General features: G+C 67.5%; 37 protein-coding genes and 1 pseudogene (1 of these 38 running past the window's edge). 9 read left to right on the top strand and 29 right to left on the bottom strand.

What is annotated here, in order from left to right; genetic code table 11:
* Positions 1-1,014: 1,014 nt before the first annotated feature.
* The 5 genes from NA11_RS29700 to NA11_RS29720 all read right to left on the bottom strand — a co-directional run bounded on the left by NA11_RS29700 (position 1,015) and on the right by NA11_RS29720 (position 6,707).
* On the bottom strand, positions 1,015-3,159 hold the full coding sequence (locus NA11_RS29700; RefSeq protein ID WP_069165346.1) for an MMPL family transporter: 2,145 nt from the start codon (positions 3,157-3,159) through the stop codon (positions 1,015-1,017).
* Positions 3,160-3,195: 36 nt separating this feature from the next.
* Positions 3,196-3,624, bottom strand: coding sequence for an EXLDI protein (locus tag NA11_RS45890; protein WP_069165347.1), 429 nt, complete (start codon positions 3,622-3,624; stop codon positions 3,196-3,198).
* 407 nt (positions 3,625-4,031) lie between these two features.
* Entirely contained in the window at positions 4,032-5,201 is a 1,170-nt protein-coding gene (locus NA11_RS29710) for an MFS transporter (protein ID WP_245746258.1), read from the bottom strand.
* A 145-nt stretch (positions 5,202-5,346) separates the two neighbouring features.
* Entirely contained in the window at positions 5,347-5,730 is a 384-nt protein-coding gene (locus NA11_RS29715) for a hypothetical protein (protein ID WP_141717917.1), read from the bottom strand.
* A 131-nt stretch (positions 5,731-5,861) separates the two neighbouring features.
* Complete coding sequence (locus NA11_RS29720) at positions 5,862-6,707, bottom strand: phosphatase (RefSeq protein ID WP_369691165.1); 846 nt, start codon at positions 6,705-6,707, stop codon at positions 5,862-5,864.
* Positions 6,708-6,921: 214 nt separating this feature from the next.
* On the opposite strand from NA11_RS29720, the gene efeU reads away from it, so the two are divergent.
* From efeU to efeB, 3 genes are read left to right on the top strand one after another with little or no spacing between them, the layout of a single operon-like run.
* Positions 6,922-7,815, top strand: coding sequence for an iron uptake transporter permease EfeU (gene efeU, locus NA11_RS29725; RefSeq protein WP_069165350.1), 894 nt, complete (start codon positions 6,922-6,924; stop codon positions 7,813-7,815).
* An 8-nt stretch (positions 7,816-7,823) separates the two neighbouring features.
* Positions 7,824-9,050, top strand: a complete 1,227-nt coding sequence (gene efeO / locus NA11_RS29730) for an iron uptake system protein EfeO (protein WP_069165383.1) — start codon at positions 7,824-7,826, stop codon at positions 9,048-9,050.
* Positions 9,051-9,074: 24 nt separating this feature from the next.
* Positions 9,075-10,394, top strand: a complete 1,320-nt coding sequence (gene efeB / locus NA11_RS29735; RefSeq protein ID WP_069165351.1) for an iron uptake transporter deferrochelatase/peroxidase subunit — start codon at positions 9,075-9,077, stop codon at positions 10,392-10,394.
* Positions 10,395-10,531: 137 nt separating this feature from the next.
* Here efeB and NA11_RS29740 read toward each other — a convergent pair whose 3' ends face one another.
* Positions 10,532-11,287, bottom strand: a complete 756-nt coding sequence (locus NA11_RS29740) for an ABC transporter permease (protein WP_069165352.1) — start codon at positions 11,285-11,287, stop codon at positions 10,532-10,534.
* A 231-nt stretch (positions 11,288-11,518) separates the two neighbouring features.
* Between NA11_RS29740 and NA11_RS29745 the strand changes: the two genes are divergently transcribed.
* On the top strand, positions 11,519-11,935 hold the full coding sequence (locus tag NA11_RS29745; RefSeq protein ID WP_439957112.1) for a hypothetical protein: 417 nt from the start codon (positions 11,519-11,521) through the stop codon (positions 11,933-11,935).
* A gap of 16 nt (positions 11,936-11,951) precedes the next feature.
* Here NA11_RS29745 and NA11_RS29750 read toward each other — a convergent pair whose 3' ends face one another.
* The 13 genes from NA11_RS29750 to rpsJ form a co-directional block, all read right to left on the bottom strand.
* Complete coding sequence (locus tag NA11_RS29750; protein ID WP_069165354.1) at positions 11,952-12,386, bottom strand: PIN domain-containing protein; 435 nt, start codon at positions 12,384-12,386, stop codon at positions 11,952-11,954.
* A 14-nt stretch (positions 12,387-12,400) separates the two neighbouring features.
* Entirely contained in the window at positions 12,401-12,634 is a 234-nt protein-coding gene (locus tag NA11_RS29755) for a DUF6364 family protein (RefSeq protein WP_069165355.1), read from the bottom strand.
* 121 nt (positions 12,635-12,755) lie between these two features.
* Positions 12,756-13,028 carry a 30S ribosomal protein S17 gene (gene rpsQ / locus NA11_RS29760; protein WP_069165356.1) on the bottom strand — a complete coding sequence of 91 codons (273 nt, stop codon included), beginning with the start codon at positions 13,026-13,028 and terminating at the stop codon, positions 12,756-12,758.
* On the bottom strand, positions 13,025-13,264 hold the full coding sequence (gene rpmC, locus NA11_RS29765; protein ID WP_014981663.1) for a 50S ribosomal protein L29: 240 nt from the start codon (positions 13,262-13,264) through the stop codon (positions 13,025-13,027). The genes rpsQ and rpmC overlap by 4 nt, the downstream gene beginning before the upstream one ends.
* Positions 13,264-13,680, bottom strand: coding sequence for a 50S ribosomal protein L16 (rplP, locus tag NA11_RS29770; RefSeq protein ID WP_025347180.1), 417 nt, complete (start codon positions 13,678-13,680; stop codon positions 13,264-13,266). Before rplP ends, rpmC begins: the two co-directional genes overlap by 1 nt.
* Before the next feature lie 3 nt (positions 13,681-13,683).
* Complete coding sequence (gene rpsC, locus NA11_RS29775; protein ID WP_069165357.1) at positions 13,684-14,490, bottom strand: 30S ribosomal protein S3; 807 nt, start codon at positions 14,488-14,490, stop codon at positions 13,684-13,686.
* Positions 14,491-14,892: a 50S ribosomal protein L22 gene (gene rplV, locus NA11_RS29780; RefSeq protein WP_069165358.1), complete on the bottom strand. Its 402-nt coding sequence runs from the start codon at positions 14,890-14,892 to the stop codon at positions 14,491-14,493.
* The gene (gene rpsS / locus NA11_RS29785) at positions 14,889-15,170 is read right to left on the bottom strand and encodes a 30S ribosomal protein S19 (protein ID WP_019045020.1); all 282 of its coding nucleotides are present in this window, start codon (positions 15,168-15,170) and stop codon (positions 14,889-14,891) included. Before rpsS ends, rplV begins: the two co-directional genes overlap by 4 nt.
* Before the next feature lie 15 nt (positions 15,171-15,185).
* Complete coding sequence (gene rplB, locus NA11_RS29790) at positions 15,186-16,025, bottom strand: 50S ribosomal protein L2 (protein WP_069165359.1); 840 nt, start codon at positions 16,023-16,025, stop codon at positions 15,186-15,188.
* Positions 16,026-16,058: 33 nt separating this feature from the next.
* Entirely contained in the window at positions 16,059-16,364 is a 306-nt protein-coding gene (gene rplW, locus NA11_RS29795) for a 50S ribosomal protein L23 (protein WP_033091018.1), read from the bottom strand.
* Positions 16,361-17,035, bottom strand: coding sequence for a 50S ribosomal protein L4 (gene rplD / locus NA11_RS29800; RefSeq protein ID WP_069165360.1), 675 nt, complete (start codon positions 17,033-17,035; stop codon positions 16,361-16,363). The genes rplW and rplD overlap by 4 nt, the downstream gene beginning before the upstream one ends.
* Positions 17,032-17,697: a 50S ribosomal protein L3 gene (rplC, locus tag NA11_RS29805; RefSeq protein ID WP_069165361.1), complete on the bottom strand. Its 666-nt coding sequence runs from the start codon at positions 17,695-17,697 to the stop codon at positions 17,032-17,034. Before rplC ends, rplD begins: the two co-directional genes overlap by 4 nt.
* Before the next feature lie 14 nt (positions 17,698-17,711).
* Positions 17,712-18,017, bottom strand: coding sequence for a 30S ribosomal protein S10 (rpsJ, locus tag NA11_RS29810; RefSeq protein ID WP_003938093.1), 306 nt, complete (start codon positions 18,015-18,017; stop codon positions 17,712-17,714).
* A gap of 554 nt (positions 18,018-18,571) precedes the next feature.
* Here rpsJ and NA11_RS29815 point away from each other — a divergent pair.
* Together NA11_RS29815 and NA11_RS29820 are read left to right on the top strand one after the other, a co-directional pair.
* Entirely contained in the window at positions 18,572-19,048 is a 477-nt protein-coding gene (locus NA11_RS29815; RefSeq protein WP_069165362.1) for a hotdog fold domain-containing protein, read from the top strand.
* A gap of 40 nt (positions 19,049-19,088) precedes the next feature.
* The gene (locus NA11_RS29820; RefSeq protein ID WP_501193649.1) at positions 19,089-20,357 is read left to right on the top strand and encodes a lycopene cyclase family protein; all 1,269 of its coding nucleotides are present in this window, start codon (positions 19,089-19,091) and stop codon (positions 20,355-20,357) included.
* On the opposite strand, the gene NA11_RS29825 is transcribed toward NA11_RS29820, so the two are convergent.
* The 3 genes from NA11_RS29825 to NA11_RS29835 are packed head-to-tail and all read right to left on the bottom strand — an operon-like array spanning position 20,327 to position 22,979.
* The gene (locus tag NA11_RS29825; RefSeq protein ID WP_245746260.1) at positions 20,327-21,187 is read right to left on the bottom strand and encodes an ABC transporter permease; all 861 of its coding nucleotides are present in this window, start codon (positions 21,185-21,187) and stop codon (positions 20,327-20,329) included. The two genes, NA11_RS29820 and NA11_RS29825, sit on opposite strands and share 31 nt — an antisense overlap.
* Positions 21,184-21,999 (bottom strand): ABC transporter permease, encoded by an 816-nt coding sequence (locus NA11_RS29830; protein ID WP_069165365.1) that lies wholly within the window; start codon positions 21,997-21,999, stop codon positions 21,184-21,186. Before NA11_RS29830 ends, NA11_RS29825 begins: the two co-directional genes overlap by 4 nt.
* On the bottom strand, positions 21,996-22,979 hold the full coding sequence (locus NA11_RS29835; protein ID WP_069165366.1) for an ATP-binding cassette domain-containing protein: 984 nt from the start codon (positions 22,977-22,979) through the stop codon (positions 21,996-21,998). The genes NA11_RS29830 and NA11_RS29835 overlap by 4 nt, the downstream gene beginning before the upstream one ends.
* A gap of 365 nt (positions 22,980-23,344) precedes the next feature.
* Here NA11_RS29835 and NA11_RS29840 point away from each other — a divergent pair, with 365 nt between their 5' ends.
* Complete coding sequence (locus NA11_RS29840; protein ID WP_084655193.1) at positions 23,345-24,871, top strand: aldehyde dehydrogenase family protein; 1,527 nt, start codon at positions 23,345-23,347, stop codon at positions 24,869-24,871.
* A 22-nt stretch (positions 24,872-24,893) separates the two neighbouring features.
* Here the strand turns inward: NA11_RS29840 and NA11_RS29845 are convergent, their stop codons facing one another.
* On the bottom strand, positions 24,894-26,174 hold the full coding sequence (locus NA11_RS29845; protein ID WP_084655189.1) for a TetR/AcrR family transcriptional regulator: 1,281 nt from the start codon (positions 26,172-26,174) through the stop codon (positions 24,894-24,896).
* A 128-nt stretch (positions 26,175-26,302) separates the two neighbouring features.
* Between NA11_RS29845 and NA11_RS29850 the strand changes: the two genes are divergently transcribed.
* Both NA11_RS29850 and NA11_RS29855 read left to right on the top strand, forming a co-directional pair.
* On the top strand, positions 26,303-27,124 hold the full coding sequence (locus NA11_RS29850) for an enoyl-CoA hydratase-related protein (protein ID WP_069165367.1): 822 nt from the start codon (positions 26,303-26,305) through the stop codon (positions 27,122-27,124).
* A 160-nt stretch (positions 27,125-27,284) separates the two neighbouring features.
* Positions 27,285-28,310: an SDR family oxidoreductase gene (locus NA11_RS29855; protein WP_069165368.1), complete on the top strand. Its 1,026-nt coding sequence runs from the start codon at positions 27,285-27,287 to the stop codon at positions 28,308-28,310.
* Positions 28,311-28,352: 42 nt separating this feature from the next.
* On the opposite strand, the gene NA11_RS29860 is transcribed toward NA11_RS29855, so the two are convergent.
* The 6 genes and pseudogenes from NA11_RS29860 to NA11_RS29885 all read right to left on the bottom strand — a co-directional run.
* Positions 28,353-29,588 (bottom strand): Nramp family divalent metal transporter, encoded by a 1,236-nt coding sequence (locus NA11_RS29860; protein WP_084655194.1) that lies wholly within the window; start codon positions 29,586-29,588, stop codon positions 28,353-28,355.
* 126 nt (positions 29,589-29,714) lie between these two features.
* Positions 29,715-30,704, bottom strand: a complete 990-nt coding sequence (locus NA11_RS29865) for an alpha/beta hydrolase (RefSeq protein ID WP_069165386.1) — start codon at positions 30,702-30,704, stop codon at positions 29,715-29,717.
* A 241-nt stretch (positions 30,705-30,945) separates the two neighbouring features.
* Complete coding sequence (locus NA11_RS29870) at positions 30,946-47,622, bottom strand: non-ribosomal peptide synthetase (RefSeq protein WP_069165370.1); 16,677 nt, start codon at positions 47,620-47,622, stop codon at positions 30,946-30,948.
* A gap of 471 nt (positions 47,623-48,093) precedes the next feature.
* Positions 48,094-51,441 (bottom strand): annotated as a pseudogene (locus tag NA11_RS29875) (AMP-binding protein); the annotation flags it as partial.
* Between the two features lie 13 nt (positions 51,442-51,454).
* A complete protein-coding gene (locus NA11_RS29880) occupies positions 51,455-55,330 on the bottom strand; it encodes an AMP-binding protein (protein WP_084655190.1) in 3,876 nt (1,291 codons plus the stop codon).
* A gap of 187 nt (positions 55,331-55,517) precedes the next feature.
* Positions 55,518-57,671: the final stretch of a non-ribosomal peptide synthetase gene (locus NA11_RS29885; protein WP_069165373.1), read on the bottom strand. It continues 5,064 nt past the right edge of the window; 2,154 of the gene's 7,218 nt are visible here — the last part of the coding sequence; its start codon lies beyond the right edge, outside the window; the stop codon is at positions 55,518-55,520.

The raw sequence follows: 57,671 nt of genomic DNA on the forward strand, positions 1-57,671 counted from the left end.
CTCCCCAACCGGTGCGGAAGCACAGCGGGGGGCGCAGATTTCGGTGTTGCGGCACGGCTAGCCCACGAGTGCGGTCTCGGGCAGACCCGCGATCCCGGCATGTGGGAGCACAAGGGGCGGTTTCTGGTCGAAGGGGCACTGGTGGCGGGGGCCACTCGGGCGATACCGCCACCAGTGCCCCATGATCAGTCGACCAACTCGAGGCATAGTGCGAGTAGGGGCTCGGGGTGAATTTGGCGTTGTCGCGGCGCGGTTTGTGGGCCGCATGGAGCTGCGGTCGGTTGGCGCTCGCGACCGCGGTTTTGCTCGGCCGCGCGGGGCAGCGGCCGGTTGACGCTCGCGACCGCCGTTTGCTCGGCCGCGCGGGGCAGCGATCGGTTGACGCCAACGACCGCCGTTTGGTCGGCCACGTGGAGCAGCGATCGGTTGACGCCAACGACCGCGGATTAGTGGGCCGCGTGGGGCAGCGATCGGTTGGCGCTAATGACCGTGGTTGCACACGTCGCAGGTGACTGGACACTGGACCGCGGCCGCAGAGCGCAGCGGGATGTACGGCTGGTGCCTGTTAGTCTCCGCCGCCGCAGCTGCTCCCGCCGCCGCAACTACTTCCGCTACTCGAGCCGCTGTCGCTGGAACTGCTCGAACTGCTGTCAGCGGCGGAGCTGCTCACACTGCTTCCACTGCCGTAGTTGCTGAAATTTCCACCACCGCAGCTGGTTCCGCTGCCGATGGTGTCTGCGAGGGAACTGGTGAGGTCGGCACTGGCGGCCGCATCCCACGTGCGTCGGCGGTCTGCGGCGGCCATTCTCGAGCCTCCCCATTGGGCAAATCCCACAATGACCGCGGCGATACCGATCACCACCACAAAGACTGTCATAGGCGCACCGTATCCCGTGATCGCCATCGAGGCGCGGTACTTTTTGTGGCCGGAGGGTGAACAGCGAGAGGGCCGGCACTCCGAATAGTCCGGAGTGCCAGCCCTTTTAGTTACTTACGCCTGCATGCGAGCCATGCTCACGGAGCCGACGTCGAATACTCGCCCTCTCTAACGGTTTTCGAACCATTCGACTTCTCGTCCCCATGCCCGGGCCACCACGCGCGGTGTCCGAGCAGCGCGGTCAGCGCCGGAGTGAAGAACATCGCCATGACGAACGCTGCGATGGCGATACCGACCGAGATGGCGAAGCCCATCTGCGACAGCACGTTGTTGCCTGCCAACATCATCGAGGCGAAGGTGCCTGCGAGGATGACGCCTGCCGCCGCGACCGTCGGCCCGGTGTGCCGCAAGCTCAGTGCCGCGGCTTGCCTCGGGTCGTGGCCTTCTCTGGCTTCTTCCCGCAACCGCGCCACCATCAGGATGTTGTAGTCGGTGCCGAGCGCGACCACGAACAGGTACATGATCACCGGCAGCGTGAAGATCAGGCCGGAGTTCCCCTGAATGTGCTGGAACACAAGTACTGCGGCGCCGAGCGTGGCGACGAACCCGAGGAACACCGACGCCATCAGATACCACGGTGCGACCAGGCTGCGCAGCAGCAACCCGAGCACGATCATGATCAGGATCGCGGCCACCGGGAACACGATGCGGTAGTCGTGGTTCATCGCGTCCTGGAAGTCGACGAACACCGCGCTGATGCCGCCGACCACCGCCGTGGTGCCTGCGGGCGCTGCCGCGTGCACGGCGTCCCGCAGCGGGCCACGGACTGTCTCCAGTGCGGCGTCCGACTCCGGTACGGAGTTGAGCGTCACCTGGTACGCGGCAGTTGTCTTGTCCCCGGACAACATCGGCTCCGACACCTGCCCGACGCCGGGCACCTGGGTGAGCGTCGTCCGGAAGGCAGTCAGTTGATCGACTGCCAGCGCGCCCTCGGACGTGCGGATCAGCACGTCGGTCGGCTGGGTGGCGCCTGCGGGCATGCCCCTCAGCAGTTCCTTGTTGTAGACGACCGATTCGGAACTGTCCGACGTCGAGCCCGAGGTCAGGTCGAAGGTCGGGTTGAAGCCGACGGCGAGGATGCCGAGCACGACCAGGATCCCACCGGAAACCACGGCGAACACGGCGGGGCGCTTGCCGAGCGCGGCGCCGAGCGCGGTGAACCGCGCACCCTTCGGTTCCGCCTGCCACGCCTTGGACGGCCAGAACACCTTGGTGCCCAACAACGAAACTATGGCGGGGATCAGGGTGAGCCCGGCCAGCAGCGCCATCGCGACGGCGATCGCCAGCGCCGGACCCAGTGCACGGAACATGCCGAGCGTCGACAGGGTCAGCGCCATGAACGCGATGATCACCGCGCCCGCCGCGGACGTGATGGCCTCACCGACCCTGGTGACCGCGTTGACCATGGCGGTCTTCGGGTCGTCGCCTGCCCGCAGCCGTTCCCGGTAGCGGAACATCAGGAACAGGATGTAGTCGGTGCCGACGCCGTACAGCACGACGAGCAGGATGGCGTTCACCGAGGTGTCCACCTGCAGGTCGAATGCCTTGGCCACCATGGCGATCAGTCCGTTGACCACCATGGAGATCGCGCCGATGGTGAGGATCGGCAGCAGCGCGATCACCGGGCTGCGGAAGATGAGGAGCAGCAGCACCAGGATCAACACGATCGTCGCGACGCCGACGATGGCGAGGCCTTTCGTGCTCGACTCCTGCTGGTCCAGGAATTGCGCGGCCGAACCGGTGATGCCCGCCTTCAGGTCGGTGTCACGGACCTGATCTTTCAGCACGGTGCGCAGTTCCTTGACCGCGTCGGTCTGTTTGGTGTCGCCCGCACTGGTCACCTTCGTCATCTGCACGGCGATGATCTGGATGAGCCGATTGTCCGACGGCGGCACCGGCTGTAGTCCGGTGACGTCCTTGATGTTCGCCGCAGCCAGCGTCGCGCCGACCTCGCCGACCTTCGCGGCATCGGAGTCGCTCAGCGGCGTGCCGTCTTCCCTGGCGAAGACGATGATCGCCGCTGGTGCCGCGCTCTGCGGAAATGCCTGCTGCTGCATTTGCATTGCTTGAATCGACTCGTAATGCGAAGGCAGGAACTCGGCTTGGTCGGTGGTCGATTTGAGTTCCGGCGCGGCCGCCACCACTCCGATGATGATCAGCAGCCACAGGCCGATCACTTTCCACGGGTGGTGGACAACCAGTTGCCCCAGTCGAGCGAACATGTGGGAGAAGTCCTTTCGGTATCCGAGCCGTCCGGCTCAGATGTCGAGATCCTCGACGGACGGGTGCTCGGTCACGTCGACGACGGCGCGATATACCTTGGCCGGTACCCGTTCGCGCAATTCGTCGAGCGAATCCACTACCTCCAGTGTGTAGTCGCCCCAACCCAGATCGTCCAGATCGAGCACATTGCGCCAGTTTTTCCAGTCCTTGATCAGCGTGGTGACCACCGAGTAGTCCGACCACTCCGCGGACTGCCGATGCACGGCGTATTTCCCCTTCTTGCTGAGGTAGACGCGAAACGCTTCGAGCCCTTCCTTGGTGAACTGCCGCGACTCACCCACCAGCCGACCCGCGAACCGCTGCCTGCGCCGCCCGCCGGGCCCCACCTTCAGCTCGACCTCGGGATATTCGTCCCCCTTCGTCAACTCGACCACCGCACCGACCTGCGTCGATTCGTTCTCCATGACAACTCCATCCATGAGCGAATGCGCATGCGCGCATAGATCTACTAGCGACGGGTCGCCTCTGCGTTCCCGTCGTCTGAGTCGATCTCCAGTTATCCGATACCCCCGAGCCACCACTCCGCAGCCCGTTGCAGTCACTATAAGTAGATGTATACGTATAACGCAAGACCCATTTCCGAAGCCGCCGACGGACCGGAACATCTCGACGTACGCAGCACAAAATGCCCGATCTGACCGCTCGCTCGGTGCCTGGTGCACGCTCGGCCGGTTAAAGCCACGGCGACGGTTCGGGCAACTGGCCGGTTCAAACCACGGCGACGATTCGGGCAACTGGCCGGTTCAACCACGAGGATGGTTCGAGCAACTGGCCGGCTCAGGCTCACGGCCAGTTCAAAGCAACGGGTGGTTCAAACGTTGGCTTGGCCCGCTCCCACCGGTTCCGGCACGTCGGCTGGGTGACGACGGGATCGGAGAGCGAGGAGCAGGGGCAGTCCAAGACCGACACCGAGGCCAAGGGCTGCCGCAGCGCCGAAGCCCGCGGGAAAGCCGCCCGCATCGATCGCGATGCCGGCGAGCGAGCTGCCGATGCCGTTGCCGAGGGTGAGCGCAGCACTGTGCCAGCCGATGGCTTCGCCACGTCCGCCTTCGGGGACGATCCGGCTCATCTGATCGATGGAAGCGGTAATCGTTGGGGCGCAAAATAATCCGGCGATGAGCCCGGTGATCGCGAGGGAGATCGGGCCGACCGCGAAGGCCATCGGCAGGGTGACGACGCCGAGTCCGGCCAGCAGCAGATAGGTGGAGATCTTGCGGCGCAGGGCACCGTAGGTGAGGCCGCCGACGACCGACCCGAAACCCCACACAGCCAAGACCACCCCGAGCAAGGGCTGTGCCTCGAACTCGCGGATGGCGGAAACGAAGGTCAGTTCGGAGCCGGCCAGCACCGCGATGGCGGCGCTCGCACCGATGCACAGTGCGACGAACTCGAAGCGGAACCAGCTGCGCCGCGGGACGGACTTCGCGCTGTCGGTCTGCTCAGCGGAGCGCAGCGGCGGGTTGTATATCCAGAGCAGGATGCCCGCGAGCACCAAAGTCATTTGCACGCAGAACAACACCGTTGTCGTCGACCAGATCCCGGCGGCGGCGACACCGACGATCGGGCCGATCATGAAGGCGCATTCGACGGACACCGCTTCCAAGGCGAGCGCGGGCTGCCGGTTCTGCTCGGTCGTCGCGGCGATGACGGCCTGGCGCACCACGGTGAAGATCGGAACGTCGAACAGTCCGGCGATCGCGGCGAGAATGAGCAGCGGAACGTAGTCGACGAACGGCGCGATCGACCAGCACACCGCACCGACCAGGATGGACGGTGCGATCGTGCGGCGCAGACCGAAGCGGTCGAGAAGCCGCCCGCGCCACGGACCGCTCAGCGCGATGCACACCGTGACGATCGTGCTCAGCGCACCGGCCTGCACGTACGAACCGTCCAGCGTCTGCACGACGTGCAGCGCGAGCAACACGGCCCCTGCGAAGAACGGAATGCGGACCAGCGACCCGAGCAGAAGGATATTGCGCACTGCCGCGCTCGAGAGAACCACCCGGTATGACCGCACGCTCCGAGCTTGTCACCCCGGACGCGCCGTCGCCACCGATTTATCCCATGAATTCAGTGGTCCAGACAGTATGCCAATGAGCAAGCGGCTGTGCCGATTTCGAGCAAGATCAGTCGGTCGCCGCCGCACCAATTGCCGCGACAACGACAAGTGCGAGAGCGACAAGGTCGACGTGCACGATGCGCCGAGACTTGGCGGTGAGACCGCTCATGCCCGACAACATCGCGAACACGATGAACGACGTCATGCTGATGACCGCGGCACCGGTCACCACCGGCCGCACCGACGACACGACGGCGCCGACGATCAGCCCGACACCCACCGTGGCGAGCAGGATCGCGCGGTGCCGCAGCAGCAAGGTCAGATCCGTTCCGGCAGCACGGGTTCCGTAGAACGCGCCCGCCCGCCGCGGCGACAACGCCACCACACCGGGCCAGATGTGGATCGCTCCCACGATCACCAGCAGCAGCCGCACGACGATGTCGATCAGCACGAGCACCCTCCTTCACCTCGATCTCGTGCCAGCATCGCGGTGAAGACAGGGGTGACGCTTCCGGAAACGTGCGGTCGCTAGGGCCGGTGTCGGAGCACCCGGAGGCGCTGGCTAGGGCTCCGAGACAGACCCTAGGCGCCGAGCCCGGCCCGGTCGAGGAGGAATTCGGTCATCGGCCCGTAGTACTCCGGCAGGACACCATCGTCGATCGGCACCGTGACCAGAATCTTTCCTTCCGCCCGCCCGACGAACAGCGCGGGATCGTTGGAGTCGGCGAACCCGACGGTGTCGATGCCTGCCTCGCCCGCCGCACCGGCCCACCCGTGGTCGGCGATCACCAGATCCGGCCACTCGCCGCCGCCGCGCAGTTCGGCGAGCATGGCACGCATCCCGTCCGGATCATGGGTGTGTTTCAGCCTGCCGTCGGTACCGACCGCGGCGACACCGGAGGTGTAGACGATCTCGCGGGTCCGCGGCCCCGTGCGGGTGACAACCGGATACGACCATCCGGCCGCGGGCGTGAGCACCGTGCACCCCGCAGTCCGCAACGCATCCTCGACGGCCCGGTATACGCCCATCAGCGCGCCGGGATGTCCGGTCGCCAACAGCACCGTCTCCCGGTTCCGCGCCGCCTGACCGATCCGCTCCCCCATCGTTTCCAGCGCGTCGAGCGTCAGGTCCGCGTCGATGGTGTCCTGCCCGTGCGTGTACGCCGGATCGGGATTCACCCCGCATAATCCGACCATCGTGTCCAGCGTCTCGCGGAACGTCCAGTCCCGTAGCACCAATCCGAACTGAAAACCGGGATCCTTGGCGACCATCCGCCGATAGTGCTCGAGATTTCCCTCCCGAGGTGTCGCCACGTCGCCGGCGATCCGTGTCTTCAACAAATGCTTCCGCAACAACACCCGGTCATAAGACTGCCCAGGTCGCGAGACAAACCCCACGCGCCGACCTCCCACCGTTCGCAACGCCACCGACCACCCAAGCCAACCAGACTTCGACCTCGATCTCACCCTCGAATTACCGCCAGGCGCAACGCTGTCGGCGTTCGCCGATATTGCGTCGCCGAATCCGCGCACTCCGGGGGCCTATCTCAGGACCGGGTAGTTGTACGCTTACGCAATCACACCTAGGACAGGCTTGCCTACTTCATAGTTGTCGTAGGTGACGCACAGAGAACGAGGTGATGTGGGAGTGTTTCTCGCGGTATCGACGCCCACAGTAGCGACGCAGCTGTTCGGCAGCGGGCTGATCGGCCTGCGCGAAGGTCTGGAAACCGGGATCGTAGTGATGATCCTTGCCGCATTCCTCGTGAAATCCAACCGTCGCGACAGCCTCAAATGGCTGTGGCTCGGGGTCGGTGCCGCCGTGCTGATGGTGCTCGCGATCTTCGCCGGAATTCACTACGGCACCTCGACCGTCAGCGGCCTGGCCGCCGAAGCCGTCGCCGGTGTCGCCTCGCTGGTCGCGGTGGTCATCGTCACCGCCATGGTGCTGTGGATGCGCGGCGCCGCCACGCACATCTCCCAAGACCTCCGCGCGGGAATGTCACATGCCACCGAGGTGGGCGGGTTCGCCGTGCTGTCGCTGTCGTTTCTGGCCGTCGGCCGCGAAGGCGTCGAGACCGCGCTGCTGATGGTCGGATACGCCGAGAACACCTCGGGCAGCAGTTGGCCGTTGCTCGGCTTGCTGCTCGGCATCCTCCTCGCAGTCATCGTGACCATTGCCTTGTACTACGGCGCCGTCCGGGTGAATCTCGGCAAGTTCTTCACCTACACCGGGGCGCTGCTCGTTATCGTGGCCGCGGGAATTCTCGCCTACGGCATTCGCGCAATTCAGACGGTCGGCTGGTTGCCGGGCCGCACCGATGTCGCCTTCGATATCAGCGGCTTCTACGACCAATCATCGTGGTACGGCAGCACATTGGCCGGACTGTTCAATATCCGGCCCGATCCGACCGTCCTACAGGTCATCGCGTGGTCGGTGTATCTGGTGGTGGTGATGACGCTGTTCCTGCGTCCGCGCCGCACCGATTCCGCGGACTCGTCTCCCGCGTCGCACGATCGGATTCCGGCAGCGTGATCGCCGGCATGAAAGGAAACACAGTGAGACCGAACATTTCCCGTCAAGCGGGCGCCGCCGTAAGCCTCCTGGTGTCGGTGCCGTTGCTGCTGGTCGCGTGCACGGCCAAAACCGACTCGAGCGGCGGTATCGCAGTGACATCCACCGCGTCCGCGTGCGAATTGTCCACCAGCAAAGCGTCGACGGGAACGGTGACCTTCAACGTCACCAACAACGGGTCGAAGGTCACCGAGTTCTATGTCTTCGGCAAGAACAATCGAGTACTCGGCGAGGTCGAGAACATCGGTCCCGGCGTCACCGGCAAGCTGGTCGTCGACATCACCGAACCCGGACAATACGAGACGGCGTGCAAACCGGGCATGGTGGGCAACGGAATCCGCCAGCCGCTCGACGTGACGGGCGAGCAGAAGTCGAAGTCCGACGTCCCCGCCGATGTCGAACAGGCCAAGCAGCGTTACCTCGAATACGTGCGTGGACAGCTCGACGGCTTGGTCGCACAGACCACCACTTTCACGGCCGCGGTGAAGTCCGGTGACCTGGCCGCGGCCCGCGCCCAGTTCGGGCTGACCCGCACCTTCTACGAACGCATCGAGCCGGTGGCGGAATCGTTCGCCGACCTCGATCCTGCGCTCGATATGCGCTGGGACGACACCGAAAACGGAACGCAGCCGTTCACCGGATTCCATCGCATCGAGCGATTCCTGTGGACGCCGCAGCAGAGCCAGGTCGGCGAGAAGCCCGACAGCATCTCCCAGGCGGACCTGGATCACGCGAAGACCGACACCAAGGAAGAGATCGACAAGGCCGCAGATGCGTTGCTGGCCAACGCGACCACGCTGCGCGACGAGGTGAACAAGTCCGACTTCACCTTCGAAACCCAGTCGTTCGTGAAGGGCCCGCAGGCGTTGGTCGACGAGGTCGCCGCCACCAAGGTCGGCGGCGAGGAAGACCGCTACTCCCGCACCGACCTGTGGGATTTCGCCGCCAACATCGACGGCTCGGAAACGTTGATCGCCGAACTGCAGCCGATGATCACCGCGAAGAACGCGGCGCTCATGGACAAGATCACCGCGCAGTTCCAGGCGGTCCGCGACAGCATCAACAAATACCGTCAAGGCGACGGCTATGTCTCCTACGACACGGTGACCGCACCGCAGCGCAAGGAGATGTCCGACAAGATCGACGCACTGTCCGCGAGCCTGAGCCAGGTTCCCGCACTCGTGCTCGGTCAGTAGTAACGCAAGAAAGAAGGTCCGGCGATGACCGAGGAATCCGTGGCTGCAGCCGAGCGTGCGCCCCAATCGCGAAGAATGTCACGTCGCGCCCTGCTCGGCGCGGCCGCGGGCGCGGGTGTGGTCGTCGGAGCCGCGGGCAGTGCCGCCGTCCAAGGATCGAGCCTGTCCTCGGGCGGCCACCTCGGCGACCTCACCATCCCGTTCCGTGGTGCGCGGCAAGCAGGCATCACCACCGCCGTGCAAGACCGACTGCACTTCGCCGCCTTCGACGTGATCACCCGATCCAAGACCGAACTCGTCGACCTGCTCAAACGGTGGACGCTCGCCGCCGAACGGATGACGGATGGACAGGAGACCGTCGAAGGTGGCGCGGTCGGGCACGGAAAGCTGCTGCCGCCACCGGATACCGGTGAGGCGCTCGGCTTGTCGCCGTCGTCGTTGACGCTGACAGTGGGATTCGGGCCAGGACTGTTCGGGCCGACCACGGCCGTGCCGACCCGTGCCGACCGCTTCGGTTTGGCGCGGCATCGGCCGGCCGGGCTCGAAGAGCTGCCGATCTTCGCCAAAGACGCCATCGAGCCGTCGCGCAGTGACGGTGATCTGTGCGTGCAAGCCTGTGCCGACGATCCGCAAGTGGCCGTGCACGCCATCCGCAACTTGGCGCGCATGGGTGTCGGCATCGTCAGCGTGCGCTGGTCGCAGCTCGGGTTCGGCCGCACCTCGAGCACCACCCGCGGGCAGCAGACGCCGCGAAACATGTTCGGGTTCAAGGACGGTACCGCCAATCTGAAGGCCGAGGACACCGGGCTGCTCGACCGGTGGGTATGGGTACACGAAGCCGACAATCCGCCGGAAGCGCAATGGCTCACCGGCGGAAGCTATCTGGTGGCGCGCCGTATTCGCATGGACATCGAGCCATGGGATCGGGCCTCGCTGGTCGAGCAGGAAGACATCATCGGGCGCACGAAAGGTGTTGGGGCACCGCAGGGTAAGGACGCGGAGTTCGACACACCCGACTTCATCATGACGTCGAGCGGTACCCCGATCATCGCCAAGACCGCCCATGTGCGGCTCGCTCACCCCGACAACCTCGCCGGTGTCCAACTGCTGCGTCGCGGCTACAACTTCACCGACGGTTCCGACGGTTTCGGGCACCTCGACGCAGGGTTGTTCTTCATCGCCTACTGCCGCAACGCCCATACCCAATTCGTCCCTATGCAGCGCGAATTGGCGAACAAGGACGCGATGATGGAGTACATCACCCACACCGGATCCGCCCTGTTCGCCTGCCCGCCCGGGCTCGGTGGCGGCGAATGGTGGGGACAGCGACTGTTCGAATCCTGACCAGGTTTGCATGAGCCGCCCGGACACGGCGGCAACGGCCGTACCAACCCCGAGCGAGCCGGGTTCCGTGAGGTGGGCTTCGCGAGGTGCGGTGCTACTGCGCGAGGTGGGCCGGGTTCCTACTGTGTGCCAGGTGTTTACGAGGGATACGCAGGGGTTCGTCGGACCAGGCCGCGGGCGACCAGTTCGATCGTGGTCGCTACTGCGCACGACTGGGCCAGCAGCAACCCCAACAGGACCAGCACTTGCACGGCAGCGGCTTGTGCTGCGGAGCCACTGGCAACGAGGACGCCGACGAAAGCGCCGGGCAGCGTTACCAATCCGACAGTTCGGGTCTGATCGACGCCGGGCAGCAACGCATCGGTCGCGGTGGCACGGATGATCTCCAATCGGGCGTCGCGGTCGGTGAGCCCCAGACTCAGCGCCGCCTCCACCTCGCCTCGGCGTTCGGTCAGTGCATCAAGAGCACGCCGGGCAGCCAACGACGTCCCGGTCATGGTGCCGCCCAGGATGATTCCACCGATCGGAACTACCGCGACCCCTACCATCGGGACAACACCGCTGACGAGCATCGGTGGAATCGTTGTGGCCAGCCCGGCCCCGAGACTCAGCGTCAGCCATGCTGCCGACCACCCCGCGCGGGCGCGGCGGGCTGCGGTGAACACCGCGGCCGCGAACATGACCAGCAGTATCAGCATCGACGACCACAAGTGCGCCAGCGCCGCCGCGAGCACCAGGGCGACCACCGCCAGCTGCACGACCGCCCGCGTCGCTGCCCACGGCGCAACACTGACCGGACCGAGCTGCGCCACCCAATACACCGCCGCCGTGGCGGCCACCAACGCCACACACAAAATCGTCAGGCCGACCCCTGGCGTCGCCACCGCGTTCACGCGCGCACCTTCTCACGACCGCCTCAGGCGCGCACGATCGACCCGCTGTCCGCACCAACAGTCCCGCCATTGCTCACTCACCCGATCCCGCGAAGTTCCGATCGCACGGCGCCAGGTCGACGCAGGACCCTGATCCCGCGAGGCCCCGATCTCGCGAACCAGGGCGCGGGAGCGCGTAGGATCGGCGAGTCTCGAATGTGGGATTCCGCCATTGCTTCGGAGGTCTCTGTCGTGAAGTTCGTTCGCAGGCTTGCTCTTTGGGTAACAGCACTCGTCATGGTCGGGTTGGCGGCAGCTGGGGCGGCCGCCGCAGAGACCGCGGTTCCGTTTCAGATCAACGCTGCCCCGTTCGGTAATCCGAATGGAAGTTTCGATTCCAAAGCCACCGATTGCGCGGTCATTGTCGGTGAGCAGCCCGGCCGTGTCGTTGTCACCGGGGCTGCTCCCGGCCGGTGGGGCTGTTCCCCTTATGCAGCAGTGCGGTGGGTCAACCTCACCACCGGCGCAACCGGTGCCGCGACCATGTCGGACGGCCTGTTCGGATTCCCTGCCGCGGCAACGCTGCCCACCGGCCGCGGCCAAGTCGCCCTCATCCTCACCGTGGGCGGCATCACCACCCCCGGGTTCGCCACATTCTCCGTTCCTTAGCCGGTGGGCAACCTACTCAGGTTTCACTGCGGAATGGGTTGCGCACCTCGAGCTCACCGAAGTGCCTGCCGTGCTGAAGGTCTTCCGACAGTAGGTATTTCGCGCCGGACTGGGATGCCGATTCGATGATCACTGCGTCCCACCAGGAGACCTTGTGTGTTTCCTGGAGGAAGGACGCGTTCATCACTATCAACGGATGCGTGTCCATCGAGCACCACTCGCTATACGCCGCGATAACAGAGCGGGCCTTCTTGATGCTCATCCGCGGCGAGAGCTTGCGGATCGCGACGTTGTAGAACTCGGCGAGCACCTGAGCACTGAGCAAACCGGTCCCATTGGCCCACAGGCCGCTCAGGACGGCTTGTGCCATCGCATGTCGTTCGCCCGCATCGGTGTCGAAGGCGTAGATCAGGATGTTGGTATCAATAAACGTGCGTTCCGTCGTCGCCATGAAAGGGCTCACTCCTAATCTTTGTAGATATCGGCGCGGCTCCACCGACGGCCACCGTGCGGCTCGGCCTCAGCCATCAGCTGTAGCGCAAGACGTTTGGCGCGTTCGTAGCGCATGTCGTCGTAAGACAGCTCCGTCAATTGCTGTGCTACGAGGGCGCTGACCGAAGTTCCCCGCTTGGCCGCAATCACCTTCGCATCGGTGATCACGTCCTCGTCGAGCTGGATCGTGATATTCCGCTTCGCCATGCACCACAGTATATGACGTGGACCACGCAAAAGCCACGGGATTCAGAGATGTGTGGCAGACAAGAAAAAGGGCCGTCCGCCGGGATAACCCGGGGGACGGCCCTTTTCGAGGGTGAGCGGCCTACTTGGCCTTCTCCAGCACCTCGACCAGACGCCAGCGCTTGGTCGCCGACAGCGGTCGGGTCTCCATCAGCTGGACGCGGTCGCCGACGCCGGCGATCTCGTTCTCGTCATGCGCCTTCACCTTGGAGGTGGTGCGAATGATCTTGCCGTAGAGCTTGTGCCGGTTACGGTCTTCCAGCTCGACGACAATCGTCTTGTTCATCTTGTCCGAGACAACGTAGCCGACGCGTACTTTGCGGCTGTTGCGCTCGTCCACTTTCTGTTCGCTCATGCCGCATCTCCCTTGTCAGCGGGTCCGGTGGCCAGACCGAGCTCGCGCTCGCGCATGACCGTGTAGATGCGCGCGATTTCGTGACGGACCACGCGCAGCCGACGGTTGTTGTCCAGCTGACCCGTCGCCATCTGGAAGCGCAGGTTGAACAGCTCTTCCTTGGAGTCGCGCAGCTTCTGCACCAACTCTTCTTCGGTGAGCTCGCGGAGCTCTGCGGCCGGTGTTTCAGTAGCCATCAGAACTGCTCCTCCCTGGTCACGATCCGGCACTTCATCGGGAGCTTGTGCATCGCGCGGCGCAGGGCCTCACGAGCGATCTCCTCATTCGGGTAAGACATTTCGAACATCACGCGACCGGGCTTGACGTTCGCGATCCACCACTCCGGCGAACCCTTACCGGAACCCATGCGGGTTTCGGCAGGCTTCTTGGTGAGCGGGCGATCCGGGTAGATGTTGATCCAGATCTTGCCGCCACGCTTGATGTGGCGAGTCATCGCGATACGCGCCGACTCGATCTGCCGGTTGGTGACGTAGGCCGGCTCCAGTGCCTGGATGCCGAACTCACCGAACGCCACCGAGGTGCCGCCCTTGGCCATGCCGGAACGACCCGGGTGATGCTGCTTGCGGTGCTTCACCTTGCGAGGCATCAGCATGCGTCAGCCCTCCTGTGTCTCTGCCGGAGCGTCCACCACCGCAGTGGCGGCGCGCCCGGCCTCGGTGCTGGTCGCCGTGGTGCCGGCGGAACCGGACCGACGCGGACGGCTCGGACGCTCGCGGCGCGGACGATCACGATCGCCACCCGCCGGAGCGCTCACGGCGGCCAGCTCACGCTTGCCACCGACGATGTCGCCCTTGTAGATCCAGACCTTCACGCCGATGCGACCGAAGGTGGTCTTGGCCTCGTAGAGGCCGTAGTCGATGTCGGCGCGCAGCGTGTGCAGCGGCACCCGACCCTCGCGGTAGAACTCCGAGCGCGACATTTCGGCGCCACCGAGGCGGCCCGAGCACTGCACACGGATGCCCTTGACGTTCGGCGAACGCATGGCCGACTGGATGGCCTTACGCATCGCACGACGGAACGCCACGCGGTTGGAGAGCTGCTCGGCCACGGCCTGGGCAACCAGCTGCGCATCCGACTCGGGGTTCTTGACCTCGAGGATGTTCAGCTGCACCTGCTTCTTGGTGAGCTTCTCCAGCTCGGCCCTGATGCGATCGGCTTCGGCGCCACGGCGGCCGATGACGATGCCAGGACGAGCGGTGTGGATGTCGACGCGAACCCGGTCACGGGTGCGCTCGATCTCGACCTTGGAGATGCCTGCCCGCTCCATGCCAGTGGCGAGGAGCTTACGGATGGCGACATCTTCCTTCACGTAGTCCGCGTACTGCTTGTCCGCGTACCAACGCGACTTCCAGTCGGTGGTGATACCGAGGCGGAAGCCATGGGGGTTGATTTTCTGTCCCATTTACTTTGCCCCTCCCTTCCGGCGGTTGCGAGTTGCTCCACCGGCGGTGGGGATGCTCTCGACCTCGATGGTGATGTGGCTGGTGCGCTTGCGAATGCGGAACGCACGGCCCTGGGCACGCGGCTGGAACCGCTTCATGGTCGCGCCCTCGTCGACGTAGGCAGTCGAGATCACCAGGGTCGACGGGTTGAGACCGAGGTTGTTCTCGGCGTTCGCCGCCGCGCTGGCGACGACCTTGGCGACCGGCTCGCTCGCGGCCTGCGGCGCGAACTTCAGGATCGCGAGGGCGTCCTCGACACGCTTGCCGCGGACCAGGTCCACGACGCGGCGCGCCTTCATCGGGGTGACGCGAACGTGCTTCGCCGTTGCGCGTGCAGTCGGGTTCTGAGTCTCAGTCGTCATCGCCGCTTGCTCTTCCGGTCGTCCTTGACGTGGCTCTTGAACGTCCTGGTCGGCGCGAACTCACCGAGCTTGTGCCCGACCATGTTGTCCGAGACGAACACCGGCACGTGCTTGCGACCGTCGTGGACGGCGAAGGTGTGGCCGATGAAATCGGGGATGATGGTCGAACGACGCGACCAGGTCTTGATGACCTGCTTCGTGCCCTTTTCGTTCTGGACGTCCACCTTCGCGAGGAGGTGGTCGTCGACGAACGGGCCCTTCTTGAGGCTGCGTGGCATTTCTTACCTCCTCCTTCAGCGCTTGTTCTTGCCGGACTTGCGGCGGCGGACGATGAGCTTGTCGCTCGGACGGTTGGGCTTGCGGGTGCGGCCTTCCGGCTGACCCCACGGCGAGACCGGGTGGCGACCACCGGAGGTCTTGCCTTCACCACCACCATGCGGGTGGTCGACCGGGTTCATGACGACACCACGGACGGTGGGACGACGGCCCTTCCAGCGCATGCGGCCGGCCTTGCCCCAGTTGATGTTCGACTGCTCGGCGTTGCCGACCTCGCCGACGGTGGCGCGGCAGCGCACGTCGACGCGACGGATTTCACCGGAGGGCATACGCAGCGTGGCGTAGGTGCCTTCCTTACCGAGCAGCTGGATGCTGGATCCGGCCGAGCGGGCCATCTTGGCGCCGCCGCCCGGACGCAGCTCCACCGCGTGGATGGTGGTACCGGTCGGGATGTTGCGCAACGGCAGGTTGTTGCCCGGCTTGATGTCGGCCGTCGGGCCGGACTCGATCGGGGTGCCCTGCACGATGCCCTTGGGCGCGATGATGTAGCGCTTCTCGCCGTCGACGAAGTGCAGCAGCGCGATGTTGGCGGTCCGGTTCGGGTCGTACTCGATGTGCGCGACCTTGGCCGGGATGCCGTCCTTGTCCAGCCGACGGAAGTCGATCAGACGGTAGGCACGCTTGTGGCCGCCACCGCGGTGCCGAGTGGTGATGCGACCGTGCGCATTACGACCACCCTTGCTGTGCAGCGGACGGATGAGCGACTTCTCGGGGGTCGACCGAGTGATCTCAGCGAAGTCCGAAACGGACGACCCGCGGCGACCCGGGGTAGTCGGCTTGTACTTACGAATTGCCATGAGTTCTTCTCTGCTTTCTGGATTCCCGTCCGCTTACGCGACCGGGCCTCCGAAGATCTCGATGGGCTTGCTGTCGGCCGAGATGGTCACGAGCGCGCGCTTGGTGTCCTTGCGCTTGCCGTAACCGAAGCGGGTCCGCTTGCGCTTGCCCTGACGGTTGGCGGTGTTGACGCTGGTGACCTTGACACCGAAGACCTTCTCGACGGCGATCTTGATCTGCGTCTTGTTGGAGTCCGGGTGCACCAGGAAGGTGTAGGTACCGTCCTCGATCAGTCCGTAGGACTTCTCGGAGATGACCGGCGCCAGCAGGATGTCGCGGGGGTCGGCGATCGTGGTCACTTGCTCTCCTCCTGTGCTGCCTCGGCCGGGCCGTGCACAAAGGTGTTCAAGGCCTCGACGCTGAACACCACTTCGTCGCTGTAGAGCACGTCGTAGGTGTTGAGCTGGTCCGGTGCGATGGGCTGCACGTGCTCCAGGTTCGCCACGCTCTTCCACGCGGCCAGGTCCTCGCGGCCGACGACGACCAGGAACTTCTTGCGGTCCGAAAGCTCGGCCAGGAAGCTCTTGGCGGTCTTGGTCGACGGGGCCTGCCCGGCAACCAGTTCGGTGACCACGTGGATGCGTTCGTTGCGCGCCCGATCGGAGAGGGCACCGCGCAGGGCGGCGGCCTTCATCTTCTTCGGGGTGCGCTGGCTGTAGTCGCGCGGCTGCGGGCCGTGCACGGTGCCACCACCGGTGAACTGCGGTGCGCGGGTCGAACCCTGACGGGCGCGGCCGGTGCCCTTCTGGCGGTACGGCTTCTTGCCACCACCGGACACCTCGCCACGCGTCTTGGTCGCGTGCGTGCCCTGACGGGCCGCGGCCAGCTGGGCCGTCACGACCTGATGCATCAGCGCGATGTTCGCGGTCACGTCGAAGATCTCCGCGGGGAGCTCGACGGTGCCGTTGGTCTTGCCGCCCGGCTCTTTCACCGGCAGCGTGAGGTTAGCCTTCTTCTCCAGGCTGGTCATGCGTGCGCACCACCCTTCACTGCGCTCTTGACGGTCACGACGCTGCCGCGACGACCAGGGATCGCGCCCTTGATCAGCAGCAAGCCGTTCTCGGCATCCACCTTGTGAACCGAGAGGTTCTGCGTGGTGACGCGGTCGTTACCCATCCGACCCGACATCCGCATGCCCTTGAACACGCGGCCGGGGGTGGCGCAACCACCGATGGAACCCGGGCGACGGTGCACAGCCTGCGCACCGTGCGAGGCGCCCTGACCGGCGAAGCCGTGACGCTTCATGGTGCCGGCGAAGCCCTTGCCCTTGCTGGTGCCCGTGACGTCGACGTAGGTGCCCTCTTCGAACACGTCGGCGTTGATCTCCTGGCCGACCTCGAAGGTGGACGCGTCGGCGACGCGGATCTCGGCGACGTGGCGGCGCGGGGTGACACCGGCCTTGGCGAACTGGCCGGAGACCGGCTTGTTCACCTTGCGCGGGTCGATGGCGCCGAAAGCGACCTGGACGGCGCTGTAGCCGTCGCGCTCCACGGTGCGGATCTGGGTGATGACGTTCGGTCCGGCCTTGATGACGGTCACGGGAACGACGCGGTTCTTGTCGTCGAACACCTGGGTCATGCCGAGCTTGGTGCCCAGAATGCCTGCCGCAGGCCTGTTCTTGTTATCAGTCATGTCTCGAGTCCCCGTCACTGAATGTTGACGTCGACGCTGGCCGGCAGGTCGATGCGCATGAGCGCGTCAACCGTCTTCGGCGTCGGGTCGAGGATGTCGATAAGCCGCTTGTGCGTACGCATCTCGAAGTGCTCGCGCGAGTCCTTGTACTTGTGCGGCGAACGGATGACGCAGTACACGTTCTTCTCGGTCGGCAACGGCACCGGCCCGACGACACGGGCCCCGGTGCGGGTCACCGTCTCCACGATCTTGCGCGCTGAGGCGTCGATCGCTTCGTGGTCGTAGGCCTTGAGCCTGATGCGGATCTTCTGTCCCGCCACGCTAAGTGTCCTTTTCTCCGCTTTAGTCCTTCGTGATCCGGAAGCTGGCTTCCGTACCACCCTCAATTTGCACAGCCCGAACACACGAAGACGTCTCACGTGAGACCGCGACCGAGCACGCATGCTCGACCCTCGCCGCTGTTCATCTGTCATGGTTCTCCGGTCCACGCGGTCGGGCGTGTCGCCCATCCGCTCATTCCTCGGCCCTGGATCGAACTTCATCTCAGGCCTGGAACACTGTCCCGGACGTACCCACACCGGTAGTCCGGTGAGGTACACGATTGGTACTGCTCGCCTCGCTCGGCCACTCCGTCTCACGCGGAAACAGGCACGGGCCGGTGCAAGGCAACCCGAACAGTATGCCCGACGGGCTCAACGACTACAAATCCGACCCCCCACTACGGGTTCGGTGCGCCCCCAACCCAGGTCAGACCGCGGATCCCGGGCGCGCCGTCTACGTTACCCGCGCCGTCCCGCCCCTCGCGAGTAGCGCGGCTCCACGTGAGCTGGGGCACGGCGAGCAGACTTAACTTACTCCGCAGTAAGATGCATTCATGACGAAAGAGACCGCAACCTATCGCGGCTGGAAGAAGCTGCCGGACAACCGGCTCGGGCACACCCTGTTCTCCCTCGGGATGGTGGCGCGGGTGCCGTACTTCGGCACGGTGCTGCCGAACGTGGTGCGGCTGGAACCGGGGCTGTGCGAGGTGACCTCGCCGAAGTGGTTCGGCATCCACAACCACCTCGGCACGTTCCACGCCATCGCGGCATGCAACCTGGCCGAGGTGGCGATGGGCATGCTGAGCGAGGCGACCGTGCCGTCGACGCACCGCTGGATCCCGAAGGCGATGAACGTGCAGTACCTGGCCAAGGCCGAGACCAGCCTGCGGGCGGTCGCGAAACTGGCGGAGGTGCCGGACTTCACCACGATCACCGAGGGTCAGAACCTGATCGTGCCGGTCTCCATCTACGACAAGCACGGCCTCGAGGTCGTGCACGCCGACATCACCACCTGGGTCACCCCGAAGTAGCGAGCACTTCCGCAGGGCAGCGGCGGCCATCAGGTCGGCGATCCTCGCGGCCTGTCGACAGATCCACACCGTGCGTGGACAGTTGCTTCGGGGCCGCCGCTGCGGATTGAATGCCCTCATGGGTGTCAGCGCGGTCCCGAATGTCGATGTATGCGTGGTCGGGCTCGGACCGACCGGCCGGGCGCTCGCGCATCGCGCGATGCGTGCCGGATTGCGGGTGACCGCCATCGATCCGCGCCCGGACCGGCTGTGGGCGCCGACCTACTCCTGCTGGGTCGACGAGCTGCCGCAGTGGCTGCCGTCGAGCGCGATCGCCACCACCATCCCGGCACCCACCGTCTGGACAAAGGTCGAGCACCGCATCGACCGCCCCTACTGCGTGCTGTCCAAACCCGGTCTGCACGAGGCACTCCCGCTCGACGACGCGACGGTGCTCGCACAGCGCGCGAGGACGGTCGACGCACACACGGTGGAACTCGCCGACGGCACAACGATTTCCGCGGCAACGGTGTTCGACACGCGCGGTCTGCCTGCGCTCGGCAAGCGAAGGGCCGCGAGCGCGCACGGCATCTTCGTCGCCGAGGAAACCGCCGCGCCGATGGTCGCCGCACACGAAGGCCTACTGCTGGACTGGCGCCCGGAGAACGGCGCAGGCCCCGACGAACCGCCCTCGTTCCTCTACTCGGTGCCGCTCGGCGACGGCACGGTGATCTTCGAGGAAACCAGCCTCGGGTTGCGCGGCGGGATGCCGCAACACGAACTGCGCAAACGCACGCTGAATCGCCTTGCCGCGCACGGCATCCGGCTCACCGGCGACGAGCCGAGCGAGGCAGCGCACTACCCGCTCGATCAGCCGCCGCCGAAAAAGGGCGTGGCCCATGCCGTTCCGTTCGGATCACGCGGCGGCATGATGCATCCCTGCACCGGCTACAGCGTCGCCGATTCCCTGGCGCTGGTCGACACCGCCGTCACGGCTGTGCTGCACGGCCGCGACCCGGTCGCCGAACTCTGGCCGCGCCAGGCCCGATTGGTGTACTGGATGCGGATGCGCGGCCTCTGGGGTCTCGGCAGGCTGACCACCGAACAGTCGATCGCCATGTTCGACGCGTTCTTCAGCGCCTCCCCGCGCGGACAGCGCGCGCTGCTGTCCGCGCACGACGACTACACCGCACTCGGCGCGGTCCTGTTCAACACCGTCGCGCACACCTGGCCGTTCCGCTGGCGCTACGACCTGGTCGGCTGGACCCATCGCAATCGCTGGCTGGACTACGACTTCGATCAGGCGCCGGTCTCCGCCGCCCGCCGGTAACCGCGGACCGCGGGGTAAGCGCACACGGCGACGATCCCGATCGTCCAGAGCAGAGTCAGCAGCAGGGGCTTCGCGACCGGCCCGCCATAGGACAGCCCGCGCATGGCATCGATCGCACAACTCATCGGCTGGTACTCGACCGTGCCCTGCAACCACTTCGGGTAGGCGAAGGCGGGCGCGAAGCCGGTGTTGAAGAACATCAGCAGCGTGTTGACAACGCCGATGACGTTCAACAACACCACGCCTTCGAAGCGGGTGGCCAAGGCGGTAACCAACACGGCGAAGGCAGTACCGAAGAGCACAGGTACGCCGATCAGCGCGAGCCCGGCCAGCGCCCCCTGCTGGAAGCGGAACCCGAGCAGCAGTCCGACCCCGATCACGAACACCGTGGTGATCAGCACGCGCACCGCCTCGGCGAGCAACCGTCCGGTCAAGCCCGCGGCCCGATGAATCGGCATGGTCCAGAACCGGCCGAGTAGCCCGGTCGCCTTCTCGCGCCCGAATCCGAGCGCGCTCACGACCGCACCGGACATCGCCGCCACCAGCGAGAGCAAACCCACCTGGCCGAAGATGCTCGGCTGGCCGGTGAACGCGGTCACCGGATTACCGAGCACGATCTGGAACATCACCAGCGTCAATGCCGGAAAGACCAGTGTCTGAATGGTTGTCGCGGGATCGCGCGTCCACACCAGCAGCAGTCGTTTGCATTGGATCAGGCTGTGCTCGACCCAGGTGCTCAGCGCGCTCTCGGGCTTCGCCGACACCTCGGGCAGCGGCGTCTTCCACCCGAGGGTCGCGCCTGCCTCGACGGGCACTTCCGTAGTACTCATGACCGCCTCACGCTCGCCCATACCGCCAGTGGAATGAAGACGAGCGTCAGCCCGACCACCCAGACCAGCGGCACCCACAACACCTGCCAGGTAACCCCGTCCGCGGCCATGTCACGCAGCGCGAAGGAGAACTGCGAGATCGGCTGGTTGCGCACGAAGCCGCGAATCCACGCCGGGAAGCTGTGTTCCGGCACGAAGCCGCACGACAGCATGCCGAAGATGAGCGTCGGCAGGGTCAGCGCCTGACTCAGGGCTTCCGGACTCTTGGTCAGGCTGCCGAGTGCGTCGGCGCCGATCGCGAGCGCCGTGCCGACCGCAAGGGAAAAGAGACAGAACAGGACGGCCTGTGTGAAGCCCGCGGAGAACCGGAAGCCGATCACGTAGCCGAACACCAGCGCCGCGGCCAACGCGACGACCGAGCGAACCAACCCGGCCGCGATCCGAGCGGACAGCGGAACCAGCAGGCCGATCGGCATGGTCTGCAACCGGGTACTCAGCCCGGTCAGCGCCTCGAACGCGGCACGCTGCGCATTCGACATCATCGTGAAGGACATGGTCTGCAGCACGATGATCGGCATGACGTACTGCTCATAGTGGACGCCCTGGAAATTCATCACGAGACGCAGCGGCAAATAGAACCCGACGGTGAACACCAGCGGCACGACAATCGCGAAGATCAACTCGCCCTTGGTGGCCATGGTCCAGACGATGCGGCCGGTCAGCGCGCGCCACTGGGCGAACGAGGAAAGGCGCGCCTCGGGTAGCGCTTCGAACAGCGCGGGCGCAGTGGAGGTGGTGGTCGCGGCGGTCACGAATTACCGCCCGAGTGACCGGTGATGGACAGGAAGACGTCATCGAGCGAGGGCCTGCGCAGTGCGATGTCGGCCAGCTTGACGCCGGCGGAGTCGAGCCTGCGCAGCGCCTCGGTGAGCGTGGCAGCGCCCTCCGGCGCCGGAATCGACAGGCGGTCACTGCCGTTGACGGCGGCGAGCACCGCGGCGGGCACCAGATCACCGAGCGCGTATGCCGCGGTGAGTACCTGCGCCGGGTTCAGCGGAACCACCTCGCAGTAGCTGCCGCCGGTCTTCTCCTTGAGCTCGTCGGCGGTGCCTTCGGCGATCACCGTGCCCTTGTCGATGACGATGATGTTGTCGCTGAGCACATCGGCTTCCTCGAGGTACTGCGTGGTGAGCAGCACCGTGATGCCCTGCGCCTTCAGCTGGTTCACCAGATCCCAGACGCCTTGGCGACTGCGCGGATCGAGGCCGGTGGTCGGCTCGTCGAGAAACACCACCTCGGGGCGAACCACCAGCCCGCACGCGATATCGACGCGGCGGCGCATGCCGCCCGAATACTGGGCAACCATCCGGCGGCCCGCACTGGCCAGATCGAATTCCTCGAGCAGGGTGTCGGCCCGCTTGCGGGCGGCAGACTTGCTGAGGCCCATCAGCCTGCCGAACAGTTCGAGGTTCTCCCGGCCGGAGAGGTTCTCGTCGAGCGCGGCGTACTGGCCGGTCATCATGATCGAGCGACGCACACCCGCCGCGTCCTTCAGCACGTCGTGCCCGGCGACGATGGCGGTGCCGGAGTCGGGGCGCAGCAGCGTCGACAGGATCTTCACCATCGTCGTCTTGCCTGCCCCATTGGGGCCGAGGATGCCGAGGACGCTGGCGCGGTCGGCCGTGAAGCTGACCCCCTGCAGTGCATGCACATCGCCGAATGACTTCCGAACATCCGTTACCCGGACCGTTGGTTCACTCGCATGCAGGTCTGCTTGGTTCAAGCTCGGCATCAACTCTCCACTATCGGCGATTGCGGCGACATGGCATCGCCGGAGCGCGCATCCACGTTCCCACTAGTGATCCGTAGCGCTTGGCGTGATGTTACCGGCTTGTGCGGGGTGGACCTGGTGCCGCGAGCGGTACCCAACTGGACGACAAACTAATTGTGTCCTTACTCACACCAACTGCGCGCGACGGGACCCGGTGCAGATCGGCGCGGGTTGGCAGTGTCAAGGGCAGCGCGGTGGCGGCAAAGGAGCCTTGTCGGCCGGTCGTGGCGACCATAGTCTGCTATTCGGGGGAACACTCACTCGTCCGCGGCGGCGGCTGTTGGTAAGTGGTCCGCACGCCGATTTCGACACTGCGAGAGGTGATCATGGCCGAGTCCGCGCAGCCACGCGTGGCGGCGCAGCCGGGAGGTTCGGGCCGATCGAACGTGTTGACGTCCTACGACCCACGCACGGGCGAGGTCGTCGGCAACTACGCGGTGATGGGCGCAGGCGAGATCAACCGCACGGTACGCAGCGCACGGGCCGCCGAAAGATGGTGGGCCGACCTGGGTTTCGGCGGACGCAAACGGTGGCTGCTCGACTGGAAGCGCGACATCACCCGCCGGGCAGGCGAATTGGTGGAGATCCTGTCCGAGGAGACCGGGAAACCGGAGGCGGACGCGACAATCGAGGTGATGCTCGCGGTCGAGAACCTCGATTGGGCGGCCAGGAACGCGAGCCGCGCGCTCGGCAGGCACCGGGTCGGCTCCAGCTGGCTGACCCGCAACCAGCGAGCCTCGGTCGGCTACCTGCCGCTCGGCGTCATCGGGGTGCTCGGCCCGTGGAACAACCCGGTCTTCACGCCGATGGGCTCGATCGCCTACGCGATGGCCGCAGGCAACACGGTGGTGTTCAAGCCGCACGAGCTCACCACCGGTGTCGGTGTCTGGCTGGCCGACAGCTGGACTCGGCTCGCGCCGAATCAGCCGGTGCTGCAGGTGGTTACCGGCGACAACGGAACGGGCCGTTCGCTGTGTCGAGCGAAGGTCGACAAGATCGCCTACGCCGGTTCGGAATCGGGCGCGCGCGAGGTCATCGAGCTGTGTACGCACACGATGACGCCGGTCGTCGTCGAGCGCACCGGCAAAGGCAGCATGATCGTGCACGTCGACGCGCGGCTCGATGACGCAGCGGAGGCCGCGGTCTTCGGGGCGATGGCCAATGCAGGCCAGAACGCCACCGGGATCCAGCGGGCCTACGTCGCGGAGTCGGTGTACGAACCGTTCCTCGAGCTCGTTGTCGAGCAGGCCGGGCGACTGCGGCCCGGCGCCGACAAGCGGGCGTCCTACGGCCCGATGATCCTGGAGTCACAGGTCGAGGTGGTACGCAAGCAGATTCGGGATGCGCTGGCCCGCGGCGGTCGCGCGGTGGTCGGTGGACTCGATTCGATCCGCGAACCCTACGTCGAGCCGGTGGTGCTCACCGAGGTGCCCGAGGAAAGCCTGGCGATCACCGGCGAGGGCATCGGGCCCGTGCTGATCGTGAACAAGGTGACCGACATGGCCGACGCGGCGCAGCGCATCAATGCCGTCGGCAACGATGTCGCGGTCTCGGTGTTCACCAGGGATGTGCACGAGATCGAGTCGTTCGCCGAACAGCTGCGGGTCGGTGTGGTCACCATCAATTCCGCGACGGCCTACGCGGGCATCCCCGCGCTGCCGTTCGGTGGTGTCGGCGAATACGGGCAGGGCCACAGCCATGGCGATCAGGGCCTGCGGGAGTTCAGCCACACGCTGGCCATCGCGCGCAAGCGCTATCAGGCACCGGTGAACCTGTCCACCTTCGACCGCCATCCCCGGCATCTCCGGTTGGCCAGGACCATCTTCCGCATCCGGCACGGACGCCACACCTAGGACACAGGCGCTAGGGCTCAGGTCACCGATCTGCGGCGGCACCGAGCAGCACGGCCTCCATCAGCGCGGTGACCCGAGCCAATTGGGCTGGGCGGGAATCGAATCGGAGCAACCGCCCGACATCGATCACTTGGCCGATGGCGGCGTGCACCCGGAAGCGCGCCTCGACGGGATCGCCGTCGAGCAGGTTGGCCCATTCGAGGACGTTCTGTCGTTGGATCGCGCGCAGCTTGTGCTGTTCGGCCTGCGGTAGATTGCTGAATTCGGCGTAGTAGACCGGCATGATCTCCGGCATCGCGAAGGTCAGCTTGGCTTGGCGTTCGGCGATGCGGCGCACCGCGTCCTCGCGGCTGGTCGCCTCGGCCAGTGCCTCGGTGATCGCCAGCGCGACCCGGTCGCCGGTGCGATAGAAGGCGGCGGCGAGCAGATCGGACTTGCTCGCGAAGTAGCGGTACACGCTCGACGCGTTGATGCCGACGGCCGCGCCGATCTCTTCGATGCTCGCCTCGTGGTAGCCCTGCCTGCCGAAGATCCGGATGGCCTCGGTGAGCAGCTGTTCGCGTTTCGACGACACCGGCAGCCCCTTGGTCACCGGGCCGGGATCGGGTTCCGGTGGCGCGGGCGGCAACTCGGCGCGCAGGATGGCCCACGACATGTCGTGCAACAGCGGAAGCAGTTTGGCACCGGACAGCGCGCTGCGGTGCGCGGAAATGCTCGCGATCGCGCTCAGCACGGCGGCCGCCGCGATCGCCACATCGGCGGGCGGCGCCGTTGGCCGCAGCTGCGCGATCGGCCCGGCGAGGGTCGCGTTCAAGTCGTCGTAGATGGCGCGGATCCGGAGGCGATCTTCGCGTTCCAGATAGCGCCGCTCCCAGCGGTACAGCCCGGCCTCGCGGCGGATCTCGATGGTGTGTTCGCTGATCGCCTTGATCAACGCGTCCAGCCGTCGCTCGGGCGCCAACTGCGGATCGTCCGCGGCGCGTGCCACATTCAGCAGGTGTCTGGCGCCTTCTTCGGCGGCCGCCACGAGCAGCGCGTATTTGTTCGTGAAATGCCGGTACAGCGCGGGGCCGGAGATCCCGACCTCGGCGGCGATCTCGTCGACCCCGACCGGGTAATACCCGCGGTCGCTGAACGCGCGCGCGGCCGCCCTGATGATCTGCACCTTGCGATCCTTGGGCCTGCGACGCACCGGCCCACTCGGCGCCTGACCGCCGCTCCCCGCGGGATCGTCACGCACCACCCGCCCGCCTGCATCAGGCCGCGCGGAAGCGAGACCGACCTCGCTGCGATCCGCGACCATGCACCTTCTCCGTTCTCCGGCGGCGCTGGTTGACAGCGCCCGACAATGGAACCTAAGTTAACCACAATTCGCAAAGTTAACCGCGATTCCGGATAAAGCAGCCGCCGAGTCCCAGCGTAGGAGTAGACATGAGCAACCCCGATTCTGCGGCTCCGGCCGCGTCCGCCGCGCCTGCGGCCGGCTTCTCCGCGGTACACGACGGCAAGGTGCTCCGGGTGACGATCACCAATCCGAAGCGCAAGAACGCCGTCGACTACGACACGATGAAGGGGCTCGGCGACACAGTCGTCGCGGCGTCCGCGGATCGATCGATCCGCGTGATCGTGCTGACCGGCGCAGGCGGCGACTTCTGCACCGGCGCCGACCTGTCCGCCAGCGCGGGCGAGGCACAACGCGGCATCACCTCGGAGATGGTGATGGATGTGGCGAACCGCATGGTGAAGTCCATCGTCGATGCCCCGGTCCCGGTGATCGTCCGGATCAAGGGTGCCGCAGCGGGCGTCGGCGTCGGCATCGCCCTTGCCGCCGACCTCGTCTACGCCAGCGAAGACTCCTACCTCTTGCTTCCCTTCATCAATATCGGCCTGATGCCAGACGGCGGCGCGGCCGCCATGGTCGCCGCCGCAGCGGGGCGCCCGCTTGCCGCCGAAATGGCCTTGCTCGGTGAACGCCTCCCCGCCCCCGCCGCCAAGCAAGCGGGCCTGTTCACCGCGGTCCTCCCCGACGACGAACTCGACGCAAAAGTGGAAGCTGCCGCCGCCAAACTCGCCGCAGGCCCGCGCCGCGCCCTCGAACTCACCAAACAGGCCCTCAACCAAGCCACCCTGCCCGCCCTGGCCGCCGCCCTGGCCGCCGAAAAGACCGGCCAGAGCGAACTATTGAAATCCCCCGACTTCTTCGAAGGCGCCACCGCCATGCTCACCAAGCGCAAGCCGATCTTCGCGGATTAGCTGTTCCGCCTCTCCGAGATTTCTGGCCAGACCTGGGCGCGTGGAGAGTTGGCGTCGGCGACCGGCTGCAGGTAGCCGGAAGGGTCAGCCGGTGCCCGACGAGTTACCCAGGTTCTCGCGAAATCAGTTGTCTCGCCTACGCCCGCTATGCTCTCTTGCTATGGGTTACCTGGTTAGCGGGGCAACTGGGTTTATCGGTCGGTTTCTCATCCCCGAGCTGCTGAAACGCGAGGGTGATATCCATGTGCTGGTGCGGCCGGGCGCCGAGTCCGCCGACCGGTTCACCTGCTGTGCCCGGGAGTGGGCAGGCGGGGATCGGGTGCGCCCGGTGCGCGGTGACCTCGGCGCGCCCGGGCTCGGTATCGATCCGAGTTGGCTTGCCGAGCATCGCGGCTCGATCGACCACGTCTTCCATCTGGCGTCCAGTTACGACAGCGCCGAACGTGGCGACGGAACCAGGCATCTGGTCGAGGTCGCGGAGCAGGTGAATGCCGGTCTGCTGCATCATGTCTCGACGGTGGAGGTGGCGGGCGCGACGGAGGGCCTGTTCACCGAGGACATGTTCGACGAGGGCCAGACGCTGACCACACCGATCCAGCGGGCCAAGTTCGAGGCAGAGCGGATCGTGCGCAAGGCCGGGCTGCCCTGGCGCATCTATCGGCCTTCGATCGTGATCGGCCATTCGCGGACCGGCGAGATCGATCGGATCGACGGGCCGTACTACTTCTTCCGGCTGCTTCGCATGGGTGCGCAGCTGCCGAGGATCCTGCCGGTGCTTGTCCCCAAGCTCGGTGAAACCAACATGGTGCCTGTCGATTTCGTGGCCCGCGCGCTGAATCACCTCGCACACCTGCCCGGCCCGAACGGGACGACCTACCACCTGGTCGATCCGCGCCGCCAGAGTGTCGCCGAGGCGTTGAACCTGTTCGCCGACGAGGCCGGCGCACCGCACCTGGTCGAGGTGATGCCGAAACGCACGCTCGACATGGTGTTGCAGGTGCCCGGTGCGAGCTGGGTCCTCCCCCGCGTCGGCGTGCCCCGAGATGTCTTGGAGCACAGCGAGTTCACCTGCTGGTTCGACTGCCGCAACACCACCGCTGCGCTCGCGGCCACCGATATCAAGGTGCCGCCGCTGGCGGGTTATGCCCCGCTGATCTGGAAGTACTGGATCGAGAACTGGGTCTGAAATCCGACGTCCCGCACGAATGAAGGCCCCGCCGTTCGTCGTTCAGGCGCCGGTGACCGTCAGGTAGATCAGGGCGACGTTGAGCGCCGAGATGATGACGGCGATCAACCAGGCGAGTGCGGTGGTGACGCGATGGTTCACGTCGTCGCCCATCAGAGCGCGATCACTGGTGAACCGGACCAGCGGTATCAACGCGAACGGAATGCCGAAGGACAGCACCACCTGCGAAATGATCAGTGCGCGAGTGGGATCGATGCCGATGGCGAGAATGACGAGTGCCGGGATCAGGGTGACCAGGCGGCGCAGCATCAGTGGAATGCGGCGACGCAACAGGCCCTGCATGATCATCGCGCCCGCGTAGGCGCCCACCGAGGTCGACGCGAGGCCGGAGGCGAGCAGACCGATGGCGAGCAGCAGCGCCGCCACCGGGCCGAGCGCGGTGCCGACCGCGGCGTGCGCGTCCTGCAGCGTCTCGATTTCCTGGTCCCGCAATGTGTTCGCGGCCATCAGCAGCATCGCCAGGTTCACCGTGCCTGCCAGCAACATGGCCAGCACGACGTCGACCTTGGTGATCTTCAGCAGCCTGCGCCGCATCGGCCCGACCTCTGGATGCCCGTGCCGGTCCCTGGCCAGGCCGGAGTGCAGGTACACCGCGTGCGGCATGACCGTCGCGCCGATCATGGCCGCGGCGAGCAGCACGCTCTCGGTGCCCTGGAAGCGCGGAACCAGGCCGCCGATGGTGCCGCCGACCGAGGGCGGCGAGATGAACACGCTGGCGAGGAAGCCGATCGCGATGATCGCGAGCAGGCCGGTGATCACCCGCTCGAACGGTTGCTGTCCGCGCCGGTCCTGCACGAGCAGCAGACCCATCGACACCACGCCGGTGATCACGCCGCCGACCAGCAGTGGGAGCTGGAACAGCAGGTTGAGCGCGATCGCGCCGCCGACCACCTCGGCGAGATCGGTGGCCATCGCGACGGTCTCCGCCTGCCCCCAGTACGCGAGTCTGGTTCGGCGATTCGACTTCTCCCGCACGGCCTCGGGGAGCGACATCCCGGTCACCAAACCCAGTTTGGCCGAGAGGAATTGGACGAGCCCGGCCATCACGTTGGCCATCACGATGACCCACACGAGCAGATAGCCGAACTGCGCGCCCGCGCTGATGTTCGAGGCGACGTTGCCAGGATCGACGTAGGCGATGGCCGCGACGAACGCGGGCCCGAGCAGCATGGTCGCGGCGCGGGCCCGCGTGGTGGCAGTTTTAGCGGACTCCGCCAAGGTGGTACTCACAGAACAGAATTTTACGGGTTCCCGAACTTTCCTGTTAGTCCTACCCGTAAAAAGCAACCGCCTGGTCATACCCGAGGGTAAAACCAGGCGGTCGGTTGGTACTCCGTGGGTTATTTAGATGCCCATTCCGCGGGCGAGCACCGGCCAGGACTGCAGGAACTCCTCCCGCCAGTAGCCCCACGAGTGGGTGCCGCTCGGCCGGAAGTTGAAGGTCGCCGGGATGCCGAGCGAATCGAGCTTGTTCTTCAAGTTGTTGGTGCAGAAGTTCGTGCCCGCCTCGATGATGCCGCCGATGATGATCTGGTTGGCCAGACCGTAGGCGCCGGGCAGGGCGTACGGACCATTCAGCGTGTCGAACTGACCGGGCAGACCGTTGCCGGTCGAGATGTAGAGGCCGACGCCGCGCAGACCCTCGGCGTGCACGTACGGATCGTTGGCCGCCCACTCCGGCGAACCCGGCGGGCCCCACATGTTCTCGGTCTTGCCGCCGCCCCAGGTCTCGACGGTGAGCCGGACGAACTCCGAGCCGACCGGATCACTGGTCTGTGCGCACCCGCTGTAGGCCGCGGCCGCCTTGTACAGGCCAGGCTTGGCGATCGGCAGCGCGAGCACGGTGGTGCCCGAGGTGGACAGGCCCGCGATCGCGTTCACGCCGTTGGTGCCGAGTGCGCCGTCGACCAGCGGCGGCAGCTCCTCGGTGAAGAAGGTCTTCCACTTGTTGCGGCCGAGCGCCGGATCGTCCTTGATCCAGTCGGTGTAGTAGCTCCACTTGCCGCCGATCGGCTGGATCACGTTGACGTTCTTGTCCAACAAGAACTTCAGCGTGTCGGTCTTGGCCTGCCAGGACGCGTCGTCCTGGCCGCCGCCCGCGCCGTTGAGCAGGTACAGGGCGGGCCGGGGCACCGTGGCATCGGCCGGGCGCTGCACATCGATGATGACCTTCTGGTCCATCGCCGCCGAGTACACGTACAACCGGATGTTGCGGTCGTCCTTGTATTCGGCCTTGGTGATACGCGACCCGTTCGGTGCGGTCGGGTTGGCGAGCAGAGCCTTGGAATCGAAGATCGGGTCAGCTGATGCAGGTGCCACGCCGAGTCCGGTCATCATTCCCGCGAGGACCGCCGTTGCCGCGATCGCCGCCGCGGCACGCAGGCCGCCGCGCCGGGTCTGTCGACGTATCAATTCCGCACCTTCGCTTCGTCTCGAGATTCCATTGCCATCACCACGGGGCCGACGGTGGATCCTGGACCACACCACGCCAGACCCTACGGGCTCTGTGGTCGCGACAAAAGGGGACACTCTTACCACAGCGCTGCCCCATCATGCCCGAGCGCCCTCGCTCGGTTCACGCCAGACCCACCGTCCGATTCAGCTGCCGTTGCCGAGGATCCAGCAGATCCGCCAGGATCGGCCCGATCTCGGCCAGTGCTTCCGGTGTAGTCATCTGATCATGCGTAACACCAATAGGACGGTCTTCGACACGGCCTTCGACGAACGTTTGCCAACTATGTGCCGCGCCGTCATGTCCGGTAGCACTGAAGTAATCGAGCCGGCCACGGAACACCTCGGGCCGGTGTTCGGCGATCAACTCGGCCGAACGCACCGCGCTGCGGTAGATGCGGCGCACCCGCTCCGGCGTGAGCACCGCCATGCCTGGCGGAATGGTCGCGTGCAGCGCGGCGAGCGCGTCGTCGCCGAGGTCGTGGATGTCGCCGTCGCCGGGAATCAGCGCATCGGCGCCGATGCCGAGTTCGGCGAGTGCCTCGCGGACCGCAGCCCGCAAGTCGGTGACGTCGATGTCGTGGTGGCTGTCCAGCATGGCGAGCAGCGCGATCTCCTCACCGGCGGCCTGCAACTGGGTCGCGACGGCGTGCGCGAGCACGCCGCCGAGCGACCAGCCGAGCAGCCGGTACGGGCCGACCGGCTGCACCGCCTTGATCTCCGCGACGTACCGGCCTGCCAGCTCGGCCAGTGAGGTCGGCAGGTAGCCGTCTTCCGAGAGCGCGGGCGACTGCAGGCCGAAGACGGGCGTGCTGACAGGCACGTAGCGGGCCAGACCCGCATAGCACCAGGACAATCCGTACATCGGATGGATGCAGAACAGCGGCTCGGCGGCGGGCATGTCGTGCGGCACCCTGGTCCGGATCGGCAGCAGCACGCCGAGCGCGGCATTGGAGTCGATGTCGTAGTCGGGGTCGTCGGCGAGCGCAGCCATGATGCGGGCCGACAGTGCCGCCGGGGTGGCGCCCGTGAAGAACCACTGCACCCGCACCGCGCTATCGGTGAGCGTGCGCAACCGCTTGACCACCCGGGTCGCGGACAACGAGTTGCCACCCAGCTCGAAGAAGTCGTCGTCGACGCCGACCTGGTCGACGGCGAGCACGTCGGCGAAGACCTCGGTGATGGTGCGCTCCAGCGGAGTGCCCGGCGCACGGTACGCGCGGGGCACCGGCCCGGCGCCGTGCGGCGGCACCCGGAAGTCACCGCGGCCCACGTACTCCAGCACGCCGTCGTGCCAGCGGACGATGTCGCCCGTGCGGTAGAGCCGCTCGCCGCCCGCGTGCGCGATGAAGCGCTCCGCGGTGCGCTCGGGTGCTCCGAGATAGCCGCGCGCCAGCTGGATGCCCGCGACGTACAGCTCACCCGCGGCGCCGAGCGGGACCTGGCGCAGCTGCCGGTCGAGCACGTGCACCCTGGTGTTGGCGACCGGCGTGCCGATCGGCACCGTGGCGGTGGGAAGGTCGACGGGGTAGTCGGTGACCACCGCCGCCTCGGCGAGCCCGTACCAATTGATCAGCCGCGCACCGGGAATCGCGGCGGCGAAGCGCGCCGCGGTGTCGCCGGACAGTGCCTCGCCCGCGGCGAACACCCGCCGCAGCGTCGGATGCTCGGTCGTGGTCGACGACTCGAGGAAGGCATCCAGCATCGATGGCGCCAAGTGCACCGTGCTGACCCCGAATTCGCCGATAGTCCGCGCCAGATAGTCAGGGTCGCGATGGCCGTCCGGTGCGGCGACGACGATCGAGGCACCGGTCTGCAAGGGCCAGAACAGCTCCCACGCGGCGCTGTCGAAGGTGCTCGGGGTCTTGTGCAACACCACGTCGCTGCTGTCGTGCGGGTAGATCCACTGCGCCCAGCGGAACTGGTTGACCAGCTGACGGTGCGTGATCAGCACGCCGTTCGGGCGACCGGTGGCGTCGACGGGGTAGCTGACGTAAGCGACGCTGTCGGGATGCATGCTGTTGTTCAGCAACGGAACCGCCGACAACGGCAGGTACAGCGTGTCGGTTGCGACGACCTGGATGCCGGTCTCGGTGGCGAACGCGTCAGCGGTGGTGGTCAGCACACACGCGGGAACCGCAGTGGCCAACAGGTATTCGCTGTGCTCGGCCGGGTGATCCGGATCGATCGGCAGGCAGCCGGCGCCGGTCCGCAGCACCGCATAGACGGTCACCACCAGATCGACGCTGCGCCGCATCGCCACGGCCACCAGCGATTCCGAGTCGATGCCCCAGCGCATGAGCTCGACGGCCAGCGCCCTTGAGCGCAGCTCGAGCTCGGCGTAGCTGAGCGTGCCGTCGGCCGACCGCACCGCGACCGCCTCCGGCGTGCGCGCCACCTGAGCGTCGAACAGGGAAAGCAGCGTTGCCTCGTCCAGCAGATCCGGCACGTCGGTGGCGTTGCGGGCGGCCAGTTCGGCGCGATCGCTGTCGAGCAGCACATCGATATCGGCGATGCGCGCCTGCGGGTTGGTCACGAATCGGCGAATGAGCGCCGAAAGTCGTTGCGCGAGTGCCTGTGCCGTCGTCTCATCGAACAGATCGCGCAGGTACTTCACCGACACCCGGAGCTGGCTGTCCAGCGCGACCGTCACGGTCAGCGGGTAGTGGGTGCCGACGGCCGCGTGCACGCCGGTGACGCGCATGTCGTCGATATCGCAGGCCTTGTCCAGTCCTTCCCGATCGACCGGGAAGGACTCGAATACCACCAGCGAGTCGAAAAGCCCTGCCACGCCGATGGTTTCCTGGATATCGCTCAGGCCGAGATAGTGGTGGTCGAGCAGCCCGGCCTGCTCGCCTTGCAGCTGCCGCAGCAGCCCGCCGAGGGTGTCGGTGGCGCCGAGGCGCACCCGCACCGGGATCGCGTTGAGGAACAGGCCGACCATGCTCTCGACGCCGTCCAGCTCCGGTGGCCTGCCGGAGACGGTGGCGCCGAAGACGACGTCGTCGCGGTCGACGCTGCGGCCGATCAACAGCCCCCATGCCGCCTGCACCACGGTGTTCACCGTGACGCCGAGACCCGAGGCGAGCCTGGTGAGCGCGGTGGTGTCGGCAGGCGCCAGCTCGAAAACGACTTCGCCGATGCCCCTCGCGATTTCGCGGCCCGGGTCGACCGGGGCCAGCGGCGTCGGCTCGGTGATGCCCGCCAGCGCGGTGCGCCACGCCGCGCGCGCCGAGTCCGGCTCCTTGGCCTGCAGCCAGGCCAGGTAGCCGCGATAGGACGGCACCTTCGGCAGCTTTCTTGCGGCGCCGCCGAGCGCGTACAGCGTCAGCAGGTCTTTCATCAGCAGCGACATCGACCAGCCGTCGACCAGGATGTGATGACTGGTCACCAGCAGGTGATAGACGCCGGTTTCGCCCGCGGCGGAGCGGATCAACGCGAAGCGCAGCAGCGGCGCGGTGCGCATGTCGAAGTGCTCGGCGAGGTCGGCCGCCTTGAGGATGGCCAGCTCCGCGTGCGCGGCCTCGGGTTCGAGCTGGGCCAGATCGATCAACCGCCACGGCACCTCGACCGAATCCTGCACGACCTGTACGGGATTGCCGTCGGTGTCCTCGGCGAAGGCGACGCGCAGGTTGTCGTGCCGATCGAGCACGGCCTGCGCGGCCGCGTGCATTCTGGCCGCGTCCACCGAGCCATCGAGCTCAAGGACGAACTGGGTGAGGTAGACGTCGACCGAGGACTCGGCGAGCAAGGCGTGGAAGAGCAGGCCCGACTGCAGCGGGGTCACCGGCCACACATCGGCCAGCTTCGGGTAGACGGCGCCGAGCCGGTCGATATCGGCCTGCTTCAGCGGGACCAGGGCGAAGTCCGACGGCGTGAATGCGCCTGCGTCTTGGCGCAGGCCGTGTTCGGCAAGTCCGCCGAGGGCCCGGATCCAGTGCTCGGCAAAGGTTTTCACCTGATCGCCGGTGCAGGCCGCCGCCGCGTAGTCGAAGCGGGCGAGCAGGCCGTCGTCGCTGGCCTCGACGGTGAGGTCGAGCAGCAGGTCGTCGGCCGTGGTGTCGGTGTGCACCCTGGCCGGGCGCACGTCGCGGTAGCGCAACGAGAAGCGGGCGCGGGCAAGCGCGCTCAGGCCGGTGGCGGTGTCGGCGTTCAGGTAGCGGAGCAAGCCGTAACCGACGCCGCCGGACGGCACTGCCCTGCGCTGCTCCTTGACCTGCGCGAGCGCCGCACCCGCGGCCGGACCACCGACCAGCGCGTCGGCGGCATCGATCCTGGTGAGCCGCAACGGCAGCGGGTACTCGGTGGTGAAACCGCCGACCATGCTCTCGTCGGCGTCGGTCGCGAAACGCTCGTCGGCCGACAGTCGGATCACCGAACCGAGTGCGCGCGTGATGGATTCGTCCGCCGACGTGTGGAGCGCCAGCGCGACGGCGGTGAGCAAGACGTCCTCGACGGCGGTGTGGTAGGCGGCGGCAACGGCGGCCACCGCTGCGGCGCCTTCGGCGGTGATGGCCAGCGAGACCCGGCTGCGGGCCCGCAGATCCCGGTGGTCGGGCTCGGCACCTTCCGCAACCGCACCGAGTGTCCGCTCCCACCAGCCCAGCTCGCCGACGGTCCGCAGGTCGTTGGCCCGTGCCGACAGCGCGCGGATGAGCACGCCGAGGCCGTGTTCCTGCGCCGCGGGGGCGGCGTGCCTGCCGCGGCTCCATGCCGCGGTCAGCTGATCCACGATGGTTCGCCAGGAAATGTCGTCGACGACAAGGCCATTGGCGACGACGATCAAGGTGGAGCGGCCTTCCGGCCCGCCGGTCAGCACGAAGTGGATATTGCGTCCCTGCTCGGGATCCAGCGCCGCGGCCGCGGCCCGCACCACATCATCGATGGGCAACGAGGTTTCGCCGTGCGTGGCGTCGAGCTGACGGAACGCCTCGCCGGTGCGCTCGTCGACCGGGGGGATCCGCAACACCGGAGAGGTGCCGGTCCGGTCGAGCAACACCCACAGCATCGGGTGCTGCTCGAGCACCTTGCCGACGGCGTCGTGTACCGCCTCGACCGGGCAGCTGTCCGGAACGTCGAGCGCGATGGCCCTGACTTCGACGCCGGATTCCAGCAGCCGCGCCGCGTGCGGTGTGAGCGGCAGGTCGCCCGACTCGTCTCCTGGCCCGTTCTCGATCACCGCGACCCTGGCCAGCGCGCCGACCGTGCCCGACTCGAAAATGTCACGGGGCGTGAAGATCACGCCCCGGGTGCGGCAGCGCGACACCACCTGGATGGCGACGCTGCTGTCACCGCCGAGCGCGAAGAAGTCGTCGTCGAGCCCGACCCGGTCGAGATCGAGTACCTCGGCGATCACCGCGGCGATGGCCAGTTCCGCCTCGGTCTGCGGCGCCCGGAACGCGGTGGGCTCCAGTACGGCGTCGGGCAGTGCGCGCCGGTCCAGTTTGCCGACCGGTGTCAGCGGGATCTCGTCGAGCACCACGATGGCCGTCGGCACCATGTAGTCCGGCAGCGCGGCGCCGAGCTGTTCGGTCAGGGCCGCCACATCGAGGGTCGCCCCTGATTCCGGCAGCACGTAGGAGACCAGCGTTGTTGCGCCGGAACCCGACTCGCGGCCGACGGTGACGGCGAACTGCACACCGGGTCTGGCGACGAGCGTGGCGTCGATCTCGCCGAGCTCAACCCGGTGGCCGCGCACCTTCACTTGGAAGTCGTTGCGGCCCAAGTACTCCATCGTGTGCTCGGGCCCGCCCGTCTCCCGAGCGCTACCCCGCAGCGCGTCGCCGCGTGCGGCAGGCACCCATCTGACCACATCGCCGGTGCGGTACAGCCGCTCCCCCGGCAGTCCATACGGGTCGGCGACGAACCGGGCTGCGGTGCGGCCAGGCCTGGCGTGGTAGCCGCGGGCCAGCTGGATGCCGCCCAGATACAGCTCGCCCGCAACGCCTTCCGGCACCGGGCGCAGCCTGCTGTCGAGCACAAGCGACCGCATGCCTCGAACCGGGCCACCGATGGTGACCGGCTCACCCGGGCGCAACGGGTCGCTGATGGTGGTCATGATGGTGGTTTCGGTGGGGCCGTACCCGTTGTGGAAGTCCCGGTCTTTCGCACCCGCCCAGGTGGCGACCAGGTCGGCCGAGACCACCTCGCCGCCTGCCACGATCGCGCGCAGCCCGGACAGCGCGTCCTGATCGAGCGAGGCGAGCACGGACGGGGTGAGGAAGGCGTGCGTGACCTTGTTGGCTTGGATCAGCTCGGACAGTTCGGCGCCGCCGTCGACGCCGGACGGCACGACAACGAGCGCACCCGCCGAGCCGAGCGCGAGCAGCAGCTCGAGCATCGACGCGTCGAACGACGGCGACGCGAAAGCCAGTGCGCGGGTGGACTGGTCGAGCTGATAGCGCTCCACCTGTTCGGCGCTGAAGTTGGCGAGGCCTGCATGGGTGACCACGACGCCCTGGGGCATACCCGTCGAACCCGAGGTGTAGCTCACGTACGCGGCGTTGGTGCTGCGGATGGGCCCGAATCGTTCGCCGATGCTGATCGGGCGGTCCGGCCGGGCCGCGACGTCGTAGGTGAAGGCGCGATCGTCGAGCACCAGCCACTTCCGCCCGCCCGCCATCGGCGGCAGGCCGCCGACCTCGGCGGTCAACGTGATACCGAGTCCCGCATCCGAATCGGTGACCATGTGCGCGATCCGGTCGGCCGGATAGGTCGGGTCGATCGAGACGATCGCCGCACCGGTCTTGGCCACCGCCCACAGCGCGAGCACGGATTCGACCGAGCGCCGGATGGCAACGGCAACCAGCACGTCCGGTCCGGCACCGTAACCGATCAGCGTGCGCGCCAATTGTGAGGAGGCGGCGTCGAGTTCGACGTAGCTGAAGGGCCTGCCGCCGCCGAAGAGGGCGATGCCGGTGGGGTTTCTGGTGACGGCCGAGGCCATCAGCTCCGTGAGGGTGCGCGGCGGCACCGCTTCACCGCCCGTGCGGGAGAGCAGGTCGACGCGCTCGGAGTCGTCCAGGATCTCCAGGTCACCGACCGCGACGCCGGGATTCTCCGCGACGACGGCCAGGATGCCGCGGAAACGGCGGCCGAAGTCGACCACCGTCTGTTCATCGAAAAGTTCACGGGCAAAAGTGAACTCGGCGGCGAGTCCAGCTTCGGCGCCCGCTTCGGTGCGCTGCTCGCGCACGGTGAGCAGCAGGTCGAACTTGGCCGTGTCGGCGGCCGGGTCGAGCGCGGCAAAACCGAGGCCGGGCAACTCGAAGCTGGTGTTCGCCAGGTTCTCGAAGGACAGCGCCACCTGGAACAGCGGGTGCCTGCCCACCGAGCGCGCCGGGTCGAGTATCTCGACCAGCCGCTCGAACGGAGTGTCGGAGTTGGCGAAGGCCCGCAGGTCGGTCTCCCGGTTGGCGGCGAGCAGCTCGGTGAAGCCGAGATGCGGCGCGACCCGGGTCCGCAACACCAGTGTGTTGACGAACATGCCGATCAGGTCGTCGAGTTCGGCCTCGCCGCGCCCCGCGATCTGGGTGCCGATGGCGACGTCCTCGGTGCCCGACATCCGCGCGAGGAACACCGCGAGCGCGGTGTGCACGACCATGAACAGGGTCGCGTTGTGCTGCTTGGCCAAGGCGGCCAGCGCGGCGTGTACGTCGGCGTCGACCGTGAAGTTCGTCTTGCCGCCCGCGAAGCTCTGCGCGACGGGCCGCGGCCGGTCGGCAGGCAGTTTCAGCTCGTCCGGCAGATCGGCGAGTTCGGTTGCCCAATAGGCCAGTTGGGTACCGGCGGCGGATTCCGGGTCGTCGTCGGCGCCGAGCCGGTCCCGCTGCCAGAGCGCGTAATCGGCGTATTGGATGGGCAGCGGCGCCATGGCAGGCGCCTCGCCGCCGCTGCGTGCGGCGTAGGCCAGCATCAGGTCACGGGTCAGTGGGCCCATCGACCACCCGTCGGCGCTGATGTGGTGCGCGACGACCACCAGCACGTACTCGCTGCCCGCGAGCTGGAACAGCCTGGCGCGGAACGGCACTTCCTTGGTGACGTCGAACCCGGCGGCCACGACGCGCTGCACCTCGTGCGCGACGCGCTCCTCGCCGATCTGCGCGGGCGCCAGCTCGACCGGCACCTCGTGCGGCGCGAGGATCCGCTGCTCCGGTCCGTCCGGTGTCTCCGGGTAGCGGGTGCGCAGGATTTCGTGCCGCGCGACGAGGTCGGCGACGGCCTGCTGCAGTGCGCCGACATCCAGATCGCCGGAGAGGCGAATGGTCACCGGGATGTTGTATACCGCTGCGGTGGGGTCGAATTGGTTGAGGAACCACATCCGCTGCTGAGCGAACGAGAGCGGAATGCGGTCGGGGCGCGGCTGGGCAACCAGCGGAACGCGGGTGCTCTCGCCCTCGGTGCGTTCGACCTTGACCGCGAGCCCGGCCACCGTTGACGCCTCGAACAGCGCACGCACCGGCACTCGCGCGTCCAGTGCGGCACCGATGCGCGCCGCGACCTGGGTGGCCAGCAGCGAGTTGCCGCCCAGCGCGAAGAAGTCGTCGTCGGCGCCGACGTGTTCGACGCCGAGCACATCGGCGTAGACGGACGCGACGATCTCCTCGATCGGCGTCGCGGGCGCGCGGAAGACCAACGCTTCGAACTCCGGCTCCGGCAACACCTTTCGATCCACTTTGCCGTGCACCGTGCGGGGCAGCGCGTCGAGCACGACGAATGCCGACGGCACCAGGTACGACGGCAAGCCGGTCGTCAGCGCGGACTTCACCTGTGCGACATCGAGCCCCGCCTCCGACTGCGCGGCCTCGGCGGCCTGCGCGGCGAACGAGGCCGCCTGGACCGCAAAGGAGATGGCGGGGGCCGCCGAGGCAGGCCGATCCGAGTGGGCGGCAACCAGATAGGCCACGAGACGATCACCGGTCTTGGGATCCGACTTGGCGACCACCACGGCCTCGGCCACCTCGGGCAACGCGAGCAGCGCGGCCTCGATCTCGCCGAGCTCGATGCGGAAGCCACGGATCTGCACCTGGAAGTCGGTGCGGCCCTGGTACTCCAGTTCGCCGACACGGTTCCATGCGGCCAGGTCGCCGGTGCGGTACATCCGCGCACCGGACTGGAAGGGGTTGGCCACGAACCGATCCGCGGTCAAGTCGGGGCGATCGACGTAGCCGCGCGCCAGCTGACTGCCCGCCAGATACAGCTCACCCGTGACACCGACGGGTACCGGCCGCAGCCTGCCGTCGAGCACGTACGCCTGGCTGTTCCACGCAGGTGCACCGATGGCAACCGTGGTCTGGTCGGCATCGGTGACCCGGTGGTCGGTGATCGAGACCGCTGCCTCGGCCGGGCCGTACAGGTTGTGCAGCGCCACATCTGGGTGTGCCGCCAGGAAACGCTGTGCCAGCGCGGCAGGCAGCGCCTCGCCGATGGCGAGCACGCGCCGCAGCGGCGACGGCGCAGGCTCGGTTTCGGTGCCGGTGTGCACGAGCAGCGCGTCCAGCATGGACGGCACGGCGTGCAGCGTCGTCACATTTTCCCGGCTGATCAGGTCGTTCAGGTAGGCCGGGTCCCGGTGCCCGTCCGGCAGCGCGATTACCAGCTTGCCCGCGCAGACCACCGCCGACCAGAACTCCCACACCGAGAGGTCGAAGGTCGCCGCCGTCTTCAGCAGCACTGTGTCGTGCCCGGACAGGCCGAATGCGGCGATCTTCCACTGCAATTGGTTGGCGATGGCGGCATGCGAGACCGCGACGCCCTTGGGCCGACCGGTCGATCCGGACGTGAAGATCACGTACGCGGTGTGTTCCGGCCGCAGCGGCGCCACCCGCTCCCGGTCCGCGAGCGGACCGCTCGGGAACGAGCCGAGCACCAGCTCATCGAGCAGCACCACCGGCGCGACCTCGGTGTGAAAGCCCGCGTCCGTGTCGGTCAGCACGCAGACCGGTGCCGCGGTCGCGAGAATGTAGTCGGTGCGCTCGGCGGCCTGATCCGGGTCGACCGGCACATACGCGCCACCGGATTTGGCGACCGCGTACATCGCGACGACCAGATCGATCGAACGCCGGAACGCAAGCGCGACCCGCGATTCCGGCCCGACGCCGCGCGAGATCAGGTACCTGGTCAGGCGATTCACCTGCGCGTCGAGTTCGACGTAGGTGAGCTCGCGGCGCGCGCCGTCGGGCAGGTCGGCCACCACGGCGATGGCTTCCGGGGCGGCCGCCATCACCGAGCGCTGTAGGAACGAGGGCAGGGTCGCGGCCTCGTCGACATGGTGTGCCGTGTCGTTCCACGTCGCAAGGACCGAGCGTTGTTCGTCGGCCGCGAGCAGGTCGATGTCACCGACCGCCGTCGTGGCGTCCGCCACGACCGCGACGAGGATCCGCGCCAGCCGGTCGGCGAACCCGCGCACCGTCGCCGCATCGAAAAGATCGGTGGCGTAGGTGAAGTGCGCATCGATGCCGGCAGGCGCGCCGGACTCGTCGTAGCTGTCCGCAACGCGCACCTGCAGATCGAACGGCGCGACATCGAGATCCGCGTCGATACCCGCCACAGCGAGTCCTGGCAGTTCGAGGGTCGAGTGCGCGCTGTTCTCGAAGGACAGGCCGACCTGGAACAGCGGGTGCCGCGCCGTCGAGCGTGGCGGGTCGAGCACCTCGACCAACCGCGCGAACGGAAGGTCGGCATGTGCGAAGGCGTGCAGGACGGTCTCGCGTTGCCGCGCAAGCACTTCGGTGAACGGTTCGCCGCCGTCGAAGGTGGCCCTGACGACAACGGTGTTGCCGAACATGCCGATCAAGTCGTCGAGCGCACGCTCGGCGCGGCCTGCCACCGGCGTGCCGACAGCGATGTCGCCGGTGCCGGACAGCCTGGCCAGCAGCACAGCCAGCGCGGTGTGCACGACCATGAACAGCGTCGCGCCGTTGGCACGCGCGAGCTCAGCAAGTCCGGCATGCGTGGCCGCGTCGATCCCTACCGCCACCCGCCCGCCCGCCAGCGAGGCGAGCGCGGGCCGCGGCCGATCCGCCGGCAACTCCAGCAGATCGGGCAGGTCGGCGAGTTGCCTGCGCCAGAAGCCGATCTGCTGCGCGGCAATGGATTCGGGATCGGCTTCGGCGCCGAGCACGGCGTACTGCCACAGCGCGTAATCGGCGTACTGCACCGGCAGCGGATCCCACCCCGGCGTCGCGCCCGCGGTCCGCGCGGTGTAGGCGACCAGCACGTCACGCACCAGCGCACCCATCGACGATGCGTCCGCCGCGATGTGATGGACGACCACGGCAAGCACGTACTCCGGTGCGTCCGTAGCGCTTTCGGGGCCGTCGGTGACCTCGAACAACCGCACCCGCACCGGCACCTCGGCGGTGACGTCGAACGGCGTGGCCGCCAACGCGTACACCGCCTCCGGCACGTCGGCCGCGGCCACCGAGCGGGCGGTGACGTCCAGCGCCACCCGGCTCGCGGGCAGCACGACCTGCACCGGACCCGCCGCGGTCTCCGGGTACACCGTCCGCAGCACCTCGTGCCTGCTCACCACGTCGTCGAGTGCGGCACCGAGGGCCCAGACGTTGAGCGCGCCGGTCAGCCGCAGCGCGAACGGCACGTGGTACGCGGCCTCGCGCATTCGCGCCTCGCCGGCGCTCTTTTCGGCAGCACCGCCCGCCGCGTCGTCGGACTGATCGAAGCGGTTGAGGAACCACATCCGCCGCTGCGCCAACGACAACGGCAACTGGGCGGGACGCACGATGCTGCCGAGCGCCGCCCGGTCGCCGTGCGTCTTGGATTCGATCGCGGCGGCAAGTCCGCGCACCGTCGGCGCCTCGAACACCGTGCGCACCGGAACCTTGGCCCCGACCGCCGCGCCCAATCGCTCCACCAATTGCACGGCGAGCAGCGAGTTGCCGCCGAGGGCGAAGAAGTCGTCATCGGCGCCGACCCGGCCGTGGCCGAGTACCGCACCGAATACCCCGGCGATGATCTCCTCGACCGGCGTTGCCGGGGTGCGGAATTCGCGCGCGGCGAAGGCCGGCTCAGGCAACTCCGTCCGGTCGAGCTCGGCGCCCAGGGTGAGCGGGAACTCGTCGAGCACCACGATCGCCGTCGGAACCAGCACCGCCGGAAGCGTTTCCGCGATCGCGGCGAGCAGCTCGGCAGGCACGACGATGGCGCCTGGCGCGGGGACGACATAGGCCACCAGCTGGTCGCCGAGGGTCGACCCGCTGAGCACCGCCGCCGCCTGGTGCACCGAGGGGTTGGCGAGCAGTGCGGTGTCGATCTCGCCGAGCTCGATGCGCTGGCCGCGGAACGTGACCTGGAAGTCGGTGCGACCGAGGTAGTCCAGCCGGTGCGAGCGACCGGCGCCAGCGTCCCGCCACACGACCAGGTCGCCGGTGCGGTACATGCGCTCGCCGAAGCCGAACGGATTGGCCACGAATCGATCCGAGGTCAGATCGGGCCGCCTGAGGTAACCGCGCGCGAGCTGCGCACCGGCGACATAGAGCTCACCGGGTACCCCGGCGGGCACCGGGCGCAGCCGTGCGTCGAGCACGTACACCTGGGTGTTCCACTGCGGCAACCCGATCGGCACCGAGCGGGTGTCGGCGCCGTCGGCGGTCCAGTAGGTGACCGATACCGCGGCCTCGGTCGGTCCGTACAGGTTGTGTATCCGTGCGTTCGACACCGCGCGGAATGCGCCGACGGTCTCCGGCGACAGCGCCTCGCCGGTCACGAAGACGTCCCGCAGGGTCGGGCAGGAGCCGGGGGCGGTGTAGGCGGCGAACACCGTCAGCATCGACGGTGCGAAATCCGTGACGGTCACCGAGTGCGCGGCAATGGTTTCCGCGACGTAGACGGCATCGCGATGCCCGTCGGGGGTGGCGATGACCAGTTTCGCCCCGGCTCGCAGCGGCAGGAAGAAGCCCAACAGGGACACGTCGAAGGTCGCCGCGGTCTTCTGCAGATACACGTCGTCGGCGCCGAGCGGGTATTCCGCGAGCATCCAGTCGAGCTGGTTGTCGATGGCGGCGTGCGAGACCGCGACCCCCTTGGGCCGACCGGTCGAATCCGACATGAACAGGACATACGCCGGATGCAGTGGCAGCACCGCCCGGAGCAGTTCCTCCTTGCGCACCGGCGCACCGTCGAATGCGCTGGTGTCGACGGTGTCCATGGTCAGCTCCGCGATACCGGCAGGCAGCGTGATCGCGGTGCGCGACGTGGTCAGCACGCAGGCCGGCTGCACGGTGTCGAGGATGTGCGCGATCCGCTCAGCCGGATGATCCGGATCGAGCGGCACAAACGCACCACCCGCCGTCACGATCGCATACATCCCCACCACAAGATCAACCGAACGACGAACCGCCAACCCCACCAACGACTCCGCACCAACACCCCGCGAAATCAACAACCGAGCAAGACGATTAACCCGCGCATCGAACTCCCGATACGACAACTCCACGCCCTCGAACGCCAACGCGACCGCATCCGGACGCGCCGCGGCGGCCCGCTGGTACCCGTCGAGCAACAGCTCGGGACTGATGGCATGCCGGGTTTCGTTCCAGCCGAGCAGAATCCGTGCCCGCTCGGTGGGGTCGAGCAGGTCGATGTCACCGACCGGATGCTCGGGATCCGTGACGACTGCGACGAGCAACCGCTCGAAGCGGCGGGCGAATTCCGCGATCGTCGCCTCGTCGAAGAGTTCGGTGGCGTAGGTGAATTGGGCGGTGAATCCGTCGTCCGCGGTGGGCACCATGGTCAGCTGCAGATCGAATGCCGACACCGCACGGTCGAAGTCGATCGCATGCGCGGAGAGTCCCGGTAGCTCGATGCGCGTCTTGCCCGTGTGCTGAACCTGCAGCGCCACCTGGGCGAGCGGATGGTGCGCCAGCGAACGCACCGGATCGAGCACCTCGACCACCCGCTCGAACGGCAGCTCCGCATGCGAGAATGCCGCGAGATCAGCCGCTTTCGTCGCCGCGAGCAGCTCGCGGAAGGACGCGCCGGGATCGATGACGGTCCGCAGCACCAGCAGGTTGGCGAACAGGCCGATCAATCCGTCGAGCGCTGACTCGCCGCGACCCGCGACCTGGGTACCGACGGTGATGTCGGCGCCGCCGGACAGCCTGGCGAGCAGCGCCGCGAACGCGGCGTGCACCGCCATGAACTCCGAAGCGCCTGCCTCCTCGGCCAATTCGCCGAGTGCGCGCCGTACCTCTGCGGCGATCTCGACGGCGCATTCCGCACCGGCGCGGGACGCGACGGCCGGGCGCGGCCGATCCGTCGGCAGCTCGAGCCGGTCCGGGATGCCCGTCAAAGTCGTACGCCAGTAATCGATCTGGGCGGCGGCCTGCGAATCCGGGTCGTTGTCGTCGCCGAGCACCTCGCGCTGCCATAGCGCGTAGTCCGCGTACTGCACCGGCAGCGGCGGCAGCGCCAGCCGGGCGCCGTTGCGCCGGGAGAGGAACGCGCCGAGCAGATCCTGCAGGAACGGCGTGACCGAGGCGTCGTCGGCGGCGATCTGGTGCACCACCACCATCACGACATGATCGCTGGGCGGACGGTGGCCTGCGGACTGGGTTGTCACCGGAGCCAGCTCGGCGAGTGCGATGCGCAGCGGTACCTCCGCGGCGACATCGAAGCCAACGGTGGCGAAGTCTCGCGACCAGTCGATCAGCTCGTGCTCGGCGAGCGGCTTCGGCGCCAGGTCGGGAACCGCCTGCGCCGTGGGCAAGACGACCTGATGGCCGGTGCCGTCGCTGGCCGGATACACCGTGCGCAGCGCCTCGTGCCGCTCGACCACATCGGTGATCGCCGCCTGCAACGCCGACACGTCGAGCGCGCCGGACAGCCGGATCGCGAACGGGATGTTGTACGCCGCCGATGCGGTGTCGAACTGGTTGAGGAACCACATCCGCTGCTGCGCCAGCGACAGCGGAATGCGCTCCGGTCGCTCCATCGGCGCGAGCGCACGCCGATCGCTCGCGCGCGTGAACGGCTCCAACCGTTCGGCAAGCCCTGCGACCGTTGGCGTTTCGAAGATCAGCCGAGCAGGCACCGGCGTGCCGACCACCTCGCTGAGCCGGGTGGCCACCCGCATCGCGATCTGCGGGTTGCCGCCGAGCACGAAGAAGTCGTCGGCGGCGCCGACCGGAGCCCCCGGCCCGAGCACCTCCGCGAACACATCGGCGACCAACTCCTCGAGCGGGCCGAACGGCGGTCGAAAAGGCGTGGTCCGCAATCGCGGTGTCGGCAGCGCGGCCCGGTCCAGCATGCCTGCGGGCGTCAGCGGGATCGCCGCGAGCACCATGACCACCGTCGGCACCATGTGCGCGGGCAGGTGCTGCTCGGCCACGGCGGCCAATGCGGCGGCGTCGGCGGCCTTTCCCGGCGCGGAGTGCACGTAGGAGACGAGAATCGTCGGACCGCTGTCCGGCGTGTGGGCGACGGTCGCCGCGAAGTCCACGGTCTCGTGCGCGGCGAGCACCGCGTCGATCTCGCCGAGTTCGATCAGGACGCCGCGGATGGTCACCCGGGAATCAATGCGACCCAGGTATTCCAGCGCACCGTCCTGGTCCCGTCGCACCGAATCCCCGGTGCGGTAGAGCCGGGACCCGGTGGTGTCGAACGGGTTCGCGACGAATCGGGCTGCGGTCAGCCCGGCTCGATCGTGATATCCCCGCGCGAGTTGCGCGCCGGTGATGTACAGCTCGCCCGCTGTCCCGTCGGGCACCGGCGCCAGTCGCTCGTCGAGCACGTATTCGGTGACCGCTCGGATCGGCGCGCCGATGGTCACCGGTGCGTCCGCCGTCAGCGGCGCACTGATATTCGTCATGATCGTGGCCTCGGTGGGCCCGTAGCCGGTGAAGAACTCGCGCTCCGGTCCCCCGGCGTCCGCGATGTCCCACCGCCGCACCAGTTCCGGCGAGACCGCCGCGCCGCCTGCGACCACCACCCGCAGTTCGTCGAGCCCGGCCGGGTCCAGCGATGCCAACGCCGCGGGCGTGAGGAACGCGTGCGTCACGCCCTCCCTGCGCAGCAGCGCCGTAAGCTCGTCGCCGCCGAGGACTTTCGGCGCCGCCACCACCATGGTGGCCGCGCCGCCGATCGCGAGCAGCAACTCCAGCACCGAGGCGTCGAACGACGGCGAGGCGAAATGCAAGGTCCGCGCGTCGCTGGTCACTTGGTAGCGCTCGCGCTGTTCGTCGCAGAAGCTCGAAAGCCCGGCCTGGGTGACGACGACACCGCTGGGTCGTCCGGTGGATCCGGAGGTGTAGAGGACATAGGCCGGGTTTTCGCCACGCAGCGGCCGCACCCGGTCGATATAGGTCACCGGGTCGGCGGGGAACTCTGCGAGCAACGCGGCGGCATCGGGGCCATCGATCGGCAGCCAGTCGACCTGGTCCGGCAGGTCGCCGCGCACGGCCGACACGGTCAGCCCGAAGATCGCACCGGAGTCGGCGATCATGTGCGCCACCCGCTCGGCGGGGAGATTCGGGTCAACCGGCACAAATCCGGCACCCGCCTTGGCCACCGCCCAGATGGCGACCACCGATTCGATCGAGCGCGGAATGCCGACGGCGACCAGGTCTTCCGGCCCGATGCCTCGGCTGATCAGCAGCCGCGCCAGCCTGGTCGAATGCTCATCGAGCTCGGCATAGCTCAGCTGCGCCACCGTGCCGGTGGCGTCGGCGAAGGCGACGCCGATGCCGCCCGGATTCGCCTCGACGGCCATCGCCATCAGCTGCGGCAGTGTGGTGACTCTCGGCCGCCTGGTCCGGGTGGGCCGGACGCGGGTCGGGCGGGTCATGCGCACACCGTTTCACGCGCTCCAACACACCGCTGCCCAACCGCCCGAACCATGGAGATGCCTCATCCTGCCTGTTGTTGCCGCATACACGCCTCACCGGCTCTCGATCCACTGATCATCGAACGCACGCACGCGCATCGTTACCGATCACGCCTGCTCACGCCGAACACGACCGTGCGCGATCTGTCGAAACAGATCGCAAACCCGACCGCGCGGAACGAGCGCCGGGGACGATTATTCCCTGCCGAACCGTGATTGGTGTGGTCACCGGAACTGGGCAGCTCAGCGCTCGAAAATCGCGCAGAATGCCCAGGTGGCGCCGTCGGCTGCGGCTGAGGGCGAGGTCATTCGGGGGTGGCACGCCGATCGGTCGATCGACCAGTTCGGCAGGCGCCGGGGGTGCCGAGCCGGTCGAAGTGGCGCGAACCACATGCGCGGGGTCGGCCGCGACGCTGTGGAAGTCCGGCGTGATCATCGCGTCCACCGTGGCGCGCTGCCTTCGCCGCGGATCGGCAGCGCGGCGTGCACTGCCTGATCGGCGTCGGCGGCCCCCGGCTCCTTGATCTGCGGCACGGCCGAACCCAAGGCATGGAAGCTGGCCGCGCTGACGAACTCCGGTTCGGGTACGGCCGTTCGGTCCAGGCGCAAGCCGCGCGCTCGCGGCGGTTCCGCGCTGCTGCCGAGGTACTCGAGCACTGCGTCGTCGCCCGCATCGTGCCAGCGGCCGATGTCGCCGGTGCGGTGCATCCGAGAACCAGGTGTCCCGAACGGGTTTGCCACGAATCGGGTGGCGGTCAGGCCCGGCTTGCCCAGGTAGCCCCGGGCGAGCTGTGCGCCTGCGACGTGAATCTCGCCGGGAACCTCGAGCGGGGCCGGGTGCAAGCGCGGGTCGAGCACGTAGCCGTCCAGGCCGGGGATGGCCCGGCCGATGACACTGGCCGCGGTGTGCACGTCGTGCCCGCCGAGCGACAGGAACGACACGTGCACCGTCGCTTCGGTGCTGCCGTACATGGTCACCAAGCGGGTTGTCTCGCCGTGCCGTTCATACCAGCGCCCGAGCTTGCGCAGGTCGAGTGCCGCGCCACCGAGCACGACATAGCGCAACGCGAGCGAACCTTCGGTCGCGGACCGGTCGGCCTCCACCAATTGACCGAAGGCGGACGGGGTTTGGTTCAGCACCGTCACCCGCTCACGAATGAGCAACTCGCGGAACTGGCCCGGCGCGCGCGACGTCAGATCGTCGACCACAACGACCGAGCCGCCGTGCACGAGCGCGCACCACAGCTCCCACACCGAGAGGTCGAACGCGGACGAATGGAACAGCGTCCAGACGTCGTGCTCGTCGAATCGGAAGAGCGGCTGGGTGTTCGCGATCAGCTCGACGACATTGCGGTGCGCGATCGAGACCCCCTTCGGCGCACCGGTCGGGTCGGACGGGTAGTTGACGTAGGCCAGATTGTCCGGGCGCAGTGGCGCGTGCCGGTCGGCGTCGGTGATGGCCGCGTCGGTGAATGTCGTTGTGTCTTCGAACAAGACGACGGGCAGTGCACCGCTCGGGACGGCATCGCGTTCGGCCGCGGTAGTCAGCAGGCAGACCGCACGGGGACGGCTGCCTGCTGGGCGGGCGTGCACAGCAGAATCGGCGAGCACGAATCCCAGCAGCTGCGCCGGATCGGTCGAGTCGATCGGCAGGTAGGCGGCACCGGTGGCAAGCACGCCGAGCAGTGCGATCGGCAAGTCCTCGGTGCGCGGCATCGCCACGGCCACCAGCGATTCCGGGCCTGCGCCGTGGGCAATCAGCGCACGGGCGACCTGGTTGGCGCGCCGCTGCAACTCACCGAAGGTAATCGCGCGATCGCGGTAGCGGATCGCGACCTTGTCCTGACGTCGCCACGCCTGCTCAGCGATCAGGTCGGGAAGTGTGCTGCCCGGCACCCACGCGCCGAGCGAGTTGACTTCGCGCAGTATGTGTTCGCGCTCACCGGCGGTGAGCAGATCGATATCACCGACGATCACTCCGGGATCGGTCGCGATCGCGATCAGGATGCGGCGGAAGCGATCGGCGAAGCTCTGTACCGTCGCGGCATCGAACAGATCCGTCGCATAGGTGAAGGCCGCCGAGATGCCTTGCCTGTCCGCCTGTTCCGCGAGGGTCAGTTCGAGATCGTAGGTGGCAGGCGCGACCCGCGGATCGATGCCAGCCGTGCGTGACAGTTCGGGCGCGCCCGCGTGCTGGACGGCCAGCATCACCTGGAACAGCGGATGCCGCGCCGTCGAGCGAACCGGATCCAGCAGTTCGACCAGTCGCTCGAACGGCAGGTCGGCGTGCTCGAACGCCGCGAGATCGATGCGACGCACGTCGGCGAGCAAGGCGTGGAAGGGGACGCCTGATTCGATCCCGTTGCGCAGCGCCAGCGTGTTGACGACCGTGCCGGTCGGCGTTGGCTCGTCGCGACCGGCGACCTGGGTGCCGATCACGATGTCCGTACTGCCGGACAACCGTGCGAGCAGCACCGCGAGTGCGGCGTGCACCACCATGAACAGAGTTGAATTATGGTGCGCGGCAAGCTCGTCGAGGGCGGCATGCAGCTCCGCGTCGATCTCGAAGTCGAGCGTTGCACCCTGATACGAGGCAGGCTCGGGACGCCGCCGGTCTGCGGGGAGCACCAGTTCGTCGGGCAGCGCGGCCAGCGCAGCGCGCCAGTACTCGGTGTGGTCGGCGCTCGGCTGAGCTCCGAACTCCGGCTCCGGCAACGCCTTCCGAGCCAGCTCGCCGTCGGCGCTGCGGGCCGCCACCTCGCCAGTGCGATACATCCGCGCACCCGGCTGGAACGGATTGGCGACAAACCGCGCCGCGGTCAGACCCGCACGACCGAGGTAACCGCGCGCCAACTGCGCTCCAGCGAGATAGAGCTCGCCGGGGATATCGACGGGAGTCGGCTGCAACAGCGAATCCAGCACGTGTACCTGGTTGTTCCCGTCCGGTGTACCAACCGGCACCGATACCTGGTCATCCTGCGTGACCCGGTGGCTGGTGATCGAGCCCGCGGCTTCGGTGGGGCCGTACTTGGTGAACAGTTCGACGCGCGGATAGTCGCGCAGGAACCGTTGTGCCAGTGCGCCTGGCAAAGTCGCACCGGCGACGAGTACCCGCCACAGCGAGTTCGGGAACGCACCAGCGGTCAACGCATCGAGCATCGACGGCTCCACATGCAACGTGGTAACCCACTCGGTAGCCATCAGCTCATTGAGATACCCCGGATCCCGATGACCATCCGGACCCGCGATAACCAGACGACCACCACACACCGCCGCCGACCAGCACTCCCACACCGCAACATCCGCCGTCGCAGCAGTCTTCAACACAAACGCATCAGCAGCATCGAGACCGAACTCGGTCACCTGCCACTGCAACTGATTCACGACCGCAGCATGCGAAACCACGACACCCCGCGGCCGACCCGACGCGAACAACACATACGCCGTATTCGAAGCACGCAGCGGCGCAACCCGCTCCACATCGATGATCGGCGCCGGATTCAACCCGGCCAGATCCAGCTCATCGAGCAGCACCACCGGCGCGACATCGGTGTCGAACACCGCATCCGCATTGGTCAGCACACACACCGGCGCCACCGTCTCGAGAATGTAGTTCGTACGCTCGACAGCCTGATCCGGATCCACCGGCACATACGCACCACCGGACTTCACCACCGCATACATACCCACGATCAGATCCACCGACCGCCGCAACGCAAGCACCACCCGCGACTCCGGGCCCACACCCAACGCAATCAAATGCCGCGCAAGACGATTCACCCGCGCATCGAGTTCACCGTAAGGTCAGCTTGGCGTAGGCCCCGTCTGGCTGATCGAGCACGAGCGCCTCGGCGCGCGGATCGGCGGCCACGGTTGCGTCCAGCAGCGACGCCAGCGTCGCGGAGCGGTCGACGTGCTGTTCGGTGCCGTTCCACCGGGTCACCACATCGCGACGTTCGACCGCGTCGGGCACCTCGACCGGGGGCGGCGCATCGGCCGCCACCTCGGCGCCTGCCGGCGCGAGCACCGGTCTTAGCCGATCTGTCGGGAATTCCAGTGGGTCAGGCGGGCTGGCCGAGCGCGCACGCCCGAGATAGTCGAGGACGCCCTCGTCGTCCGCGCCGGAAGCCCGGCGCCAGCGCACCAGGTCGCCGGTGCTGTACATGCGCTCACCGGCACCGAACGGGTTGGCCACGAAGCGATTCGAGGTCAGGCCCGGTCGCCGGACATAGCCGCGGGCCAGCTGGTCGCCCGCGAGATACAACTCGCCGGGCACCCCATCCGGCACCGGGCGCAGGCGGGCGTCGAGCACATAGACGCGGGTGTTCCACTGCGGCAACCCGATCGGCACCGAGGTGGCGTCCGAACCATCTGCCAGCCAATACGTCACCGCCACCGCGGTTTCGGTTGGCCCATAGAGGTTGTGCACGTCCGCGTCGAGCACCGCATGCACCGCGGTGACCGTCTCCGGCGGCAGTGCCGCACCGATCACGAAGATCTGAGCGAGCGTCGGGCACGCGCCCTCGGCGGTGTGCGCGGCGAACGTCGCCAGCATCGCTGGTGCGAAATCCGTGACGGTCACGGCCTGTGCCGCAATGGTTTCCGCGAGGTACGCCGGATCGCGCGGGCCGTCCGGCGTGGCGACCACCAGCTTCGCCCCGGCCCGCAGCGGCAGGAACAAGCCCCACAGCGATGCGTCGACCGTGGCGTCGGTGTGCTGGAGGTAGACGTCGTCGGGACCGAGCGGGTACTCCGCGAGCATCCAGTCGAGGTGATTGTTGATCGCCGCATGCGAGACCGCGACAGCCTCGGGTCCGCCGGTCTCGCACGGGAAGAGAACGTAGGCCGGGTTCAGCGGCGAAACGAGGCGGACCAGCTCGCCCGAGCGCACCGGTGTGTCGGGGAAGCCGGTCAGGTCGGCAGTGTCCATGGCCACGGTAGCGACGCCGTCGGGCAGTGCGACCGAGTCGGCGGTGGTGGTCAGGACGCACATGGGTTGCGCGGTCTCGAGCACGTCCGCGATCCGCCCGGCCGGATGATCCGGATCGAGCGGCACAAACGCACCACCCGCCGTCACGATCGCATACATCCCCACCACAAGATCAACCGAACGACGAACCGCCAACCCCACCAACGACTCCGCACCAACACCCCGCGAAATCAACAACCGAGCAAGACGATTAACCCGCGCATCGAACTCCCGATACGACAACTCCACGCCCTCGAACGCCAACGCGACCGCATCCGGCCGGGCGGCCGCGGCCTGCCTATACCCGTCGAGCAGCAGCCTCGGCGCCACCCGGTGCCGGGTGTCGTTCCATTCGAACAGGATTCGATCGCGCTCGACCAGCGACAGCAGTTCGGCATCGCCCACCGCACGATCGGGATCGGCCGTGACCGCACGGAACAGTCGGCGTAGTCGCGCCGCGAACCCCTTGACCGAGGCTGCGTCGAACAGATCGGTCGCATAGGTGAACGTTGCCGACAGACCGGCGTTTTCGCCGCCGTGCCGGATGGTCGTCAGCTGGAGATCGAGCGCGGTTGCCGCGCCGTCGAGATCGAGGGCCACCGTGGACAACCCGGGTAGTTCCCTCGCGGGCTCGTCTATGCCCTCGCAGACAAGCCCCACCTGGACCAGCGGGTGATGCGCCGACGAACGCACCGGATCGAGCACCTCGACTACCCTGCCGAACGGCAGCTCCGCATGCGAGAACGCCGCGAGATCAGCCGCTTTCGTCGCCGCAAGCAGCTCGCGGAAGGACGCGCCGGGATCGATGACGGTCCGCAGAACGATCAGGTTGGGACCTGCCACCGGAGTGCCGATGGTGATGTCATTGCTGCTGGAAAGCCGGGCGAGCAGTGTCGCAAAGGCGGTGTGCACCACCATGAACAGCGAAGCGCCTGCCTCACGCCTGATCTCGTCGAGTCTGGCCGTGACCGCCGCGTCCATCTCGAAGGTAAAGACGCCGACGCGACCGGACGCCATGGTCGGCTGCGGTCGATCCGTCGGCAGTTCCAGCCGATCCGGGACGCCCGCCAAAGCCGTACGCCAGTAACCGATCTGCACATCCTCGGCCGCATTCGTTGCGTACTCGTCAATCGGACCCCTGGTGCCGATCGACTCGGCGGGAACCGCTGCGACCGGCTCCCCCAGCACGCCGACCGACTCCTCGGCACCGATCAACTCGGAAGGAACCGCTGCCGCTGGCTCTTCCAACATGCCGATCGACTCCCCCGTACCGATCGACTCGGCGGGAACCGCTGCGACCGGCTCCGCCAGCGCACCGATCGGCCCCTCAGTACCGATCGGCACGGCGAAGTCCTCCGTGACCGGCTCCGCCAGCGCCCACAGCTCCTGAGTCGGCAGTTCCGAATCGAGCAGTGCCTGGCGATCGAGCTCGTCTACCTGGAAATCGTTGCGGCCCAGGTATTCCAGTTCGTCGTCCGCCGTCCAGCGCACCAGGTCGCCCGTGCGGTACAGCCGGACTCCGTTGGCGTCGAACGGGTTGGCAACGAAGCGGGTCGCGGTGCGGGCGGGCCTACCGAGGTAGCCGCGGGCCAGTTGTGTACCGCTGATGTACAACTCGCCGACCACGCCGACCGGCACGGGCGTCAAGCTTGCATCGAGCACGAACTCGCTGACGGTGACCATCGGCGCGCCGATGGTCACCGGAGTGTCAGGCAGCAACGGCGCACTGGCGTTGGTCATGATCGTGGCCTCGCTCGGCCCGTATCCGTGGAAGACCTCGCGGACACTGCCGTCACCGAGCGGAATCACCCAGCGACGCACCAGTTCCGGCGGGCAGACCGGGCCGGTGACCAGCACGACGCGCAACGCATCCAGCCCATCGGGGTCGACCGCGGCGAGCGCCGCCGGGGTGGCGACGACATGGGTCACGCGCTCCCGATGCAGCAGCGCGGCCAGCTCGGCACCGCTGGACACGGTCGGCGCGACAACGACCATGGTGGCCGCGCCGCTGATCGCCATCAGCATCTCGAACACCGCGGCATCGAACGACGGTGCGGCGAAATGCAATACGCGGGCATCGTCGGCCACGCGGTAGCGCGCCCGCTGCTCCGCGTAGAGACCGGCCAGCCCGGCCTGGGTGACCACCACGCCCCTCGGCGCGTCGGAGGGGTAGACCACATACGCCGGGTGCTCGGCACGCAGTGGCCGCACCCGATCCGCATTGGTCACCGGATCGGTCGGGTAATCCGCGAGCGACAGGCCGCCGTCATCGATGGGCAGCCAGCCGATCCCGGCGGGCAGCATTGCGTGCGCCGCGGTGCTCGTCAGCCCGAGCACCACCCCGGAGTCCGAGACGATGTGTGTGCTGCGCTCGACCGGATCGTTCGGGTCGACCGCGACGAAGCCTGCGCCGGTCTTCGCGATCGCCCAGACCGCGACGACGGCATCGATCGACCGCGGAATACCGACGGCCACCAGGTTTTCCGGGCCGACGCCGTGATCGATGAGCAACCGCGCCAGTCTGGTGGACCGTGCGTCGAGCTCGGCGTAGCTCACCCGCTCCGTCGAGGCCGTTGCGGCAGCGAAGATGACGGCGGTGCCGTCGGGGTTCGCCTCGGCGGCCGTCGCCATCAGCTGTGGCAGGGTGACGACCCGCGGTCGCCGAGTCCGAGCGGGCCGAACCCTGGCTGGACGCGTCATGCGGTCACCGGTGCCGCAGCCCTGCCATCCCGTCGCACGTGCACTGCTAAACGAACCATGAAGCTTTGCTCATCCTGACTGTCGAACACGTTCACACCGCGCGTCCAAGGGCCGCGCTCTAGGGCACATGGGGTATCGAGAGACCATAGCCATGTTCTTAGGGGCCTGCACCCGATACGTATCCGGTTTACCCCGCCCGAAGCAGATCCGCGACGCTGATCACGGCGGTCACCTGTGTCCATGCCGCACCGACATGGGTACCGTCGGCGAGCACCACGGCCTGCAGATCCGGCAAGGCCGCCGGATCGAGCCCGTCCAGACTCGCTCGATCGATCAGCAGATGGCTGACCCACTCGTCGCCGAGCGCCGTCGCCAGGTCGGCATCGTCGGGCACCAGCACCACGGAGGCGCCGGAGGAGCCGGAGGCCACCGCCTCGATCAGCGCCAGCTCGGCCGGACCGCCCAGGTGGAAGGTCCGCGATTCGAAGGTGAGCTCGGTCCGCGTCCGCAGCCGGTCCGCGGCTACGGCGAGCTCGCCGTAGCTGAATGTGCGGTCCCCGACGAACACTGGGTCGCTCCCCCGCAGCACTCGGGTGCGATGCGCGTAGGTCATCGGGCGCGGCGACTCGGCCGCGATCTGCGCGGCGACCGCGGGATCGTCGAGCACCAGCCAGTCGAGGTCGGCCGCCGCGGGCACCGCACCGGCGGTGAGCCCGATCTTGACCTCGGGCCCGGCCGGAATCGGCGCACGGACCGAAGCCACCGGAACCACCGCGGCGCCCGCCTTGAGCACCGCCCAGGTCGCCACGACCGCGTCGACACCGCGCTCGAACCGCAGAGCAACGCCGTCGCCGGGGCCGCAGCCCCTGGCGGCGAGCACCCTGGCCAGGCGCGAGGAGCGCGCGTCGAGCTCCTGGTAGGACATCGCGTCCTCGCCGGAAACCAGTGCGGGACCGTCCGGATCGTCCTCGACGATGGCGGTCAGCGCCTGGGTCAGCGCGGTGCCGGTGATTGTCGTTCCGCGCTCGTCGCCACGGCCGGGCTCCGGCTCAGCCTGCATGTGCTGGCTGAGCTCGGGCATCGGCTCGGCGGTGACCTGCACCTGCGGCCCGAACTCCAGCTCCGGCCCGGCCGTGACCTGCACGTGCGCGCCTGGCTCCGGCATCGGCTCGGCCGCGGCGTCGACCTGCTCGGGTTCCTCGGGATCGAGCAGATCGATATCGCCGACCCTGATCTGCGGATCGGCGACAACGGTCGCCAGGATCCGCGCCAGCCCGCGATTGAGCGCCTGCACCGTCGACTCGTCGAAAAGATCTGTCGCATAGGTGATCACGGCGACCAACTCGTCGAAAGTGCCGTCCGCGTGATGCCGCGGGTCGACGTTGACCTGCAGGTCGACCTTCGCCGCGATCACGTCGCTGTCCAATCCGGTGACCGTCAAGCCCGGCAGCTTCACTGTCGGCTGTTCGTCGTTCTGGAACGACAGCACCACGCCGAACAGGGGTTGCTGTGCGGCAGCGGAACCGGCGGCGACCACCTCGGCCACCCGCTCGAACGGGATGTCCGCGTTGGCGAACGCGCCGAGATCAGTGATGCGGGACTGGTCGACCAGCGCGGCGAAGCTCGCGCTCGGATCGACGGTGGTGCGCAGCGTCAGCGTGTTGTCCAACATGCCGACCAGGTCCTCCAGCGCGGGCTCACCGCGGCCTGCGATCGCGGTGCCGATGGCGATGTCGGTGCTGCCCGACTCCATGGCGAGCAGCACGGCGAGCGCGGCGTGCACCACCGTGAACAGCGTCGAATTGTGTTCCCGCGCAAGCTGGACCAGCGCCTCGTGCACCTCGGGCGGCATCGCGAAGCCCGTGGTGGCGCCGCGCATCGACCCGACGTCGGGCCGCGGCCGGTCCAGCGGCAGGTCGATCTCGCCGCTGAGCCCGTCGAGCTGCGCCCGCCAGTACGCGAGTTGCTTTGCCGCCAGCGAATTCTCGTCGTCGTCGGCGCCGATGACCGCGCGCTGCCAGATCGCGAAGTCCGCGTACTGCACCTCCATCGGCGACCAGCGCGGCGAATTGCCGCCGACCCGTGCCAGATACGCGGTCATCAGATCTCTGGCCAGCGGCGTCATCGACGCGCTGTCCGCCGCGATGTGATGGACGACGAGCGCGAGCAGGTGATCGTCCGAGCCGCCGGACAGCAGCATGGCACGCACCGGAACCTGGCGTGTGACATCGAATCCGGTGGCCATCAGCTCGGCGATGCGGCCGAGCGGATCGGCGGTGGTCGACACCTCGAGCCCGCCGGGCAGCGTCTCGGTGACCGAGAGGATCTCCTGATAGGCCTG

The organism is Nocardia altamirensis NBRC 108246, assembly GCF_001612685.1.
Lineage (GTDB): Bacteria > Actinomycetota > Actinomycetes > Mycobacteriales > Mycobacteriaceae > Nocardia > Nocardia altamirensis.

Coding starts and splice junctions, on each gene's coding strand:
- NA11_RS29700 (WP_069165346.1), bottom strand. CDS start 3,159: ATGTTCGCTCGACTGGGGCAACTGGTTGTCCACCACCCGTGGAAAGTG.
- NA11_RS45890 (WP_069165347.1), bottom strand. CDS start 3,624: ATGGAGAACGAATCGACGCAGGTCGGTGCGGTGGTCGAGTTGACGAAG.
- efeO (WP_069165383.1), top strand. CDS start 7,824: ATGAAAGGAAACACAGTGAGACCGAACATTTCCCGTCAAGCGGGCGCC.
- efeB (WP_069165351.1), top strand. CDS start 9,075: ATGACCGAGGAATCCGTGGCTGCAGCCGAGCGTGCGCCCCAATCGCGA.
- NA11_RS29750 (WP_069165354.1), bottom strand. CDS start 12,386: ATGGCGACGACGGAACGCACGTTTATTGATACCAACATCCTGATCTAC.
- NA11_RS29755 (WP_069165355.1), bottom strand. CDS start 12,634: ATGGCGAAGCGGAATATCACGATCCAGCTCGACGAGGACGTGATCACC.
- rpsQ (WP_069165356.1), bottom strand. CDS start 13,028: ATGAGCGAACAGAAAGTGGACGAGCGCAACAGCCGCAAAGTACGCGTC.
- rpmC (WP_014981663.1), bottom strand. CDS start 13,264: ATGGCTACTGAAACACCGGCCGCAGAGCTCCGCGAGCTCACCGAAGAA.
- rplP (WP_025347180.1), bottom strand. CDS start 13,680: ATGCTGATGCCTCGCAAGGTGAAGCACCGCAAGCAGCATCACCCGGGT.
- rpsC (WP_069165357.1), bottom strand. CDS start 14,490: ATGGGACAGAAAATCAACCCCCATGGCTTCCGCCTCGGTATCACCACC.
- rplV (WP_069165358.1), bottom strand. CDS start 14,892: ATGACGACTGAGACTCAGAACCCGACTGCACGCGCAACGGCGAAGCAC.
- rpsS (WP_019045020.1), bottom strand. CDS start 15,170: ATGCCACGCAGCCTCAAGAAGGGCCCGTTCGTCGACGACCACCTCCTC.
- rplB (WP_069165359.1), bottom strand. CDS start 16,025: ATGGCAATTCGTAAGTACAAGCCGACTACCCCGGGTCGCCGCGGGTCG.
- rplD (WP_069165360.1), bottom strand. CDS start 17,035: ATGACCAGCCTGGAGAAGAAGGCTAACCTCACGCTGCCGGTGAAAGAG.
- rplC (WP_069165361.1), bottom strand. CDS start 17,697: ATGACTGATAACAAGAACAGGCCTGCGGCAGGCATTCTGGGCACCAAG.
- NA11_RS29815 (WP_069165362.1), top strand. CDS start 18,572: ATGACGAAAGAGACCGCAACCTATCGCGGCTGGAAGAAGCTGCCGGAC.
- NA11_RS29825 (WP_245746260.1), bottom strand. CDS start 21,187: ATGAGTACTACGGAAGTGCCCGTCGAGGCAGGCGCGACCCTCGGGTGG.
- NA11_RS29835 (WP_069165366.1), bottom strand. CDS start 22,979: ATGCCGAGCTTGAACCAAGCAGACCTGCATGCGAGTGAACCAACGGTC.
- NA11_RS29840 (WP_084655193.1), top strand. CDS start 23,345: ATGGCCGAGTCCGCGCAGCCACGCGTGGCGGCGCAGCCGGGAGGTTCG.
- NA11_RS29845 (WP_084655189.1), bottom strand. CDS start 26,174: ATGGTCGCGGATCGCAGCGAGGTCGGTCTCGCTTCCGCGCGGCCTGAT.
- NA11_RS29850 (WP_069165367.1), top strand. CDS start 26,303: ATGAGCAACCCCGATTCTGCGGCTCCGGCCGCGTCCGCCGCGCCTGCG.
- NA11_RS29855 (WP_069165368.1), top strand. CDS start 27,285: ATGGGTTACCTGGTTAGCGGGGCAACTGGGTTTATCGGTCGGTTTCTC.
- NA11_RS29865 (WP_069165386.1), bottom strand. CDS start 30,704: ATGACCGGACTCGGCGTGGCACCTGCATCAGCTGACCCGATCTTCGAT.
- NA11_RS29870 (WP_069165370.1), bottom strand. CDS start 47,622: ATGACCCGCCCGACCCGCGTCCGGCCCACCCGGACCAGGCGGCCGAGA.
- NA11_RS29880 (WP_084655190.1), bottom strand. CDS start 55,330: ATGACGCGTCCAGCCAGGGTTCGGCCCGCTCGGACTCGGCGACCGCGG.